43 protein-coding genes, 3 tRNA genes, 1 rRNA gene, 1 other RNA gene and 3 pseudogenes (2 of these 51 running past the window's edge) are annotated in these 57,500 nt (G+C 46.8%); 9 read left to right on the top strand and 42 right to left on the bottom strand.

What is annotated here, in order from left to right; translation table 11 throughout:
* Window positions 1-9 carry the start of a CvpA family protein gene (locus tag ETP43_RS01750; RefSeq protein ID WP_022398524.1) on the bottom strand. Its footprint begins 693 nt before the window's first position, so only the first 9 of its 702 coding nucleotides appear in the window; it begins with the start codon at window positions 7-9; its stop codon lies off the left edge, out of view.
* A gap of 14 nt (window positions 10-23) precedes the next feature.
* Complete coding sequence (locus ETP43_RS01745; RefSeq protein WP_129256919.1) at window positions 24-1,196, bottom strand: DUF5711 family protein; 1,173 nt, start codon at window positions 1,194-1,196, stop codon at window positions 24-26.
* 112 nt (window positions 1,197-1,308) lie between these two features.
* Here ETP43_RS01745 and ETP43_RS18180 point away from each other — a divergent pair.
* Window positions 1,309-1,410: pseudogene (locus ETP43_RS18180) on the top strand (DUF6783 domain-containing protein); the annotation flags it as partial.
* A 187-nt stretch (window positions 1,411-1,597) separates the two neighbouring features.
* Here ETP43_RS18180 and ETP43_RS01740 read toward each other — a convergent pair.
* Window positions 1,598-2,821 (bottom strand): LysM peptidoglycan-binding domain-containing protein, encoded by a 1,224-nt coding sequence (locus ETP43_RS01740; protein WP_164979571.1) that lies wholly within the window; start codon window positions 2,819-2,821, stop codon window positions 1,598-1,600.
* 202 nt (window positions 2,822-3,023) lie between these two features.
* Between ETP43_RS01740 and yyaC the strand changes: the two are divergent.
* Window positions 3,024-3,536, top strand: a pseudogene (gene yyaC, locus ETP43_RS17425) (spore protease YyaC); the annotation flags it as partial.
* Between the two features lie 32 nt (window positions 3,537-3,568).
* Here yyaC and ETP43_RS01730 read toward each other — a convergent pair.
* The 9 genes from ETP43_RS01730 to ETP43_RS01690 all read right to left on the bottom strand — a co-directional run bounded on the left by ETP43_RS01730 (window position 3,569) and on the right by ETP43_RS01690 (window position 12,275).
* Complete coding sequence (locus ETP43_RS01730; protein ID WP_243114154.1) at window positions 3,569-4,300, bottom strand: HDIG domain-containing metalloprotein; 732 nt, start codon at window positions 4,298-4,300, stop codon at window positions 3,569-3,571.
* Between the two features lie 258 nt (window positions 4,301-4,558).
* On the bottom strand, window positions 4,559-5,500 hold the full coding sequence (locus ETP43_RS01725; protein WP_022398596.1) for a transketolase family protein: 942 nt from the start codon (window positions 5,498-5,500) through the stop codon (window positions 4,559-4,561).
* A complete protein-coding gene (locus ETP43_RS01720; protein WP_129256916.1) occupies window positions 5,488-6,324 on the bottom strand; it encodes a transketolase in 837 nt (278 codons plus the stop codon). Before ETP43_RS01720 ends, ETP43_RS01725 begins: the two co-directional genes overlap by 13 nt.
* Before the next feature lie 105 nt (window positions 6,325-6,429).
* Window positions 6,430-7,083, bottom strand: a complete 654-nt coding sequence (gene fsa / locus ETP43_RS01715; protein WP_022398598.1) for a fructose-6-phosphate aldolase — start codon at window positions 7,081-7,083, stop codon at window positions 6,430-6,432.
* A gap of 245 nt (window positions 7,084-7,328) precedes the next feature.
* A complete protein-coding gene (locus ETP43_RS01710; RefSeq protein ID WP_129256915.1) occupies window positions 7,329-8,435 on the bottom strand; it encodes a LacI family DNA-binding transcriptional regulator in 1,107 nt (368 codons plus the stop codon).
* A gap of 10 nt (window positions 8,436-8,445) precedes the next feature.
* Window positions 8,446-9,042, bottom strand: coding sequence for a recombination mediator RecR (gene recR / locus ETP43_RS01705; RefSeq protein ID WP_022172020.1), 597 nt, complete (start codon window positions 9,040-9,042; stop codon window positions 8,446-8,448).
* A gap of 1 nt (window position 9,043) precedes the next feature.
* Complete coding sequence (locus ETP43_RS01700; protein ID WP_022172019.1) at window positions 9,044-9,394, bottom strand: YbaB/EbfC family nucleoid-associated protein; 351 nt, start codon at window positions 9,392-9,394, stop codon at window positions 9,044-9,046.
* A 35-nt stretch (window positions 9,395-9,429) separates the two neighbouring features.
* Window positions 9,430-11,055 (bottom strand): DNA polymerase III subunit gamma/tau, encoded by a 1,626-nt coding sequence (gene dnaX / locus ETP43_RS01695; protein WP_129256914.1) that lies wholly within the window; start codon window positions 11,053-11,055, stop codon window positions 9,430-9,432.
* Window positions 11,056-11,195: 140 nt separating this feature from the next.
* On the bottom strand, window positions 11,196-12,275 hold the full coding sequence (locus ETP43_RS01690; protein ID WP_129256913.1) for a 6-phosphofructokinase: 1,080 nt from the start codon (window positions 12,273-12,275) through the stop codon (window positions 11,196-11,198).
* 366 nt (window positions 12,276-12,641) lie between these two features.
* Here ETP43_RS01690 and ffs point away from each other — a divergent pair.
* Window positions 12,642-12,903, top strand: an RNA gene (gene ffs, locus ETP43_RS01685) — signal recognition particle sRNA large type.
* A gap of 550 nt (window positions 12,904-13,453) precedes the next feature.
* On the opposite strand, the gene ETP43_RS01680 is transcribed toward ffs, so the two are convergent.
* Both ETP43_RS01680 and tadA read right to left on the bottom strand, forming a co-directional pair.
* Window positions 13,454-13,541, bottom strand: a tRNA-Ser gene (locus ETP43_RS01680).
* Between the two features lie 6 nt (window positions 13,542-13,547).
* Window positions 13,548-14,087: a tRNA adenosine(34) deaminase TadA gene (tadA, locus tag ETP43_RS01675; RefSeq protein ID WP_129259390.1), complete on the bottom strand. Its 540-nt coding sequence runs from the start codon at window positions 14,085-14,087 to the stop codon at window positions 13,548-13,550.
* A gap of 79 nt (window positions 14,088-14,166) precedes the next feature.
* Between tadA and ETP43_RS01670 the strand changes: the two genes are divergently transcribed.
* Window positions 14,167-15,159, top strand: a complete 993-nt coding sequence (locus ETP43_RS01670) for a hypothetical protein (protein ID WP_129256912.1) — start codon at window positions 14,167-14,169, stop codon at window positions 15,157-15,159.
* On the opposite strand, the gene ETP43_RS01665 is transcribed toward ETP43_RS01670, so the two are convergent.
* Both ETP43_RS01665 and ETP43_RS01660 read right to left on the bottom strand, forming a co-directional pair.
* On the bottom strand, window positions 15,074-15,769 hold the full coding sequence (locus tag ETP43_RS01665; RefSeq protein WP_129256911.1) for an anaerobic ribonucleoside-triphosphate reductase activating protein: 696 nt from the start codon (window positions 15,767-15,769) through the stop codon (window positions 15,074-15,076). The genes ETP43_RS01670 and ETP43_RS01665 overlap by 86 nt on opposite strands.
* Window positions 15,770-15,777: 8 nt before the next feature.
* Window positions 15,778-16,926, bottom strand: a complete 1,149-nt coding sequence (locus ETP43_RS01660) for an alanyl-tRNA editing protein (protein ID WP_129256910.1) — start codon at window positions 16,924-16,926, stop codon at window positions 15,778-15,780.
* 257 nt (window positions 16,927-17,183) lie between these two features.
* On the opposite strand from ETP43_RS01660, the gene ETP43_RS01655 reads away from it, so the two are divergent.
* On the top strand, window positions 17,184-18,038 hold the full coding sequence (locus tag ETP43_RS01655; RefSeq protein WP_129256909.1) for an NAD(P)/FAD-dependent oxidoreductase: 855 nt from the start codon (window positions 17,184-17,186) through the stop codon (window positions 18,036-18,038).
* Between the two features lie 213 nt (window positions 18,039-18,251).
* On the opposite strand, the gene pckA is transcribed toward ETP43_RS01655, so the two are convergent.
* From pckA to ETP43_RS01640, 3 genes are all read right to left on the bottom strand, one after another.
* Window positions 18,252-19,856 (bottom strand): phosphoenolpyruvate carboxykinase (ATP), encoded by a 1,605-nt coding sequence (pckA, locus tag ETP43_RS01650; RefSeq protein WP_129256908.1) that lies wholly within the window; start codon window positions 19,854-19,856, stop codon window positions 18,252-18,254.
* A 299-nt stretch (window positions 19,857-20,155) separates the two neighbouring features.
* Window positions 20,156-22,849, bottom strand: coding sequence for a hypothetical protein (locus ETP43_RS01645; RefSeq protein ID WP_129256907.1), 2,694 nt, complete (start codon window positions 22,847-22,849; stop codon window positions 20,156-20,158).
* Window positions 22,850-22,861: 12 nt separating this feature from the next.
* Window positions 22,862-24,931, bottom strand: coding sequence for an efflux RND transporter permease subunit (locus tag ETP43_RS01640; protein WP_129256906.1), 2,070 nt, complete (start codon window positions 24,929-24,931; stop codon window positions 22,862-22,864).
* Window positions 24,932-25,257: 326 nt separating this feature from the next.
* Here ETP43_RS01640 and ETP43_RS01635 point away from each other — a divergent pair, with 326 nt between their 5' ends.
* Window positions 25,258-25,887 (top strand): TetR/AcrR family transcriptional regulator, encoded by a 630-nt coding sequence (locus ETP43_RS01635; protein WP_129256905.1) that lies wholly within the window; start codon window positions 25,258-25,260, stop codon window positions 25,885-25,887.
* Between the two features lie 259 nt (window positions 25,888-26,146).
* Here the strand turns inward: ETP43_RS01635 and ETP43_RS01630 are convergent, their stop codons facing one another.
* The 4 genes from ETP43_RS01630 to ETP43_RS01615 all read right to left on the bottom strand — a co-directional run bounded on the left by ETP43_RS01630 (window position 26,147) and on the right by ETP43_RS01615 (window position 30,121).
* Window positions 26,147-26,629: a hypothetical protein gene (locus tag ETP43_RS01630; protein ID WP_129256904.1), complete on the bottom strand. Its 483-nt coding sequence runs from the start codon at window positions 26,627-26,629 to the stop codon at window positions 26,147-26,149.
* A gap of 12 nt (window positions 26,630-26,641) precedes the next feature.
* Window positions 26,642-27,442: a hypothetical protein gene (locus ETP43_RS01625; protein ID WP_129256903.1), complete on the bottom strand. Its 801-nt coding sequence runs from the start codon at window positions 27,440-27,442 to the stop codon at window positions 26,642-26,644.
* 85 nt (window positions 27,443-27,527) lie between these two features.
* Window positions 27,528-28,031, bottom strand: coding sequence for an RNA polymerase sigma factor (locus ETP43_RS01620; RefSeq protein ID WP_279222146.1), 504 nt, complete (start codon window positions 28,029-28,031; stop codon window positions 27,528-27,530).
* A gap of 500 nt (window positions 28,032-28,531) precedes the next feature.
* A complete protein-coding gene (locus ETP43_RS01615) occupies window positions 28,532-30,121 on the bottom strand; it encodes a pullulanase X25 domain-containing protein (RefSeq protein ID WP_129256901.1) in 1,590 nt (529 codons plus the stop codon).
* Here ETP43_RS01615 and ETP43_RS18745 point away from each other — a divergent pair.
* Complete coding sequence (locus ETP43_RS18745; RefSeq protein ID WP_408608686.1) at window positions 30,109-30,378, top strand: DUF6783 domain-containing protein; 270 nt, start codon at window positions 30,109-30,111, stop codon at window positions 30,376-30,378. The two genes, ETP43_RS01615 and ETP43_RS18745, sit on opposite strands and share 13 nt — an antisense overlap.
* Here the strand turns inward: ETP43_RS18745 and ETP43_RS01610 are convergent.
* The 10 genes and pseudogenes from ETP43_RS01610 to ETP43_RS01565 all read right to left on the bottom strand — a co-directional run bounded on the left by ETP43_RS01610 (window position 30,347) and on the right by ETP43_RS01565 (window position 44,324).
* Window positions 30,347-31,663, bottom strand: a complete 1,317-nt coding sequence (locus ETP43_RS01610) for a M17 family metallopeptidase (protein WP_164979570.1) — start codon at window positions 31,661-31,663, stop codon at window positions 30,347-30,349. The genes ETP43_RS18745 and ETP43_RS01610 overlap by 32 nt on opposite strands.
* Before the next feature lie 159 nt (window positions 31,664-31,822).
* A complete protein-coding gene (locus tag ETP43_RS01605) occupies window positions 31,823-34,936 on the bottom strand; it encodes an alpha-mannosidase (RefSeq protein WP_164979568.1) in 3,114 nt (1,037 codons plus the stop codon).
* 95 nt (window positions 34,937-35,031) lie between these two features.
* The gene (locus tag ETP43_RS01600) at window positions 35,032-36,390 is read right to left on the bottom strand and encodes a 6-phospho-beta-glucosidase (protein ID WP_129256898.1); all 1,359 of its coding nucleotides are present in this window, start codon (window positions 36,388-36,390) and stop codon (window positions 35,032-35,034) included.
* A gap of 147 nt (window positions 36,391-36,537) precedes the next feature.
* The gene (locus tag ETP43_RS01595) at window positions 36,538-37,476 is read right to left on the bottom strand and encodes a carbohydrate kinase family protein (RefSeq protein ID WP_129256897.1); all 939 of its coding nucleotides are present in this window, start codon (window positions 37,474-37,476) and stop codon (window positions 36,538-36,540) included.
* A gap of 328 nt (window positions 37,477-37,804) precedes the next feature.
* Window positions 37,805-38,707, bottom strand: a complete 903-nt coding sequence (locus tag ETP43_RS01590) for a carbohydrate ABC transporter permease (RefSeq protein WP_129256896.1) — start codon at window positions 38,705-38,707, stop codon at window positions 37,805-37,807.
* Window positions 38,708-38,791: 84 nt separating this feature from the next.
* Window positions 38,792-40,546 (bottom strand): extracellular solute-binding protein, encoded by a 1,755-nt coding sequence (locus ETP43_RS01585; protein ID WP_129256895.1) that lies wholly within the window; start codon window positions 40,544-40,546, stop codon window positions 38,792-38,794.
* Window positions 40,547-40,591: 45 nt separating this feature from the next.
* Window positions 40,592-41,545: an ABC transporter permease gene (locus ETP43_RS01580; protein ID WP_129256894.1), complete on the bottom strand. Its 954-nt coding sequence runs from the start codon at window positions 41,543-41,545 to the stop codon at window positions 40,592-40,594.
* Window positions 41,546-41,777: 232 nt separating this feature from the next.
* Window positions 41,778-42,575, bottom strand: coding sequence for an endonuclease/exonuclease/phosphatase family protein (locus ETP43_RS01575; RefSeq protein ID WP_164979566.1), 798 nt, complete (start codon window positions 42,573-42,575; stop codon window positions 41,778-41,780).
* A gap of 10 nt (window positions 42,576-42,585) precedes the next feature.
* A pseudogene (locus ETP43_RS01570) lies at window positions 42,586-43,218 on the bottom strand (alpha-amylase family glycosyl hydrolase).
* 188 nt (window positions 43,219-43,406) lie between these two features.
* Window positions 43,407-44,324: a PHP domain-containing protein gene (locus ETP43_RS01565; RefSeq protein ID WP_129256892.1), complete on the bottom strand. Its 918-nt coding sequence runs from the start codon at window positions 44,322-44,324 to the stop codon at window positions 43,407-43,409.
* A gap of 287 nt (window positions 44,325-44,611) precedes the next feature.
* On the opposite strand from ETP43_RS01565, the gene ETP43_RS01560 reads away from it, so the two are divergent.
* Together ETP43_RS01560 and ETP43_RS01555 are read left to right on the top strand one after the other, a co-directional pair.
* Window positions 44,612-45,082 carry a DUF6669 family protein gene (locus tag ETP43_RS01560; RefSeq protein WP_129256891.1) on the top strand — a complete coding sequence of 157 codons (471 nt, stop codon included), beginning with the start codon at window positions 44,612-44,614 and terminating at the stop codon, window positions 45,080-45,082.
* Between the two features lie 11 nt (window positions 45,083-45,093).
* A complete protein-coding gene (locus tag ETP43_RS01555; protein WP_129256890.1) occupies window positions 45,094-46,002 on the top strand; it encodes a CehA/McbA family metallohydrolase in 909 nt (302 codons plus the stop codon).
* Between the two features lie 162 nt (window positions 46,003-46,164).
* Here the strand turns inward: ETP43_RS01555 and ETP43_RS01550 are convergent, their stop codons facing one another.
* The 9 genes from ETP43_RS01550 to ETP43_RS01510 form a co-directional block, all read right to left on the bottom strand.
* On the bottom strand, window positions 46,165-46,902 hold the full coding sequence (locus tag ETP43_RS01550) for a hypothetical protein (RefSeq protein ID WP_129256889.1): 738 nt from the start codon (window positions 46,900-46,902) through the stop codon (window positions 46,165-46,167).
* A 465-nt stretch (window positions 46,903-47,367) separates the two neighbouring features.
* Window positions 47,368-48,204, bottom strand: coding sequence for an RHS repeat-associated core domain-containing protein (locus ETP43_RS01545; RefSeq protein ID WP_164979565.1), 837 nt, complete (start codon window positions 48,202-48,204; stop codon window positions 47,368-47,370).
* Between the two features lie 29 nt (window positions 48,205-48,233).
* A complete protein-coding gene (locus ETP43_RS01540) occupies window positions 48,234-49,574 on the bottom strand; it encodes an RHS repeat domain-containing protein (protein WP_129256887.1) in 1,341 nt (446 codons plus the stop codon).
* A gap of 126 nt (window positions 49,575-49,700) precedes the next feature.
* Window positions 49,701-50,987 (bottom strand): MFS transporter, encoded by a 1,287-nt coding sequence (locus ETP43_RS01535; protein WP_243114153.1) that lies wholly within the window; start codon window positions 50,985-50,987, stop codon window positions 49,701-49,703.
* A gap of 103 nt (window positions 50,988-51,090) precedes the next feature.
* The gene (locus tag ETP43_RS01530) at window positions 51,091-52,704 is read right to left on the bottom strand and encodes a response regulator transcription factor (protein WP_129256886.1); all 1,614 of its coding nucleotides are present in this window, start codon (window positions 52,702-52,704) and stop codon (window positions 51,091-51,093) included.
* Window positions 52,694-54,481, bottom strand: a complete 1,788-nt coding sequence (locus ETP43_RS01525) for a sensor histidine kinase (protein ID WP_164979563.1) — start codon at window positions 54,479-54,481, stop codon at window positions 52,694-52,696. The genes ETP43_RS01530 and ETP43_RS01525 overlap by 11 nt, the downstream gene beginning before the upstream one ends.
* Before the next feature lie 238 nt (window positions 54,482-54,719).
* Window positions 54,720-54,793 (bottom strand) — tRNA-Pro (locus ETP43_RS01520).
* 116 nt (window positions 54,794-54,909) lie between these two features.
* A tRNA-Asn gene (locus ETP43_RS01515) sits at window positions 54,910-54,982 on the bottom strand.
* Window positions 54,983-55,081: 99 nt separating this feature from the next.
* A 23S ribosomal RNA gene (locus ETP43_RS01510) occupies window positions 55,082-57,500 on the bottom strand (it continues 475 nt past the right edge of the window).

The raw sequence follows: 57,500 nt of genomic DNA, 5'->3' as shown, positions 1-57,500 counted from the left end.
CCAACTCATGTGCTCTCTCCTGTCTATTGTAATCGAATGGTTTCCGTTCCGCTGTCCAGAACCACCATATAGCGGTTGCCGGAGAGCCGGAAGATATTTTCCACATTGCCCTCTTTTATCGTTCCCCGATATCTGCAATATCCTTTTACGGTATAGATTCCCACTTCTTTTTCATTGTATACAAAAATCTGATCTTTGCTGATCGCCACATGATCAAAAGCGAAATCCACGGTAAACGTTGCCTTTTCTCTTCCGCCTGTCGTATACAGGGCGATTTCATACGGCTGCTTTTCTTTTCCGCTCTTATAGGCAAGCCCGACATACTGGTCATCATGGAAAACACTCAGGATATCATCATCCAGAGTGATCTGATTGCTCTCTTCCGGAATCTGTTTTCCGCTGTACGTCAGAAAACCATCATCCGAAAATGCCAGCGCCTGTGCGTCACTCAGATAGTCTACCTGTGGAATCAGGGTTCCCACATAATTATAACCACTGACCTGATTGTCCATCTGGTTTTGTCCGGTATTTCCAAAGTTGTAAAATGCCATGAAACTTGCCGGCTGGTTATTTTTCACGCACAGATAGGACACCGCCATCAGCTGTCCGTTGTCTGAGAGGGAAAGATCTACCGGATATCCCGGGCTGTCCACACTGGTTTTCGCAGTCACCAGTTCGTTTCCCTTTTTGTCATAGACATGGATCCATGTCGTCTCCCCGTCCGCAAGAATCACACCTGTGATTCCCTGCGGATTGACGCAGACCTTCTCTACCGGAAGTTTTGTCTGAATGTCCACAACTTTTCCGTCGATATTATAAACTCCGATATCGGTTTCTTTTTTGTCATAGATCACGCAGTATTCGCCACGCATGGCTACTACCGGATTTTCCATAGTCTGCGGTGCATTCCACACTTCTTCTCCCTGCGCATTCAGAAGTGTCACGCCGTCACCGCCGTATTTTAACATATAATCGCCAAATTCCGCATACGCAGCTGTCGTTGTTGTATCTTCCAGCTCCGTCCGTGTGATCACCTTATAGCTTTTAAACTGCCACCGGTCCACCAGGATCTTGCCGCCGATCGCAAGGCCGGCAACTACCACGAGCACCACGCCTGTAATCACAAGTTTCTTTTTGCTCCACCGGAATTTGGGTCGATTCCGCTTCCATTCTTTTATCTTCTGCACAATCTTCATAATTACCCCTTATTTCCTTTTGTACTGCCTTTAATCATAGCACATTGTCTTCCCTTCGGCAATTTCTATTTCCGCTTACGGCGTCGCTTAGTTACTATTCACTAGAGCGTGTCTGAAAAAGGCTTTTCGTGAGCTGCGAGTCTCAGTTTGTGGGAGATTTTATCCGAATGAGGGCGGCGTAGCGGGCTACGGCAACCGAATGAGGGTAAAATATACCGCAAAGTGGGGCTTGCAAATTGCGGAAATGATTTTTCAAACACGCTCTAGTAATATCCCGCGAGGCGTTTTTTGTGAGCGAAGGTCACAGAAAACCCGAGACATATCGCGCGAATTTATGCGATCAGCATAAATTCTGTGCATCGTACAGCGTGTTACTGGGCACGGAGTGAACAGTAGCACGCTTATGACTCCGGTAACAGGAGTTTCCCCCCTGCATAAATGATATCCTCCGGGGAAATTCCGTTCAGCTGGCAGATCTCATCGATCCGGCTGATCGTTCCATAGCGTTTCTGGCAGATACTTGTGAGCGTATCCCCTCTCTGGATCGTATAGGTAATGGTCTTAATATCGGCTGCTGCCTGCTGTTCTTCCTTTTTTTCTTCTTTTTCTGCTGAGGGCTGCAACGTTGGTGTACTGCTTTCTTCTGAAGCTTCCTGGTTCGCCTGCGGATTCAGACTCTCCTGTGTGTTTCCCTGTGTCGGAACCGGTGTCAGACTCTCCTCCGGCTCATCCGTCACTGTCGGGGAAAGAAGCGGCTCTTCGACAGCCTTCTGTGCTTCGCTGGTCACTGCAACACGCTGGCTTCCCGTCTGCACCGCCTCCTTCGCGTTCTGATACTGGTTCAGATAGGGCAGTCCCACCGCAAGCATCGCAGCCGCACAACAGGCTCCTGCCAGCCAGCGATTTCGCACCGGATGTTTCTTCGCCTTCTCTGCTTTCTCCGCTTCCGTTGTCTCTTTTTTCTTCTCCCGCGCCGCTCTCCGAAAATCAATCACCGCACGGTCCGGCACATGTTCGGTCTCCTCGATGGATTTATTTTCACTCCTGTCGATCATATACGCCTGCATCGGATCATTTTTTTCATAATAGATAAAATGTCCCGGCATCCGCACCAGCTGATTATTTTCATAGACATAAAAAGCCTCTTCCATCTCCCCCGGTTCCATCAGAAACAGCACTTTGTCATTTCCTGCAAAATGATCCAGATGCGTCTTTCGGATCTCTTCGGTGATCTCCATGTTAAATCCGGGAAATCCAGCAAACCAGCCGACGATCTCCTGCTCCGGGAAATATTTTTTGCTGTCCTCATACACCTGTCCCCAGACTTTATCGTCAAACCGGATATGTTCCGGCGAAAGTTCCAGATCCCGGATCTGCAGGGCGCTTCGGATAAAAATATAATCGCCCTGGCTGGTCCAGTGGCAGGAACCGAACAGAATCGCCGCCACCTCATCTCCGTGGGGATTCCGCGCGATCTTTTTCAAAAAGGTGTAGACATAGTCTTCCATATATATTTTTTTCTGCCCTTTGATCTCTCCGATTTGTCTTACGTTGTTTGGCAGTTTCACACATTCTGCATTTTCCTTTGTGTTATCGGTTTCTTCTTTATAGATGACTTCGATCATACTCTTCACCCCTTTTAGAACCCAGTATACGCCGCTTTCTGTGCGGATTTTGCCGCTTTGTGCAGGAAAATACGGGGTTTTTAACGACATTTTCCGCAGGTTCTTTCTTGTTTGGAAAACCGTCGGGCATATTTTTTCGTCTCTCCGGGTACAATATAGGTAAATATTTGATGTTATCACACAGAAAGGACGCGTGATCCGAATGCGCAGAGAAGTTTCGTATTATATCAGAGAGAAGAAACGCACCGCCAGCAATGAACTGGCGCATGTGCTGAAAAAATGTATCGGTCAGATCGATCGTTCCTGGAAGGAGATCATCATTCTGTGCATCGGAAGTGATCGGATCACAGGGGACAGTCTGGGACCTCTGATCGGTCAGCAGCTTTCCCGGTATCGCTGGAAAAATATTCATATCTACGGAACGCTGGATGCACCGGTTCACGCCCTCAATCTGGAATCTACGCTTTCCGGCATCAAAAAAAGACATCCGTCTGCGCTGATTCTCGCAGTGGATGCCTCTCTCGGTTCTCAGAAACATATCGGGTATATTACCGCCGGTATCGGTCCGATCCATCCGGGATCCGGAGTGCGCAAAAATCTTCCGGCGGTTGGCGATCTCTATATTACCGGAATCCTCAACGCTTCCGGTTCTTTTGAACATTTTCTGCTTCAGACTACACGGCTTTCCTTCGTCGTGCAGATGGCAGATACCATCACCGATGGGATCTTACGGACTTTCTCACCGGTCTATGAGCGGCGCGGTCTTCTTCCTGACGGATGGTTCCACCGGGAAGAACGGCGGGATCTCTGCTGGGCGAAAGAGGATTCCGGACTTGCAGCCCTCTCCATCGAAACCAGTTCCGGCAGCATCTCCTGAAGCAGATCTGCCCGGGGCACTTTCGCAAAGATCTGTTTTAAAAACCAGGCAAATGGTTTGCCCCAGTATTTATTCTGTATTATTTTTGCATAATGATTCATGATCTCCCGTGAGCCACAGTATTTGTCTGTCAGACAGATCACATACGTTTCCGGATATCTTGGCGGGATCACGGATACCGGCCACATATGTTTGGTGATCACTTCTTTTTCCACCTTGTTTAGATGAAAATATTTGCAGGCATTCCGATAGGCAGTGATCGGATGGGTGATGGCGTGCAGCCGGTCACCCGTCTCTTTCCGGTGTTCTCTCCAGTCATACAGGAACAGATCGTGGAGCATGCCGCCTCGCGCCGCGGAACGGGCATCCAGACCTAATTTTTTGCAGATTTTATAATTGTTATACGCTACATCCAGACAATGCTCGTAGCAGTCCGTATCACAGTGCTGATAAAATTTTTTCATCTCCAATACTGCCGGATGACCGACGATATCACGGATGCACTCATAAAACTCCAGATTTTCTTTCGTGTGCTCTCTCCGTTTTCTTCTGAGATTCTCCCGTGAATCTTTTGCCCGTTTTCCTGACATTTTTTCTGGCATTTTTCTGATCTCCTATTATTTTCCGTACCATTTACCGTACAGACATATTTTCCAGCTTTGCAAAACATGTACTCTCGGAATCTTTCTGCACTTGCTTTTGCGACTGGCGGAAAATCAGCCGCAAAAGCAAGTGCAGAAAGACTCCGAGAGTACATAAACAGGGAATGGAGAAAATAACTCTCCATTCCCTGTCTTATTATACCGTAAGTATTCTCTTACTGTAAAGTTCTGTACACTTTAATTTTTTCTTAAATGTAATTACTGGATATACGCTTTTACCTGCTCGTATACACCCTGTCCGTCCAGTTTGTATTTTTCCAGAAGTTTTACTGCCGGACCGGACTCGCCGAATACATCCTGCACACCGATCTTCAGTACCGGAGTCGGAGCTTTCTCGCACAGTACGTCGCATACTGCGCTTCCCAGACCGCCGATTACGGAATGTTCTTCTACGGTAACTACTTTACCGCATTCTTTTGCTGCTGCAACAACCAGTTCCTCATCCAGAGGTTTGATGGTATGGATGTTGACTACTTTCGCCTCGATACCGTCAGCTGCCAGTTTTTCAGCTGCTTCCAGTGCAGAGTTTACACACAGACCGGTAGCGATGATTGCCACGTCTTTTCCTTCTCTCAGGGTAACACCTTTTCCGATCTCGAATTTGTAATCCGGACGGTCATTGATCACCGGCACTGCCAGACGACCGAAACGCAGGTATACCGGTCCCTGATATTCGTATGCTGCTTTTACAGCTGCTCTTGCTTCCACATCATCGGACGGGTTGATGACAACCATGCCCGGGATGGTACGCATCAGGGCGATATCTTCGTTACACTGATGCGTTGCACCGTCTTCTCCTACGGAAATACCGGCGTGTGTTGCACCGATCTTTACGTTCAGGTGCGGATATCCTACAGAGTTTCTTACCTGTTCAAAAGCACGTCCTGCTGCAAACATTGCAAAAGAACTTGCAAACGGAACTTTTCCTGCGGTGGAAAGACCTGCTGCGATACCGATCATATTACACTCAGCGATACCACAGTCAATATGGCGTTCCGGAAATACTTTCTTAAACATACCGGTTTTGGTGGCAGCTGCCAGGTCTGCATCCAGAACTACCAGGTCTTCGTGCTCTTTTCCCAGTTCTACCAGGGCGTTACCATAACTTTCTCTGGTTGCAATTTTCTTTACTTCTGACATAATGCTTCACCTACCTTTTTCAGATCTTCCATTGCTACTGCATACTGCTCGTCGTTCGGAGCGGTTCCATGCCAGCCTATCTGATTTTCCATGAAGGATACGCCTTTACCTTTTACGGTGTGAGCGATGATTGCTGTCGGCATTCCTTTGGTTGCTCTTGCTTCTTTGAATGCTGCATCGATCTGGTCAAAATCGTTACCGTCGATGTTGATTACATGGAAGTTAAATGCTTCGAATTTTTTATCAATCGGATATGGAGAACAAACTTCATCGATTGCTCCGTCGATCTGCAGATTATTATTATCTACGATCACTACCAGGTTATCCAGTTTGCGGAATCCTGCCATCATGGAAGCTTCCCATACCTGTCCTTCCTGAATCTCACCGTCACCTAACAGTGTGTATACACGATAATCGGCATTGTCCATCTTGCCCGCGATCGCCATACCTACTGCTGCGGAGATTCCCTGTCCCAGAGAACCGCTGGACATATCTACGCCCGGGATATGTTTCATATCCGGATGTCCCTGCAGGTAAGATCCCAGATGACGTAAGGTTTCCAGATCTTCTACCGGGAAATATCCTTTCAGTGCAAGTGCGCTGTAAAGACCTGGCGCTGTATGTCCTTTGGACAATACAAAGCGGTCACGATCTGCTTTTTCCGGATCTTTCGGATCCACGTTCATCTCTTCAAAATACAAGTATGTGAAAATATCTGCTGCTGATAAAGATCCGCCCGGATGTCCTGCTTTTGCAGCATGAACTGAGGTTACGATTCCTTTGCGGACTTCATTTGCTACTTTCTGAAGCTCCAGTTTGTTCATTCTGTACTCCTTTCCGTACACTGCTTAGAATTATTGCTCATTCGCCGTCTTAGTATGCCACATTTTGAAAAATATTGCAAGACTCTATACCTTTAATACGTGTTATTATTCGCCGAATACTGCTCTGTAATCATCCTGGAATTTTTTGATTCCGGCATCGGTCAGCGGATGTTTTGTCATCTGTTCAATGACTGCGTATGGAACGGTTGCGATATCAGCACCTGCCAGTGCACAGTCGGTTACATGGATCGGATTTCTTACGCTTGCTGCGATGATCTGTGTGTCCAGACCTGCTACCTCGAAAATCTCAGCGATCTCACGGATCAGATCCACACCTCTTGTGGAAATATCATCCAGTCTTCCCAGGAACGGAGAAACATAGGTTGCACCTGCTCTTGCGGCCAGCAGTGCCTGGTTTGCAGTAAAGATCAGTGTTACGTTTGTCTTGATGCCTTCTGCTGTCAGCACTTTGCAGGCTTTCAGACCTTCTACTGTCATAGGGATTTTTACAACCATGTTCGGATGGATTGCTGCGATCTCTCTTCCTTCCGCGATCATGCCTTCTGCGTCTACAGTCGTTGCTTTTACTTCACCGCTGATCGGTCCGTCTACGATAGAAGTGATCTCTTTGATGACTTCTTTAAAGTCTCTTCCCTCTTTTGCGATCAGGGACGGGTTGGTGGTAACACCACAGATCACGCCCATATCATTTGCTTTTTTGATGTCTTCTACTTTCGCGGTATCGATGAAAAATCTCATTATTTTGTCCTCCTGTTTTTCCTGAAATCTGCCGATCATTTCCGGCGTTTTTTATTTTCTGCCCTCAGTATAGCAGGTTTATTTTCACGGTCAACAAGAGTGAATTTTTATTAATAACATTTTTTATTAATAGTAGCGGATTATTAATCGTTATATGATACGTTTTTCATCGTTTATCTTGAGTTTTTTCTTTATTTTCGCTATTTTCTTATTTATTTTATTATTAATATTTTCAGAAAAACCATTTATTTTTTCTTTTTTTCGCGGTGGCTCTCATCCGGCGCATATCCGGTGCTTCCGCGGACGATCAGACGCGGTTCATACTCGATATGGTAAATACTGGTAGGCTCGTCTCCCTTGCGGTAACTCTTCTGCGATTCGATCTTTCGAAGGATAATGTCACAGGCATCCCGCCCTTTCTGATCCACGAAATGTTCCACCGTTGTGAGTCCGATCGTGTGGAACCGGGAAAACAGGGTGTTGTCGCATCCAACCACCGAGATATCCCCCGGGATCCGGTACTGACGCTCGAGAAGGGCATCCATTGCCCCAAATGCCATCATATCATTCAGTGCCGCGATCGCTGTGATCGGACAGTCTTCCCGGAGCAGTTCCACGGTCAGATCGTATCCCATCCGGTACTCCGATTCAATATTCGGAATCTCCGTATCTTTGCTGTCTGCCGCGGAGCACACCAGCACATAATCCGAAAGTCCCGCCTTTTCAAACTCCATCAGAAAACCGCCCACACGTTTCTGTCGCTGATGCTGCCGCGCCGTCAGCGGCGGTGCGATAAATGCCACATCCCGGTGTCCAAGTTCGAGCAGATGACGCGCCATCAGGATCCCCGGTTTCTGATTGTTCAGAGCTACCGCATCAATGGAAAATTCATCGTCACGGTTACTGATGACTACCACCGGAATCTCCCGGGAGAGTTCTGCCACCTGTCGGCTGAAACTCGGATTGCAGGCGTAAATAATCCCCAGCGGCTGCACTTCCCGCATCATCCGCAGATAATTCTCTTCGATCTTCAGATCCCTCTGGGTGTTGCAGACAAACACGCCGTATCCGTATTCCTTTGCCATGGCTTCGATGCCCTGCAACAGCATGACATAATAGGGGTTCGTCAGCGTTGGACAGAACACGACCAGAAGTTTTCTGCTCTTTGCCGACCGGCGGATCCGCTGTTTGGGCAGATGATAATCCAGCCTTTCCGCCGCCTCCGTCACCTGACGGATCGTCTCTTTGGAAAAAGATACGTTATATTTTTTATTTAATATCATAGAAACAGTGGCCTGGGAAACTCCTGCTTCCCGGGCCACATCCATAGAAGTTGCTTTCTTCTTTGCCATCGTTTTTTCCTTATAATTCTACGCGTCCTTCCAGCGCACGCAGTAGTGTTACTTCATCGATGTACTCCAGATCACCGCCGACCGGAACGCCGCTTGCGATACGGCTCACTTTGATACCGGTAGGTTTGATCAGTTTGCTGATATACATGGCTGTCGTCTCCCCTTCCAGACTGGAATTGGTGGCAATGATCACTTCATCCACATCTTTTTGCAGACGCAGCATCAGCTCTTTTAACCGGATATCTCCCGGACCGATCCCCAGCATCGGGGAGATGGCTCCATGGAGGACATGATACACGCCCTCGTATTTGCCGGTTTTTTCATAAGCTGCCAGATCTCTTGTATTTTCCACAACCATGATCTGCTTATGGTTCCGCTTCGGATTGGCACAGATCGGGCACAGTTCCTGATCGGTCAGCGTGAAACATTCTTTGCAGTATCTGACATTCGATCTCGCGCTGGTCATCGCACCCGCAAGCTGCTCTACCTGATCCTGCGGCATGTTGATGATGTGAAATGCCAGACGCTGGGCTGATTTTGCGCCGATGCCCGGAAGCCTTGACAGCTGTTCAATTAACTTGCTGATATGACTGCTGTAGTATTCCATCTTAGAACGGGAATCCTCCACCCAGACCACCGGTCAGTTTGGACATCACAGCCTGTGTCTCAGCTTCCATCTTGCGGAGTGCCTCGTTGGTGGCTGCCATGATCAGATCCTCTAACATTTCTACGTCATCCGGATCTACGACTTCTTCTGCCAGTTTGACTTTGGTCACTTCTTTTTTACCGCTTACGGTTACTTCTACGGCTCCGCCGCCTGCTGCTGCCGTAAATTCTTTCTCTTCCAGCGCTTTCTGGTTCTCTTCCATCTGTTTCTGCATCTTCTGCGCCTGTTTCATCAGATTATTCATATTACCAGGCATACCCATGCCGCCTGGAAATCCACCACGTTTTGCCACGATTGGTTCCTCCTGTTTTCTCTTAAAATCATTCATTATTCATCGTCCGGTTCTTCTTCTACCACGATATCCATGTGAACCGTCTGTTTTAATATATCATCAACGGAGATTTCTGCCAAGTCCTGATGCATATTTGTTTTCTTTAAAAGCATCTCCACTTCCACGGTTTTCCCCGTCATTTGCAAAATCAGACTCTCGAGTAACTGCTTTTTGTCCGGATCGTCCACACAGGTCTGCGCCAGATCATTCGAGAATTCCACATATAATTTATTCTCCCCGGTATTGCCGTTATATTTCGGCACGGCAGTTGTTAAAAATGTCTTGAACATTCCCTGTGTCTGCATCACGATACTTTTCCAGTTTTCCTTGATCCGCTGAAGATCCTCCGGAGCCGCTTTCTCCGGTTTCTTTTCCGGTGCGGACGGAACTGCCTGCGTTGGCTGTGCCGGACTGCCATCGTTCCTTCCAGCATAACCCGGAAGTGGCTGAACTGCCGCCATCGGAATTCCTTTTTCCATCTGTTCTTCCAGCACCCGGAGACGGTCCAGGACAGAATCCAGGTTCGTTTCCATTGCAGGTTTACATAATTTGATCAATCCCACTTCCACCAGCACCCGCTTCTGTGTGGCATTTCGCAGATTGTTGGAAAGTTCGGATAATACACGGATATAGCGCATCAGTGTATCGGTATCGATCAGCTGGCTTTCTTCCTGCAGCGCTTTCAGATTTTCCGAAGATACATCCAGGACTTCTTCCGCGTCTTCGGAGGTCTTGACCAGCAGAAGATTTCGCAGATACCAGGTAAAGTCATTGACAAACTGTCCCAGTTCTTTTCCATTGACCAGAAGATCTTCCAGGATATGGATGCAGCTTGTGACATCCTGTTCCAGCACTTTGCGGAGCAGTTTGCTGAACACTTCCGTATCCACGGTTCCCAACACTTCCAGCACCTTATCAAAGGTCAGTTCCTGTCCCAGATAGAAGGCGATGCACTGATCCAGAAGACTCAACGCGTCTCGCATGGAACCGTCTCCCGCCTTCGCCACATAGCGAAGTGCTTTCTCCTCCACCGGAATCTGTTCTTTCTCCATCAGTTCCCGCAGCCGTCCGGCGATCGTGTCGATGGAAATACGGTGAAAATCGTACCGCTGACACCGAGACTGGATCGTTACCGGGATCTTGTGGGATTCGGTCGTCGCCAGAATAAAGATGACGTAAGACGGCGGTTCCTCCAGTGTCTTTAACAGTGCGTTAAATGCACCTGCTGACAGCATATGCACCTCATCGATGATATACACCTTGTATTTTCCCTGTGTCGGACGGTAGGTAACCTCCTCCCGGATCTCACGGATGTTGTCGACACCGTTGTTGGATGCCGCATCGATCTCGATCACGTTCATGGATGTTCCCGCCTGGATCGCTTTACAGGTCGGACATTCGTTACAGGGACTTCCATCCACCGGCTGCTCACAGTTGACCGCTTTCGCAAGGATCTTTGCCACGGTCGTCTTACCGGTTCCACGGGTTCCACAGAACAAAAATGCGTGACCGATACGGTCCGCACGAATCTGATTTTTTAATGTTGTTACAATATGATCCTGCCCTTTGACATCCTCGAAGGTGTCCGGACGGAACTTACGATATAGAGCGGTATAGCTCATGTTTCTCTGCCTCTCCTCAATCTGTCAATTTTAATATACAATGTTACAAAGAGATAGGGCTGTCGCAAAGACCAGCCCCTCTCCGTCTATCGTATTATTTTTCATAACTGTTCCGTATTTTCACAGTTACATTTTCTGCATCAGTCACCGAAGCTGATGCCGATTCTCTTGGCATCTTTGATCTCCTGTGCATCCGGTGTTACCACTTTCAGTTTTCCTGCACACTCTTCCAGCGGCACTTTTTTGGTCTTTCCGTTGACCAGACCTACCATGTAGCCGTACTCATCGTTCAGGATCAGTTTTGCTGCCGCAGAACCAAGTCTTGTGGACAGTACACGGTCGTATGGACACGGGCTTCCACCTCTCTGGGTATGTCCCGGAACCGTTACACGTATCTCCATACCGGTGCGGTCTTCGATCTCTTTTGCCACTTTATAGGAAACGGACGGGTAAAGTTTCTTATCTTCTTCCATTTTCTTTTTCAGTTCTTTTTTGCCAAGCTGCGCGTCCTCTTTGGAGATCGCACCTTCTGCTACTGCCAGAATCGTAAATCCGCTTCCGTTTCTCTTTCTTCTCTCGATGGCCTCCACTACTTTGTCGATATTATACGGAATCTCCGGAATCAGAATAACGTCTGCACCGCTGGCAATTCCTGCGTACAGAGTCAGCCAGCCTACCTTATGTCCCATAACTTCCACGATAAATACACGGTTGTGGGAGGATGCGGTTGTATGGATGCAGTCGATCGCTTCTGTCGCGATATTCACTGCGCTGTAGAAACCGAAGGTCATGTCTGTACCCCAGATATCGTTATCGATCGTCTTTGGCAGGTGGATGATATTCAGTCCTTCTTCTCTTAACAGGTTGGCGGTCTTCTGGGTTCCGTTACCGCCAAGGATTACCAGGCAGTCCAGATTCAGTTTATGATAGTTCTGTTTCATCGCTTCTACTTTGTCCAGTCCGTTGGCATCCGGGGTACGCATCAGTTTGAATGGCTGACGGGATGTACCGAGGATCGTGCCGCCGCGGGTCAGAATACCGGAAAAATCTTTTGCTGTCAGCATTCGATAATCTCCGTAGATCAGACCTTTATATCCGTTCATGAATCCATAGACTTCCAGGTCATCGATATTGTGGGAAAGTCCTTTTACTACGCCTCGCATGGTCGCGTTCAGAGCCTGGCAGTCTCCGCCGCTTGTCAGTAAACCAATTCTCTTCATACCTTTTTTCCGTCCTTCTTTTCAGATTTTTGCAGCCGGTTTTCACTGCTCCGGTTACAAATTCTTCCTACAGATCGCCGCACTGTTTTCCGGTGCCGGGCATCTGTATCTTTTCGTAACTGTTCAGTCCCTTCACAGTTACGAGACAAAATGCATTTAAAATCACCTTCGGTGATGGCATTTTTGCTTGTATGTCTCGGGATTTTAGCATATTCATGCCAAAACACCTCGCGGGATACTACCTACTGAATAGTTACGTTTTTTTACAATATCATCTGGTTATTATTATAGCCCATTTTCGCCACTCTCACAAGTAAATATCACGATTCAGATTGACAAATTAAAAAAAACACGATATACTGAATCCTGCGCAGCCGGGGAGTTAGCGGTGCCCTGTACCTGCAATCCGCTACAGCAGGGGTGATACCAAACTGAGGGCTTTTCTTTGCAGAGCTGCCTTCTGTAAGTGGCGTTGACGTCTGGGTCTTACGCAACAGGAATCTGTGAACCGTGTCAGGTCAGGAATGGAGCAGCACTAAGCAGAACCTTCTGTGTGCCGTAAGGGTGCCTGGGCCGAGTTAACTGCAGGAGTAACGTCTGTGGAGGGAGTTCGAAGGGCGGTGCGCTTTTAAAGTTTGAAAAATAGCCAACGGGGGGGGACGCCCGGAGGGAGATACATAAGGGAAGGGACAGCAGTGCGCAGAGCGATTTTAAGCTATGTGCTAACTCCGACTATGATTCACGAGTGCCAGCTGGCACTCGCGAAAGTCTACGTAAGCACAGGATCTTAAAACTCGCTCTACCCGCGCACAAAATGCTGTCCCTTCCCTTATGTATCTCCCTCCGGGCTGGGTGTTGGCTATTTTTGTAAGGGTTGGATGTCTGACGGGAGGTTTTCCAAGACACTTGTATTTGTCGTTAAAATCAGTCCACCGGACCAATTATTGATATGCACTGCAACGTAAAAAGGCTGCGAAGTATATTTTTTTCAAAATGTAACTGTTCAGTACCCTCACAGTTACGAGTCAAAATGCATTTCAAATCACCTTCGGTGATGGCATTTTGACTTGTATGTCTCGGGATTTTGGCAAAAACATGCCAAAACACCTCGCGGGATACTACCTTTTGAATAGTTACTTCAAAATAAACTTCGCAGCCTTCTTCTGTTGCATTGGTTACGGAGATGGAGAGATTTGAACTCTCGCGCCGGTTGCCCGACCTACCGCATTTCGAGTGCGGACCCTTCAGCCACTTGGGTACATCTCCATGGTGTTACGAATCAGCAGATTCGCTATTCATTATACTTCCTTGTTTTTCTTCCGTCAATACCCGTTTTTGCCGCTTCTTAATTTCACGCAGTTCTTTGAAGAATCCACTGAGCATCTGGGAGCACTCTTCCTGTAAAACGCCACGGGTAACCTCTACCTGATGATTGAACTGTTCCATCTCCAGAAGGTTCAGAATCGATCCGGCGCATCCCGCTTTCGGGTTCATGCTTCCGATCACCACCCGGCTAACTCTCGCCTGGACAATAGCTCCGGCGCACATCTGGCACGGCTCCAGGGTGATATACATCGTACATCCTTCCAGCCTCCAGTCGCCCAGCTTTTTACTTGCCTTTCGGATCGCATTCATCTCCGCATGGGAAATCGTATTTTTATCCGTATTTCTCCGGTTGTATCCTCTTGCAATAATCTTTCCTTCATAAACGATCACACACCCGATCGGCACTTCCATCAGCGCACCTGCTTTTCGTGCCTGTCGGATCGCCTCCCGCATAAACCGTTCATCTGTTTTCTTTTCATCTATCATGCTTCCGCTTCCTGTCATCATATCTTTTTTCTTCTTTGCATATGCTACCATAGAATACCTCAAAAAGGAAGTGTCCATTTTGTCTGCATACAAACGTTTTGTCTCTTACCTTTACGAATACGACCGTCAGAAAAAGGGGAAAAACCGCGGATTTGTCCGCGTTGAGATCCGGGATCACCAGTGCCGTCTGGAACTTCACATGACTCTTCCCTCCTGCCCGTTTATTCCTGTCTTCCGCGCCTACGCATTTGTCACCCGTCCCGACACACTGCACGGTCTGTTTCTCGGCAATCCCGCCTGGAAACAGGGTGATGTGTACGGTCAGTTCCAGATTCCCGACACCAATATCTGCAACACCAGCTGGAATCTCGACGATATCGACGGTCTCATCGTCGTCTGTGATACCGGGCAGCGTTACGCCACCTGCTGGAGCGACTGCAGGATTTCCCCGGAAGATCTCCTTTTGCCGGAATCTGTGCCGCTTCTCCGGGCAGCCTCGCTGGAACAGCCGGAATCCGTAGAGCCAGACACCGCCGACACGCGTTCTGATCCGGAGCCTGCATCGGATTCCTCCCGTTCTTCCACCCCTGCACCTGCACGTGCACAGACTCCCGCATTTTCCTGGAAACGACTGACGGAGAGTTATCCACAGGTCACACCGTTTTTCGATGAGGAAATCCACAACTGCCTGCAATTATCCCCGAAAGACCTTTCCCATCTTGGCTCCTTTGGGATTTCCTGCGGCAACAACCAGTTTTTTCTCTACGGCAGCCACGCTTTCCAGCATTTTCTTCTCGGGAAAATGGAACATGACGATACCGTCTGTTACGTTCTGGCTGTTCCGGGCATCTATGAGGAGCGGGAACGTCTGCTCGCCAATCTGTTCGGTTTTCCTTACTTTAAATCCGCCCGCGCCAAAGACGCACAGCCGGGGCATTTTGGTTACTGGTACCGGACGATCCACACCGAACCGCGAAATTCCGAGCCTATATCCCCCGAATCTCCACCTGCGGAATCGTTTTCTGAAGAATCTGCTGAAAATTCTCCAGCTGCTCGCGCGAGTAGGACGTAAATACCGGACGGATCACCTGCTCCGACTCCTTATAGTTTTGCAGAAAATACCGCCGGCTCCCGGAAAGCCACTGCCCGATGGCTTCGATATCTTCCCGTTTGTGAAGTTCCTTCACAACTGTGGTTCGGAATTCATAGTCCACCACACCCGATTTCAGATATTCCACCGTACGGGTGATGCTTTCCAGATCCGGATGGCGGATGCCGGCGGTCTCTGCATATTTTTCCGGGCTGTTTTTGATGTCCATTGCCACATAATCCACCAGCCCCGCATCAACCAGTTCCCTGACCAGCGCCGGGCGGGTTCCGTTCGTATCCAGTTTGACCGGATACCCCAGCTCTTTGATCTGTGCCAGAAGTTCGGTCAGTCCCGAATCCAGCGTCGGTTCCCCGCCGGTCACACAGACGCCGTCCAGGATTCCCTTTCTTTTTCTGAGCACTTTCAGAACTTCCTCCGCCTCAATCAGCGGCTCACTCTCCGGTGCCAGCACCAGACCGGCATTGTGGCAGAACGGACACCGGAAATTACAGGAGCCGAGAAAAATGGTAGCTGCCAGCCGTCCCGGGTAATCCAGCAACGTCAGTTTGTTAAATCCGTGTATTTTCGCCATACGCTACCTTACGAAGCAAAAAATGTTTCGATTTCCTTTCTGGATGCCTGCACGGAACCCTGTACGAAAAATGGCTTTCCGCCGCCCCGTCCCTGTAATTTCTGGTTCATTTCTTTTACAAATTCACGGAGATCTCCATCTTTTTCTCCGATGATATAACGATAGCCGTTTTCGTCATTGCCATTAAACACTGCGCAGCGGCCGCCACAGCTTTCCATCACATCCGAAGCCAGCTTTCTTACGCTGTCTGGTGACATATCTTCCTCGAACAACAGCTGATCGCCGCATCCTGCGGTCTGTGCTGCGATCGTCTCGATCTTTTTCAGTTCCATTCCTACCATGCGGAACTTTAACTGCTGATATTCTTTCTGTAATTTTTCCACTGCATCTGCGGTATCGTTCCATTTTGCGGACAACAGCTGGGAAATCCTTCGGTTCTGTTCTTTTAACTGATTGGTATACTCCAATGCCCGTTTTCCGCAGAGCATCTCAATACGCATACCGCCCTTGAACTTCTGCGCAGATACCAGGGTAATCTGTCCGATCTCTCCGGAAAAGTCCACATGGACACCACAGCAGGCACAGATATCCATACCCGGCCAGGTTACGATCCGCACATCACCGGTCAGCTCTTTCTTACTTCTGTAAGGCAGTGTCTTCCGTTCTTCCTCTGACGGATGGGTGATCTCAACCGGATGATTCTCCCACACATACTGATTTGCCTTTGCCTCGATCTCTTTCAGCACCGCTTCCGGCACTTCGCCGTCCACATCCAGCGTGATCGTCTCGCTTCCCATGTGAAATCCTACGTTGTTATAGCCGTATTTTTCGTGGATCAGTCCGCTGATCAGGTGCTCACCGGAGTGCTGCTGCATCAGGTCAAATCTGCGCTCCCAGTCGATCTTACAGTTCACTTCTGTTCCCTCAGGGATCGCTTCCCGTGTCCGATGCCAGATTTCTCCGTCTTTTTCCTGTACATCGGTAACTTCCACCTGGTTCATGGTTCCGATGTCACATGGCTGTCCGCCCCCTTCCGGGTAAAATACAGTCTGATCCAGAAGGATCTCATATCCTTTCTTCACCTCTCTGCACTCCAGCACTTTCGCCTGGCAGGTGGTCTGGTGGGAATCTTTATAAAATAAACGTTCTGTTCTCATATGCATGTCCTCTTTCTGTCTCTTCTACAGTATTTTTCTTTCTGCATCATCATAGTACGAAATTCACAAACTTGCAAGATTCCTGTTCACTTCGTACCCGGTAACACGCTTCGGGGGGATTATCAGAGAACGGTAACTGCATTTTGCGTTCTGTGTGACCATGTCACAGACGATTTCTTTGCTTTTTTCTCCATTTTTGCCTATACTGACAGTAAACAACGAACAGGAATCACGATTCCTACAAGGAGGTAATCTTTATGCAGGATGTTGTCATCATCGGCAGCGGACCGGCTGGTCTGTCCGCCGCTCTTTATATTCTCCGGGGTGGATTTTCCACTACCGTCATTGGAAAAGATAACGGTGCTCTGGAAAAAGCAGAAAAAATTGAAAATTATTTCGGACTGGATCATCCCCTCTCCGGTCATGAACTGATTGAAAACGGAAGAAAACAGGTACAGGATCTCGGCGGTACGCTTTTGCAGGATGAGGTAGTTGGGATCAGCTGGAACGGCAACTATCTGGTTTCTACCGCTTCCACGCAGATCGAAGCCCGCGCCATCATTCTCACCACCGGAACTTCCCGAAAAACATTGAAAATCAAGAATCTCGCCAAACTCGAGGGGCATGGTGTCAGCTACTGTGCCGTCTGTGATGCTTTTCTCTACCGCGGCGAATCTGTCGCCGTCCTTGGAAATGGCGAGTACGCCCTCCATGAAGTCCAGGAACTTCTTCCGGTTGTCGGCTCCGTCACACTGCTGACCAATGGACTGGAACCTTCGGTTGACTTTCCACCGAAAGTTACGATCATCCAGACACCGGTTCTGGAACTTGTCGGCACAGATGCACTGGAGGCTGTCTGTCTGGAAGACGGCACGCAGCTTCACCCGGCATGCCTTTTCATGGCGCTCGGCACTGCAAAGGGTAGCGATCTCGCACGGAAACTTGGTATCCGGCTTGAGGATGAGCGGATCATCGTCAACGAACAGATGGATACCGGTCTCCCTGGCGTCTTCGCCGCAGGGGACTGTATCGGCGGGATCCTGCAGGTTTCTGTTGCAGTCGGTGAAGGAGCGAAGGCCGCGCTTTCCTGTATCAAATATCTGCGGTCTTAATTTTGATTATCGCGGCAGTCGTCAAGGTCTCGTGCAAGCACGGACTTTGACTCGTTGCCCGCATAAAATAAGTGGCAGAATATCGATATGCAAAGTCCGATATTCTGTCACTCATTTTCTTTTACAATATTTCTACAGTGCAAAAACTGCCGCATCCGAATCACTTCGGATAGCGGCAGTTCTTTTATCGTTTGAACACTTTATATTTTTTAATTATTTCTGAGGACCAGCTGCTACCAGAGCTTTACCGGCTTCATTTCCTTCGTATTTAGCGAAGTTCTTGATGAATCTGTCAGCCAGGTCTTTCGCTTTTTCTTCCCACTGAGAAGCATCTGCGTAAGTATCGCGAGGATCCAGGATTCCGCTGTCTACGCCCGGCAGTTCTGTCGGAACTTCAAAGTTGAAGTAAGGAATAGTCTTTGTAGGAGCTGTTTTGATATCTCCGCTCAGGATAGCATCGATGATACCACGGGTATCTTTGATGGAGATACGTTTTCCGGTACCGTTCCAACCTGTGTTAACCAGGTATGCTTTTGCACCGCTCTTTTCCATTTTCTTAACCAGCTCTTCTGCATATTTTGTAGGATGCAGTTCCAGGAATGCCTGGCCGAAGCAAGCAGAGAAAGTAGGAGTCGGTTCTGTAATTCCACGTTCTGTACCAGCCAGTTTAGCTGTGAAACCAGACAGGAAGTAATACTGTGTCTGAGCTTCTGTCAGGATAGATACTGGAGGCAGTACGCCGAATGCATCTGCGGACAGGAAGATTACGTTCTTAGCTGCCGGAGCTGCGGAAATCGGGCGAACGATTTTTTCAATATGATCGATCGGGTAAGATACACGGGTGTTCTCTGTTACGCTCTTATCAGCGAAGTCGATTTTTCCGTTCTCATCCAGAGTAACGTTCTCTAACAGTGCGTTACGTCTGATTGCGTTGTAGATGTCTGGTTCAGATTCAGCATCCAGGTTGATAACTTTTGCGTAGCATCCACCTTCGAAGTTGAATACGCCGTTGTCATCCCAGCCGTGCTCGTCATCACCGATCAGCAGACGTTTCGGGTCTGTAGACAGTGTAGTTTTACCTGTTCCGGACAGACCGAAGAAGATTGCTGTGTTTTCGCCGTTCATGTCTGTGTTTGCGGAGCAGTGCATGGAAGCGATGCCTTTCAGTGGCAGATAGTAGTTCATCATAGAGAACATACCTTTTTTCATTTCTCCGCCGTACCATGTATTTACGATAACCTGCTCACGGCTTGTGATGTTGAACATAACAGCTGTTTCAGAGTTCAGACCCAGCTCTTTGTAATTTTCAACTTTTGCTTTGGAAGCGTTGTATACGATGAAATCCGGTTCGAAGTCTTTCAGTTCTTCTTCTGTAGGTTTGATGAACATGTTAGTTACGAAATGTGCCTGCCATGCTACTTCTACGATGAAACGGATAGCCATACGGGTGTCTTTGTTTGCACCACAGAATGCATCTACAACGAACAGTCTCTTGTTGGACAGTTCTTTCAGAGCCAGCTCTTTTACTGCGCTCCATGCTTCCTGTGTTGCCGGGTGGTTATCGTTCTTATATTCGTCAGAAGTCCACCAAACAGTATCTTTGGAGTTTTCGTCCATTACGATGAACTTATCTTTAGGAGAACGTCCGGTGTAAACACCAGTCATAACGTTAACTGCTCCCAGTTCACTTTCCCGTCCTTTTTCAAAACCTTCCAGTGTAGATTTTGTTTCTTCTTCAAATAACATTTCATAAGAAGGATTGTAAACAACCTCTGTAGTTCCGGTAATGCCATACTTACTTAAATTAATTTCTGCCATTTTACATTAACCTCTTTCTTTCATAATATGATAACCTCCTGCAAATGCAGGTTTCTGGTATCCCTCAAAGACAGCCGCCCATAGCAACTCTCTTTATCCCTAATTATACATATTTGCGACACAAAATCAATAAAAATTCTTTGAAATTTTTGAAAAGACTAGCTAAAAACTAGGATTTCCAGTTTCCTTTGATTTATCCCGCAAATCGAAGTTCCGATATGATAATATCAGGACCGTAATCTCTTCCGGTCCTGATATTATCTTTTGTAAACAGTTTCCCCTGCTTTTTTCGAAAGCAATTACTTGATTGCAGCTGTCTCGATAATGAATTTTACGCTGCCGTCTGCATCTTTCTTCCAGCCGTCGAATGCGGTGTAGTCTTTGTCGGCTTCTGTCACCGCGTCCAGACGATCCATCAGGGCAGTCAGGTTATCTCCTGCCAGATCTGAGATCTTCTGGATACCTTCCTCGTCAAATTCCTCCATACCGTCTGCAAGTTCTGTGGAGCCGTCTGCAAGTTTCGTGGTTCCTTCTTTTAATTTTTTGCCGCCGTCTGCCAGCTGACTGGTTCCGGATTTCAGCTGTGCGGCGCCATCTGCAAGTTTCTGGATACCTGCGCTTAACGTATTTCCACCGGACTGTAAAGCTTTGCCGCCGACGATCAGGGCGCTGCTTCCTGCTACCAGTTTTGCTGTTCCGTCTTTCAGGGTGCTGTTGTTTGCGATCAGGGTGTCCGATCCTTTTTTCAGGGTTTCGGTTCCCTGTGTCAGGGATGCGGATCCCTGTGCCAGCTGTGTGACACCGTCACTGAGGGCAGATGCGCCGGATGCCAGGGTGGTCAGTCCGCTGTTCAGAGATTTCGTTCCCTCTGCCAGAGCTGCTGCTCCGGTATTCAGCGTGGTATCATTGGCAGTCAGTGTATCACTGGCTTCCTTCAGCTGATTTACAGCTCCCAGCATGGTCTGTGTCATTGTTGAGAATGTCGTCAGCGGTTCTACGGCATCGCCAAGTGCTGCCGCACTCTTGGCAAGATTTGCGGTTCCTATTGCCACGGTGTCTGCTCCGTTTTTCAATGACTGCATCTGTTTTTCGGTTTCTGTCATACTGACACCGGCAAGACCGGATTCTACTTTCTTCAGGTTCTCCTGAACACCTGCAAGTGTGGTCTTTGTCTCCTGGCTGATGGAAGTGCTTACCTTGGATGCATCCACCTGGACGCTGACTTCCGGACTGGTCTGTACGCCCACATTGACCTGAATACCTGCCAGATTATTTAACACTGCCTGTCTTGTGGCTTCATCCACACCTGCAGCTTTCAGAGCAGCTTCCACATTGGCTCTCTGCTTTTCTGTTGCCTGTGTGCTGGCTGCTTCATTTACTTTTTCATTTTCTGCTGCCACTGCCTCTTTTGCTTTTGTCGTTGCCTCTGCGCTGGCTGCTTCACTTGCTTTTGTCACATCTGTTACAACCTGTGGTGCTGATACAGCGCTCTGTGCTGCCGATACGGCTGCTTTGGTTCCGGTCACTGCTCCGCTGAGTGCTGTCACGGCATCGTTCAGTTTCGAAGCACTGGCTGCTGCCTGATCTGCTCCTGCCTGCAGCGCTGCTGCTCCTGCGCTCAGTTTCTTGCATCCGTCCATGAGTCCGCTTACCGCACCCGGAAGTTCTCCGACATTGCCGAGTTTGTCTTCCATCGTATCATATAATGTATGGATTCCTGCACCCAGCTGCTCTGCTCCGCCGGTGTAAGCCACCAGACCGGACTGCAGACTGGCTGCTCCGCTCTCCAACTGTTTTCCGCCCTCGGAAAGCTGCGCAACACCTGCGGTAAGCGTTGCTTTCTTCTCATTTAACTGGCTGATTCCTGCATTTAACTGTTTCGCACCGCTGTTGACCTGTGCGATACCGGCGTTCAGCTGCTCGGTTCCGTCGGTGTAGGATTTTACACCACTCTGTAAACTTCCTGCGCCGCTTCCCAGGCTTTCCATGCCGGCTACCAGCTGATCGATACCGGAGATCAGGCTGCCTTTGCTGTTGTTCATCGTATCGATACCGTCTTTTAACTGTCCTGCACCGTCATCTGCGCTGTTCAGTCCGTCCACGAAGGTATCTGCGGAGCTGTCCAGTTCCTGGATGCCTTCCTGCAGCGCACGGCTTCCTTCTACCAGTGCGGTGGAGGATTCGGTCAGTTTATCGAGACTGTCCTGCAGATCATCCAGATCATCGATGTCATCCAGTCCCAGTTCTTTCAATGTACCGGTGGTTGCTACCGTAGCGGTCAGTGCCAGGGAGAAATCTTCCACATCTGCGGTGATCTCTACATAATCCGGGCTTTCTTTGTCCTTGAAGGAGTCCAGGTCACCCAGTTTCAGGCTGTCATACAGACCCGGGAAGCCGATGCCCAGAACGATGTTATTATTTCCATCGGAGATCACTTTACCGTTGGTTACTTCTACATTGGTAAAGGTATCCGTCGGAAGGATCATACCGGTTGCCATCATAAATGGTGTATAAATGGTCTCTTTCTTGCTGTTGATCTTCGCGGTCTGGGAAGAATTGTTGGTGTAATCGATACGGATCTTTACTTTTCCGCTCTTTCCTGCCAGATCTGCAGCACTGATTTCTTTGCCGTCCAGGAAGTAGGTCATTTTTACGGATACCGGGAGTTCCTTGCTGGTTTCTCCCTGATAGTAAATGTCATTTCCATCTGCTGCCCATACCAGTTTGCCGTCGCTTCCCTGGGTATAGCTTTCCTCACCCTTTACGTTGGTGATATTGTTCAGTTCGCTGTTATCTTCCACCGTGCTTTCTTTGTCTGCATTTTTCAGCCAGTTGCTTACGATCACTTTCTCTACATTTCCATTCTGATCGGCATTGACATAGACGGTCTGCTCTTTCTCCGGAGTCGCTGCGGCAACAGTCGTCACCGGAACGGTTACTGCCAGCATCGCTGCCATACCTGTCATCATTGCCTGTACATATTTTCTCTTCATAACGATCTCCTCCTAATGTTTCCGTCTGAAATTCAGACTCGTTTTACAAATAATTCCATCAAACAGCCAGAACATTGCCGGCAGGAATAATAATACTGCACACATACTGATCAGCGCGCCCCTTGCCATCAGCAGACACAGAGAACTGATCATATCGATCTGGGAATACATACCAACACCGAAAGTTGCGGCGAAGAAACTGAACGCCGATACCATGACCGGTCGGATGCTGGTCTTGTGCGCGATCTGGATCGCTTCTTTCTTGCTCTTTCCTCCTCCACGCTCCTTCTCGTAACGGCTGGTGATCAGAATCGCGTAATCGACGGTCGCGCCCAGCTGGATCGTTCCGATAACGATGGAAGCGATGAACGGAAGTTTGGTTCCCGTCAGGAACGGGATACCCATGTTGATAAAGATCGCACCCTCGATGACCATAACCAGGATCACCGGAAGGGAGATTGATTTAAATACAAAGAAAATAATAAAGAATACTGCCAGGATCGATACCGCGCTGACAACTGCAAAGTCGTGGTCGGTGATCTCGATCAGATCCTTCGTACACGGTGCTTCCCCTACCAGCATACCGGTCGGATCGTACTGTTTCAGGATCGTGTTGATCTCACTCAGCTGACTGTTGACCTCATCGGATGCTACCGCGTATTCGTTCATGATCAGCATCAGTTCGTAGTTATCACTCTCCAGGATTTCTTTCACATCGTCCGGGATCATACTCTCCGGAAATGCCGGTCCGATGATGCTCTCCAGACCGAGTACCTGTTTCACGCCGTCTACTTTTTCGATATCGGCGATCATGTTGTATTTCTGTTTGGCATCCAGATCCTTATCCAGCAGGATCATATGTGCTGCACCCATATCGTATTCTTCGGACAGTTTAGTATTTGCCTGCACACTCGGCAGATTATCCGGAAGGCTGGCATCCAGGTTGTAGTACACGCTTGCATGTGCCTGGAAATAAGCAAATGGAATAAATAATACCACAAACAAGACTGCAAAAATCACATGGTGTTTTACCACAAAATCAGAAATCTTCGGAAAATCCGGGATCAGCTGACGGTGTTTCGTTTTCTCCAGTGCATTGTCGAAGATCATGATCATCGACGGAAGTACGGTAACACAGCAGATCACGCCGAAGACAACACCTTTTGTCATGACGATACCAAGGTCAAGACCCAGGGTAAAACTCATAAAGCACAGCGCGATAAATCCGGCGATCGTTGTGATCGAGCTTCCGACTACGGATTTGATCGTAGCTGCGATTGCCTTTGCCATCGCCTCTTTATGATCCTCTTCGCCTTTTTCTCTCTGTTCCTGATAGCTGTGCCACAGGAAGATCGAGTAGTCCATCGTAACACCCAGCTGAAGGACTGCACTCAGCGCTTTCGTGATGTAGGAAATCTGTCCCATGAAAATATTACTTCCCATGTTATAGATGATCGCCATACCGATACTCAACAGGAAAAATACCGGGATCAGATAAGATTCCATCGTCAGTGCCAGAATGATACAGGAGAGGACAACCGCGATCAGTACATAGATCGCAACCTCGGACTCTGCCAGGTTCTTGGTGTCGGTAACGATAGCTGACATACCGCTTAAGAAACACTGTTTTCCTGCCAGTGCACGGATGTCCTCGATCGCATCCATCGTCTCATCGGCGGATGTTGTCGTATCAAAGATGATAAACATCATCGTGGAATCGTCCGCATTAAAGGCGTCCCGGATATCCTCCGGCAGCATCTCCATCGGGATACTGATGTCTGCGAAACTGTCATACCAGACAACCTTGCTGACATGTTCCACATCTTCAATCTGTTCTTTTAACTTCGCCACATCTTTGTTTTCCATGCCCTCACAGATAAACATCGAATAGGCTCCTGTTCCAAATTCATCTACCAGGATATCCTGACCCTGCATCGTCTCGATGGAATCCGGCAGATAATAAAGTACGTCGTAATTGACTCTTGTGTTGATATATCCAAAGACGGATGGAATCAGCAACAATAATCCGATGATAAATATCGGAATTCGAAACCTGACGATCTTCCTTCCCAGCTCCTCCATATCATGTTCCTCCCTTACCTTCTCTTATAATTTTCCGTTGGTCTTTTTCACTGACCTTTGGTCATTTATTGTTATACTCTATAAATGACTTTTAGTCAATATTTATCAGGCAAAAGGTTGACCAAAAGTCATTTTGTATTTTATGCAACTTACCGAAAATAAAAAAATGACCAATTTTCATTTGACTTTTTTGTAGATATTTACTTATAATATGGGAAACATAAGGATTTTATATTTCAGCGGGCATAATCCTGAACATGTTACACATGCTTTCGGAACACGCCTCGCTTATGCAAAGCACACGCAGAAAGGGGGCTGATCCCGGTATGGGAAAAGTCGATCACAACAAACAACAAAAAAGGGAATCCCTGCTGGATTCCGCTTTTTCTCTCTTTATAGACAATGGATTCAATAAGACTTCGATTTCTGATATCGTAAAAAACGCCGGTGTGGCAAAAGGAACTTTTTATCTGTATTTCAAAGACAAATACGATATCCGCAATCACCTGATCGCTCACAAAGCCAGTCAGGTCTTTCAGAATTCCTATCTCAAACTGCAAAAACATACAGAGATCCGGGATTTTGAAGATCAGGTAATCTTTATTATGGATGATATTCTGGATCAGCTGGCATCCAACCTGAACCTGGTACGGCTTTTGTCCAAGCATCTGAGCTGGGGATTTTTCAAGAATTCTCTGTTCTTCACACCGAGTGAGGACACCCCGTCAATCCATACCATCTACGATAAGATGCTGCAAAATGCTAATCATACCTATCATTCCCCGGAGCTTATGATGTATCTGATCCTCGAACTTGTCAACGGAACCAGCTACAACGCGATCCTCTACCAGCAGCCAGTAGGTCTTGAAGAACTCAAACCGCATCTGCACCAGGCAGTACGCGGGATCTTCGATCAGTACCGGACGGATGAGACTGCGGGCGATTCGAAACATTAAAAAACAGTGGCAAAGACCATTTTTCAGGTCTTTGCCACTGTTTTTTCGTATTTGGATAAAATATAAACACAGCCATCACAGGGAACTTCGGCGGATGCGGTTGCCTCAGGTTCCTCTGCAATGGCTGTAACCCTTACTGCACTGCTTTTATGAAAGACAAATTAGTTGGGGAGTAAGGGTATAAAACCACCTGCCCAGGAGTTTTGGAAACACGGTTGGGTGTTTGGGGGCTCCTGAAGGGAGGGGATTTTATCGAAGATTATAAACTGATGCTAGCACTGTAACCAACTAAATTCTCAGAAAACCCATTATATCCTGTTGCCATTGCGCTAGCTTTGCAACGATATCTACCTGATCCCAGACCAGAAATAGTATAACTTTTATGTGCACTAGATGTGTCATATGCTGTAGCTGTTTTTGATGCAATATCAACCCATTTACTACCATTCCATTTTTGTAGTATGTAAATGACTGTTATTGATTTAACCTTTTCGCCGCAAATAGCTTGTGCACGAATACTAACCTGCGTCGCACTTACTTTAACAATCGAAGTAACAACATCTGCAAGATATAAAGTATATGGACTAATCTCAATATCATTTAGCGAACTATCTGGAACCCAATCTTGTTCCTCTACCATTTGATACTGCTGCTGTTCATTCTCTTGATCTGCTGCAAAAATTATTGTTGCCTGTGCTAACATCAAAATACCACTTAATAATATTGCAATATATTTTTTCATTTTTCACCTCGTCTAATGATATTCTATATCCGATATAATATTCTCGAACTCCTCTACTGGTAAATTCGATACAACCACCAATGTTTTATTATTATACATTATATTACACTTTAAACTATCATCTCTCGCACTTCTATATATATCTGTTTCCATTTCCAGATTCTTCAAATATATAGTTGTCTCTTTATGCTCATTGACAGTTCCATTTCCGGTCTCATCCACTTGCATTTGTTCATTTACATATAAATACTCACCTGTATCTTTTAATTCTATCCGATAGGTAAAATTCCTATGTAATTTACTATAAAATGCATTTTCAACTGTATATGGCTCTGTAATATCTTTTATAATAAATATTGGAGCTTTTGTTTCTTGTTTTACTTGAGTATACAGTTCATCTAAACTTTCACATGTAAAATTCAAATCATTTTCATCCTCTGAAATTACATACTCTTCATCTTCTTCAACGTTTCCATATGTACTGTATTGGTACTCGCCATCCTCAAACCCATTTTTCGTAGTCTTCCCAATATCATCCGCCTGCACCATCGAAGTCAGCTCCAGACGTTCTCCCACATGAACGGCTCCAATGCCAAGAATGATCGCTGCACATGCGCCAGCAAAAATGCGGTTGCGGATGCGTTCTTTGCGGTGTTCTGCCTGGTAGATGCGTTCGAAGTCTTCGTTCCAGCCTTCCGGCATCTGATATTGTTTCAGACCCTTGTCACGTTCCATTTCTTTTAAAATCTCAGGAAGATGTTCTCTGATCTGCTTGTATTCCGGACTGTCATATATTTTATCTTTTTTCTTCATCGAATATCCTTTCTCAGCTTCCTTACGGAAGCCATTTCACGGTGAAGTGAATAACATCATCCGAATACATGATACTGATAGATCCCTATCGTTTCTTTCTGAATACTCCAAAACTTTCCTCGATTTTTCTTCTCAGACGGCTTCGTCTGCATTTGAAGGCATTCGAGACTTCATCATTCGTATCCGAGAAATATTCGATGGAAAGGACTCTCCGCTCTTTCTCTGTCAGTCCTTCTACCAGTTCCATTGCAATCATTCTCGCGATTACTGTGTCCTGCACAGAACATCCCTCTTTCTGTTCCTGTAAAGCAAGTCCAATCCTTTCTCCCAGTTCTTCTGTTTTCCTCTGGGAGCGGTAGTAATCGATTACCTTGGTTTGAGTCACCTTGATCAACCAGGCAAACTGACCTTCATCGCCCTTATCATATAACTTGTCGATTGCATTCAATAATGATGTCCACACCTCTTGTAGAATATCACGAATGTCTTCTTCTGGCAAATCCGGAAAATGCTTTTTCACGTACCAATACATAAACTCTCTATATTTCACGTAAAGTTCTTGGCATCGATCATGGTCCCTCCTATCCACGATACCACCTCCTTCGTTATTATTAGTCCCTTCTTCCTGTTTCCTCTTTTGTTTGTAGTTTCATAATACACAATGATCTTACATTTTTCAATAGTTTTTATTAATTTTACACAAATTTTTCTTTCTTTTTTGTGTATTTTTGTATCATTATGTCTATATTTGTCGGTTTTGCATATTTATATTTTGCACTTTGCAAGAAAGTACTTTCCGGCAAACACAGACTTTGGCTCGTTGCTCACGTAACCAAGAGGAAACTCGCTCTGCAAATTTCCTCTTGGTATCGCGGCAGTTGCCAAGGTCTCACGCAAGCATAGACTTTGGCTCGTTGCTCACGTAAATCGCAAAAAAGCATCGGAGTAAGAGTTCTTCTTCTCTTCCAGGAGTATTCTCCTGCTCCGATGCTTTATTATTCCTATCCCTATTTTCAATAATAGATTCTGTTAAAAAACAACTTTTCGCAAAATATCCGTCGCAAACTATGAAGGATCTGCCTTATTATTTTATTCAAACATCTCCACGGTAACTTTATTACTGATAAACTGATACCGGAATCGAACCACGGTATTATCTTTCTGAGTCGTAAAATAAGCTTTGTTCGAAGACCCGCTTCTCGGATAGCCGTCTGCCTGATACGTGGCAGACAGCGTTCCGTATGTTGCCACAGAATAATCATATGTGCCTGCAAACGGAATTACTACCGATAATGTATAAGTGTTATCACCGATATAGTACATTCTGGTCAGTTCACTGTTGGAATCATTTTTTACCGCTCCCACATGGGACTGGAAGCTTCCATAGACCACGATTTTTTCCGGAAGTTTCATACCGGTTTCTTCATCGTAGACCTCCTCTGCACCATAACGGATCAGCATCTCCGGATTCGCCGCCTTTTCCCGCAGCATATGACCGGCTGCCCATAACCTTTTTGCAGTTTCTTCCTGAGCAAATCCCATCGGGCATTCTGCACTTTTCGTATTGATCTGATAAAAATCCTGTGCATCCGTCTCACCATTATCTCCGCGTTTCATGGATACTTCCGCATTGTGGATCATCCGGCGAAACGGCAGTTCAAAGTATGCATTGGGATTGTTGATTTCTGTCCACTTGTAGGTATATTCCAGAAAATGATTCCTGCTTGCCTCCGGCTGATTGGCAAACCAGGCGATCTGATCATATCCCCACCAGTCTCTCCACGCCAGCTCTTCCCGGGGAATATTTTCCCGGTCGTCAACCACCAGTCCGCCCCAGTTGTCATATTCCATCAGGTACGGCATGGTTTTCGCAGACCATCCATTCGGATTTTCCCCGCCTTCGCTGTACCCTTCACGGACCAGTACCAGTTCTTCTCCCGGTACTTCCAAAAGCGGCATCCGGGTAAATGGCATCGCATGATAGTCAAACAGCAGTTTCCCACGGATATTTACACCATGGGTATGGGCATCCAGCAGGATCTTATGGCGTCTTCCGTGAATCCTTGCGTACGCGCGGATCATGCCGAACAGCTCTGCGGTCTTTGCCATTCCCTTGTCATTTGCGGTATACAGATGTACCTGTCCCATATGCAGTGCCTCATAGCCGCAGTCAATGTAGCGGGTTGCCCGGTAGTAAAACCACAGTCTTGCCTCCTGCCGGGACAGATCCGGGATACCGCCGTCTTTTGCCGGATCGTCTCTTCTACTGGTATATCCGCTGGACTCATCCGTAAACAACGCATCGTCCAGACGGAAACACCGAGGTTCCGGTTCCATACCGAATGCCTCAAACACATAGTCCGGAATCTCTACGGTCTCCATCCGCCGTGTGATCCACTCGAAAACGCAGGACTGCAGGATGACTTCCGGATCCTGTGCATGCACTTTATCTGCCAGTTCCTTAGACAGCCAAAAATGTTCTTCGTCATCCATCGTCATATACCAGATACCTGATGCTCTTCCGAGAAATTTTACGCCCATCTCCCGGATCGCACGCAGATCATCTTCCAGTGTTTTGCTCTCATATAAACCTGCTGCCGTCACACTCCGGGACAGGTAATTTTCCAGAACTTCTCTGGAGATATTTCCATCAAATGTAAAATTCATTGTTTCTTCCATTCGCAGCATCTTTCCCCACTTCAATATGCTGCTTCCCTTCTCTCCTGATTTTTATACTTTTCTGCGAGATATTTATCGCGATCTGTAAGCGCTTTTCCCTGACTCAATATGGCGCAGCGTTCTACGTCACCCAAATGACAGTAAAATATTCCACAAACGCCGACATACAAATTGCAGGAAGGATTTTTCAAGCACGCTTTAACATCTCTGTTTCATCAATCCGATTTATCTGGTCAAATATGCCGCCAGCGTGCTGATGCATGCCCCACTGGCGCCTTCTGCCATCTCCTCGGTTTCTTTCCGTACCACTGACGGTCCCACCATATCCAGATGGATCCACTGGGTACCCTCTTCTACAAAGTTCTCCAGAAAGCATGCCGCAACACTGGCACCTGCGCCCCGTCCCGGTGCATAATTGGCAAAATCCGCACAGATGGACCATTCGATCATCTTATGATAGATCGGTCCCATCGGCAGCTGCCAGTAATGTTCTCCGGTGAACGCAGCTGTTTTTTTCCAGTTTTCAAGCGCCTCGCAGTCATTTCCGAACAGTGCTGTCACCTGATCTCCCAGGGCACTCTGCGCCGAATAGGTCAGCGTGGCAAGGTCGATCACGGTGCGTGCCCCCATACGCTGTGCAAACGTGATTCCATCGCATAAGACCAGCCGTCCTTCCGCATCGGTGTTATAGACTTCCACGGTCTTTCCGGACAGTGTGGTGATCACATCCCCCATTTTCACCGCGTCCGGGCTGATCACATTTTCGGCCAGCATCAGCACGGCCATCACATTCTTTTTGACTTTTTGTGTGACAAGATACTCCAGTATCTCCAACACATCTGCTGCCCCGCACATGTCGTATTTCATCCCGTTCATTCCATCGATGGATTTCAGATGGTAGCCTCCGGCATCAAACAGCAGTCCCTTTCCAACCAGTGCCGTCCACGGACTTCCCTTTGCGCCCTCATACCGTAGAACCATCATAGCAGCTTCCCTGCGGCTTCCCTGATTCACCGCCAGAAGTCCGCCGCATCCAAGTTCTTCAAGTTTTCGGTCTCCATAGATCTCACAGAAGATTCCAAGCTTCTGTGCCAGTGTATGGGCGTAAGTCGCCAGATCTTCCGTATGCAGATAATTATTGGGCAGATTACCAAGTGTCCGGGCATATCCTTTACATCGTCCCAGTATTTCCCCACGCTCCAGCGCAGCAAGTTCCTGCGCTGTGCCTTCCAATACAAAGGTATAACAGGTCTCTCCGTAGTCACTGAGTGCATCCCTGTTTTCATATACGTTTCTTTGTCTTCCCAGCTTCTTCACCCCGTTCCGGGAAAACCGATATGCGCCGTCATACAGGCTGCACACCCCATTGCACAGCATCTGTATCCATTCTTCTTCGGAAAATCCTTCTCTTTTCACTGCGATCCGGCAGTCACCGCCACGTTTCTTTCCCAGTTTCCGGAAATTTTCCGGTGTTGCCGTTCTCTTTTCGAAAAAAATATCTGCCTGCAGTTCCTGTTCCTGATTCGTCCATCTGATTTTCATCTTATCCACACTCCATATACTTTTCCAACTGCCTATCCACATATACCACTGTATATTCTGTGGAGAATCTTAATGTACGTAACACCAGATCCTCTTTCACGTCTTACGAGTCTTTGACAGCCGCCCCCAACCGTCTTTTATCCGATGAATCATCCGGTTTTATACTTCAAACATCAGTGTCTTGATCTCATATGGTTTCAGTGTCACCCGGATCTCACCGTCTTTGAATTCTCCCGGCTCTTCCATCAGGTTACATTCACACCATTGTTTCACATCCAGACGGGTATGCACCGTAACTTCTCCACGTCTTCCCTGGAATTCATGGAACCGCAGGATCACACGATTGCCGTTTTCCTCTCTCTTCCATGCATCCACTACCAGGTTCTCCTGATCAAAAGAAAGCCAGCTTTCCTGTCCCAGTGCAGCTGCTCCTTTCACTGCCGTCAGCGGATTATTTAACGCAAAAGCGCTCTGCTCGATGCCTGCTTCATACCACTCACAACTGTGCGGTAAGATCGCATAGGTAAATACATGCGTTCCACGATCTGCCGTATAATCCGGTTCCACTGCTGATTTTAACAGGGTCAGGCGAATGGTATCCTCTTTGATATCATGGCCATATTTGCAGTCGTTCAGTACTGCCAGTCCGTATCCTGTCTCCCACAGGTCTACCCATTTGTGAGCGGCCACCTCGAACTTGGCGGCTTCCCAGGTAGTATTTCTGGTGATCGGGCGGCGGATATTTCCATCCTGAATATCAAATCTGGCATCTACCGCCCGGACATCTACCGGAAAACTGGTTTTTAACAGTTTCTGACGTTCCTGCCAGTCCACCTGTGTCTTAAAATCAATGCGCGGATCTTCTTCATACAGACACATGGTCTGCTGAATCTGTGACTTATGATAGTTCCAGGTAAAATCTACCTGCCAGCCGATCGCATCCTGGCGTACTCTGGTCTGTACACATTCCTTTATGACCTCCTTTTTCAGATCAATGGTCGGTTCCAGTTCCCAGGCATCAAAGCAGCGTGGTTTGTCTTCAAATACCTGCAGTTCATTGGCACATTTTCCTTCCGGAAGAACTTCCCGTCCGGCTTTCTTATCAAAGATTCTCGTCAGTTGTCCGGCTTCGTTCCATGCGATCTGATAATACGATGTCTCGATGGAAGTAACGTCCACACTCTCTTTGTCCGTTCTGTGCTCTCCGGCCTCCGGATGGAAGGTTGCAAAAGCAAATGGCGGAATCTCTTTTACCCAGATGCGGACTCCCTGTTCTTCCCATACTGCTTTGACTTCTTCTCCATGCGCATCCAGAACTTTTCCGCCCCGATACATCTGTAAGGCTTCTTCGCTCATCGGGATCCATGCTTCGCCGCTTCTTGCCCAGTTGGAATTGTTAAACAGCGTATACGTTCCTTCTTCCGGCTGATACAGAGCTCCTTCTACCGCTTCACATACCTGATCCAGCAGTTTGGCCGCTCTTGCGTACTCTGCGTGGCTGTCCTCGTAGACTTCCCGGATGGACGATCCCGGCAAAATATCATGGAACTGATGGCACAGAATGATTTTCCATGCTTTCAGGATCCGTTCGTAATCATACGGAACCCCTTTCAGTACCTGTGCGAGCATAGATTCCATCTCTACATCACGCATGCGGTACTCCATCCGGCGGTTCATCTTTTTATTGTAGCCCTGAGAAGTATACGTTCCACGGTGGAATTCCAGATACAATTCTCCGTCCCACACCGGCACATAACCATCCATCGGATTCTCTTTCATCGTCCGGTTCAGACGTCGAAAATAATCCGTCGGTTTTTCCATCTTCACATGCGGCAGTCCCGGAATCTTATCTGCCATCTGCGCCTGTTTGATGTGTGTTCTGGTTGGACCACCACCTCCGTCCCCAAACCCAAACGAAATCAGCAGATCTTTATTGGTATCTTTATTCTTGTACTGCTCCCATACCCCGCGAATCGCCTGCGGACTGGTATTTCCGTTATATGTATAATAATCTTCACCCGGATCTGTCGTCGTCACAAAATGCGCGGTCACCTCAGTCCCGTCCATACCCCTCCAGCGGAATGTATCATACGGCAGACGGTTGGTGTCGTTCCAGCTGATCTTGGTTGTCATAAACGTATCCACGCCTGATTTTTTCAGTATCTGCGGCAGCGCCCAGGAGTAGCCGAAGACATCCGGAAGCCACAGATATTCACTCTCGTAATTGAACTCCTTTTTGAAGAAATTCTTTCCTACCAGAATCTGGCGGATGATCGATTCGCCGGAAGCGATGTTACAGTCACATTCTACCCACATCGCACCGGAAGGCTCCCATTTGCCTTCTTTCACACGTTCCCGGATATGTTCATAAATGTCCGGGTAGTCCTCTTTGATAAAATCATAGAGCTGCGGCTGTGTCTGTAAAAACAGGTATTCCGGATATTTTTCCATCAGACGGTTTACGGTTGAGAAAGAGCGGGCTGCTTTTTCTCTGGTATGACGAAGTCTCCACAGCCATGCCACATCGATGTGGGTATGACCGATCAGACTGATATTGACATCCGGTTTGCCCTGGCCCTGCATCTGTCCGTCCAGATAGTTCCACGCCTCCTGTACACTCTCGTAGAACGCTTCACTTCCCGGTTCGGTAAAATCAACCAGTGTAAAGCATCTTACCAGACAGTTCAGGATCCACTCTTTGTACTCGTGATTTGCCGGAAGCAGATCATACGTTTCCAGTGCGGCTTTTGCCAGATAATACAGATCATCACATGGATGATCCAGAATGGCGATCTGTGCCTGCCGGATTTCCATGACATTATCAACCGGCACTCCACCACCGCTCAATCCGGACCAGAGACGGAACTTCATCTCCTGAATATAGCCTTCTTTTTCCACATCCAGGAACACTTCATGGTGATTCCCGTCCACTGCCTGATATGTTTTTCCGTTGATATATAACAGACTCTCCGGATCTCCGTTATTTCCGGTTCCCACGCTGGCGCCGAAATCAAACAGCGCCCGAACATCCTGTCCGCTCCAGCTTTCCGGGATCTTAGCTGTCACCGTCAGCCAGTTATAGCGATCCCAGCCCGTCCAGCAAAATCCCTGCTCTACCGGTACGCCTTCGCCCTGTGGTTCACGATTGCCTACAGATCCGTCGTCCTCCCAGAAAGAGAACCCGGACAGATCCCTTCTGTCTTTGTAACGCATCTGTTCGATTTCTTCTAACAGATGCTCAATCCTGTCACGATTATGAAAATCAAATGGCATTTTTTTATCCTCCCAATACATTTTTACAAAATTCCGCCGGTTTCAATGATCATTCCTGCAAACTGTCAGACACATCTTGCAGAAAGTGTTTTCCTCTAACGGAAAATTCCCCCATAAACTTCATCATACTTATCTACCAGCTGTTTTGCCAGAGAATATGAATTTACCAGCGGATGCAGCATCAGTGCCTGTACCGCGGTTTCTTTGGATTTGTTCTTTACTGCTTCCACGGTCAGTTTCTCGTACATTTTAATCAGACGGATCAGCAGATAGCAGTGTTCCGGTACCTCTTTTACTTTTACCGGATGGATGCCGTCTTTCGATACCAGACAGGTGGTCTCGATCACATCTTCGTCAGCCAGTCCCGGGATGCTTCCGTTATTTTCCACAGACAACACCAGATATTTTCCTTTTTCACTCTGCATTCCTTCGATGCAGTCCAGCATAACTCCGGCATATCCCATACCGTCCGGTACTTCCAGCTGACCTTTTTCCAGAAGCGGCCGCTTTGCCAGACCGGATTCGATGCTCATATAAGAGTTTTCACGTACCTGCATATAGTACAGGAAGATCTGCAGTGCACCTTCCGGATCCGCGTCGATATCCATATGTTTCAGTTCATCCATCATCTGGATATTTACGTTTTCGATAGTCTTTCCTCTGGTTGCCCCGGATTTTTTGATATTCTCCAGCGCTTTTTCTCTGTGATAGTAGTAGTACAGATATTCGTTCGGCAGGAATCCGATGGAACGCAACAGTTCCGGATCAAACATGGAAAATTCCTGTACGCCCTGTAAGAAAGCATCATCTGCCAGAAGTTCCGGCAAGATTTCCTCGCCTTTTTTCTTCACACTGCGGATCCAGGACAGATGATTTAATCCAAAGAATTCTACGTACAGATCATCTTCCTCCACTCCCAGATCATGTGCCATACGGAATTTTGTGCTGCTCGGTGCATCGCAGATTCCGATGATCTTATCGTATCCGGCGCTTCGCAGTGCCTGTGTTACCAGACCGGATGGATTCGTAAAGTTGAAGATCCATGCATCCGGTGCATATTTTTTGATCAGTTCACAGTACTCGATCAGTACCGGGATCGTGCGGACTGCCATGGAGAATCCACCCACACCGGTCGTCTCCTGTCCGATCACACCAAGATCCAGAGCGATAGTCTCATCTACTACACGGGAGTGATCTCCGCCGACACGCAGTGTGGTTACGATGTAATCCGCACCTGTGATCGCTTCTACCGGATCGGATACCGCCCATACTTTCAGATCTTCATGATTTCTCTCCACTACATGTTTACATAACTTTTCAATAATTTTCTGCTTCTCTTCCTGAATATCATAAAGTACCACTTCATCGATATGAAGTTTTTTATATCTCTTTAAAAGTCCGTTGATAAAGATTACGGTACGCACACCTGCACCGCCGATTACTGCGATTTTCATGTTTTTTCCTCCTGTTGTCTTTCTTATCTTATTTGTCTGACAGCTTTATAGTTATATCGCTGTACCCTGAGCACATCCGCAAAAAATCCGTCTTTACAAATTTATCCGTCTGCGGCTGGCCGCTTTAGCGACACGCTTCTGCTCCATTCATGCTTCACAACTCTTCATAAACGCTTCCAGTCCGTCCTCTGTCGGAAATCCGGTATTGCCGCCAAGGGCAGTCACGGAAAGTGCTCCGCATCCGTTTCCACATTTCAGGCATTCTTCCATGGTTTTTCCTTTCAGAAATCCGTAGACGAATCCGGCATTAAAAGAATCTCCGGCTCCGGTGGTGTCTACCGCTTCCACCGTGTACGGTGCTGCCTGATACAGTTTTCCGTCTTTCACTGCGATCGAACCTTTTTTCCCCATCTTGATCACCGCCATACCGGCTGTCCGGGCAAATTCCCGTGCCGCTTCCTCGGCTGTCTCTTTTCTTCCGTAATGCTGCGCCTCTGTCTCATTCATAAACAGTACATCAATATACGGGAAAAGATCCCTGATCTCCGCTTTCCACTCGCCGGTAGAATCCCAGCCCACATCAAAGGATACCGTAGCCTGTGTCTCGACCTTGATCTTCTTTAACAGTTCCAGGTATTCGTTATGATTGACAGATCCCGCATAGCCGGTCACATGGATATGCGCGGCTTCTTTTACTTTTTCTACATCAACCTGCGAGATGCTGATTTTTTCATTGGTTCCCCGATAGGTTAAGAACGAACGGTCTTTTTCATTCGTAAAGCTTAAGGAAATACCCGTTTTTAGCTCTTTACTTACCCCAAGAAGAGAATCGTCCACATTGCTTTCCCGGAACTTATTCCGAATCAGTTCACCGTAACAGTCATCTCCCACTTCTCCCTGAAAGACCGGGTGAAGTCCCAGCTTGCCTACTCCCAGAGTAAATAACGCAGCTCCGCCACCGACAAAAGTTTCCATCACAGAAACTTCATCTTCCTGTCCGGGTTCCGGAAACTTTTCCACCCCCGGGATCACAATATCAATATTGACGTCGCCGTATACATAAACATCCCATTTTTTAGCGTCCATACCTTCTCCCTTTCTTTTGGGCCGGATCACAGAAACTGTCTTTTTGTCCCCGTCGTTCTTCCACAGCCCGTTTTCTCCAGTGTACCATAAATCACATCTTTTTAGCTCGCATTTCTTATTCTATCATGGAAAAGCACATCCAGGTCATGTACTTTTTCATCTGTTATTTCGTATCTTTTCTATATATAATCTGCTTTTCCGAATTTTTCAGAATCAGTAATTTCCTATATCATTTTTCACAGAAAAAGGTTCCCCGCATCGCTCATAGATCTATCTCTATATAACTGCTGAACGAGGCAAAGAACCTTTCTTTTACTTTTTCTTTTATTTAACCTTTTACTGCACCGATCATGGCACCCTGTGCAAAGTATTTCTGCACGAACGGATATACGCAGAGAATCGGAACTGTCGTGACAACTACTGCTGCCATCTTCAGAGAATCGGATGTTACAGACACCGTATTATGTGCCAGCGCCTGCGCAACAGAAGTTACTTCCTGCTGTGAATTCATTGCTTTTGTCAACATCTGCTGCAGAACCGTCTGCACCGGCCACAGTTTTGTATCATTAACATAGAATGCCCCTGCAAACCAGTCATTCCAGTGGTTTACTGCCGTATACAGACCAACTACGGCAATAACCGGTTTACTAAGTGGAAGCATGATCTTGATATATGTCTGGAAAAATCCACAGCCGTCCAGTTTCGCCGACTCTTCCAGACTGTCCGGTATTCCTTCAAAAAAAGTTCGTACCATCAAAAGATACGTAACGCTTACCAGACTTGGCACCACATAAACCCAGAACGAATTTAACAGATGCAGATTTTTGTACTGAATATAGGTAGGGATCATACCACCGCCAAACAACATCGTAAATGTGATCAGCATAGTGATAACTTTTCTTCCCGGCAGATCTTCCTGTTTCAGAGCATATGCCGCCAGTGTCGTTACCATTAAGCTTAAAAATGTTCCAATTACAGTTCTTGCAATCGTAATAATATAAGCTGTTGTGATACTTCCGTCTTTGAATACTTCCTTGAAGTTATCCATCGTGAACTGTCTCGGCCAGAACCATACGCCGCCCCTGGCCGCATCAGCTCCATCATTAAATGCCAGCGCCACCACGTTCAGGCAGGGGAGCAGAATGATCAGACAGAGTGCAATAATGATCAGATAAATCAGAATCTGAAGGGCCTGATCTACCGGATTGACCTTTATCTTTTTTTTATACATTGCGTACCCAATCCTTTCTGTAAGCTATATCTTACCCGCTTTTCTTTCCCCTGCCTGCCACCCGGGGCAGGCAGGATCTTTGTTTTATTTGTAGAAAGTTACTGTATTCGGATCTTCGTCATAAATATTTTTTACATATTCTTCGAAGCGATCGATACCTGCTGCTTTCAGCTGATCACGGAAAGATTCTACAATAGATTTTACTTCGTCATCTGTTTTTGCAAAACAAGCCTGTACAAATGTTTCATCCCAGTCAAGCAGGTCCATCTGCATCTTTACATCTGCCAGTTCATCTGCTGACATGTAAGCTGTCGCATCCAGACCAGGAACCAGTTTCTTTTCTACCGGATAATCCTCAGCGATCTGTACACTTCTTGCGAAAGTGGAATTGCCGGAAGATGCTCCCGGACGGGACTCTCCAAAGTTATCCTGGTTGTTTTTGTTGGTTAAAACGAATTCAAAGAAATAATTTCCTGATCCGCCAAATCCTGCACCGATGGTATTGATCATATAATCGGTATCGCCATCGTTCAGTTTTTCCAGAGCTTCATCTGTCAGTCTCGGATATCCGTCTTCCATTGTATAAGATACACCTTCTGCACCATACTGTGCGATCGTCTGTCCTTCTTTTGTGGACAGCCAGTCAAAGAACTGGAAGATTTCTTCCGGATTCTCTGCATCTGCGGAGATTGCCATACATCCACGGCCGCTCTTTCCGTTTACAACTTCTTTGTTATCTCCGGCGATATCATTCAACGGTCCTAACGGAATCCAGTCTTCGCTGGAGTAAATGATCTCTTCGTAGTTATGCACATCGGCAATAATTGCGGAATTGTGATTTTTGGATACTTCTTCTGCACGGGTAGAATCCATGGTGAAGAATTCCGGATTCATCAGATCTTCATCCAGAAGTTTTCTGACAAAGTTGATTTCATCGTATACATAATCTGTTTCTGCGATATGTTTTACATCACCGTTTTCATCCAGGTTATAGTCATCACTGACACCCCAGTCATAACCGGTTGCAATGTATTTCAAAGCATCTACAGATCCGCCCCAGTATTTCGGTCCTAACGGATATACAGCGTTTCCGTTGTCATCTTTATAACCGCCTTCTTTGATCTTAACCAGCAGGTTGTAGAAGTCATCCTGTGTCTTGATTTCTCTGGTATCAATGCCAAGATCATCCGCAATGGATTTCTGAATGTACATACCACCTACATACTCATCGTCTGCATTATATTCCAGAGAACGGTCTACTTCATCAATATTCATCTGCCACAGATATACACCGTCCAGATCATCGCGGAATACGATATTGTTCTTCGTATCATCCGGCAGATAATCATCCTCGTAATATTTGGAATATACTTTACTGTCTTTCATATATTCGGATACATCTGCGAACATTCCGTCTTTTGCCGCTTTGTAAAGCAGTGGGAACTCCGGTCTTGTGGAGTTATCCAGGTAGGAGATGATCACATCCGGGATGGTTCCGGAAGCCAGCTGAGAAGCCATAACTTTTGCATCGCTGTCACCAGGTGTATATTTTACATCCAGTTTGATACCGGTCAGCTCTGTGATCTTTTTCATGGTTTCGGTGTTGTTAAAATCTTCCGGCAGTGTGTTTCCGATATCATCTACGTAAGCCTGTACGGTGATGGTACGGTCAGCGATCCAGGTATCCGGTTTGTCGGAGTTGTCTTCGCTGGAATCTTCTGTTTTCGCGCTGCTGTTGTCTTTGCTGTCAGATGAGCTGCCACATCCTGCAAACATGGTCACTGCCAGTGTTCCTGCCATGGAAGCTGCCATCAGGCGTTTTACCATTTTCTTTTTCATGTAGTTTCCTCCACTATACATTTGATTTCGACTTTTGTTTCCTCTTTACCACAGTCCGACTTCCGTGATCTTTTTACAGATCCGGTTGCAGACTACTACCAGCACCAGTCCTACCAGCCCCTGGATCAGACCGATCGCGGTTGCATATCCAAACTGTCCACCCTGAATACCCATACGCAGTACATATACATCAAGGGTATCTGCCAGAGACATGTTACCAGGTGTACGTAACAGCCAGATCTGTTCCACACCGGAAGAAAGCAGTCCGCCTACTCCCATGATAAACAGAAGACCGATCGTTCCCCGGATACCCGGCAGTGTGATATGCCACATTTTTTTCAGCTTTCCGCATCCATCCATCTCTGCTGCCTCGTACAATGCCAGGTCTACGGAACTGATTGCCGCCAGATACATGATGGAATCCCATCCGATGTTTCTCCACAGATCCATGGAAAACAGAATCTGGAAGAAATATTTTGCTTCCATCAGAAAGAATGTGCTTCCATCTCCGCCCATTGCTGCGATCGCCTGATTCAACACACCGGTATTCGGTGCCAGAATTCTCTGCAGCATGGTTACAATAATAACAGAAGAGAGAAAATGCGGCAGATAAGTGATCGTCTGCGAGATCTTCTTAAACTTCATGCTGCGAAGTTCATTCAGCAAAAGGGCAAGTATGATGGCAAACGGAAATTCCAGAATACATTTGATCACACCGACCGTCAGTGTATTACGGATCAGTCTCGGTGCATCATAACTGGAAAAGAAAGTCTTAAAATACTTCAGTCCGATCCATGGGCTTCCCCAGATTCCCTTCTTAAAGGAATAATCCTTAAAGGCGAGAACCGAACCTGCCATCGGCACATAACAGATCAGTGCATAATAGATGATGCAGGGAAGCAGCATCAGATACAACGGCCAGTAACGCACCAGTCGTTTCTTCAGCGGCTGTTTCTTCGGCTTGTATTTTTTCGCCTTTCCAACACTTGCTGCTTTCATAGATTTCCTCCTTCGTTGTTTGATGAGGTTATTATACGAAGCAGCCTTTTTTCTCACAATGGACATTTCTTTTCGCGCCAGTGGAAAAATCTACACTGATAAAAATGTCCATATTTTTGTATAGTTTTGTCCACTCCATGACCTTCTCCATAGCTTGTTTGAAAAAGGCTTGAAGGAAACTGCCAATGGCAGATCCTGTAGATGGACGTGCATCTTACAGGAATGATTTTAATCATTTCTGATTACCATCTCCGACAAACTCCAGTTCCACACAGATCGGATAATGATCCGACAGCCACACTTCCCCTTCTTTGTCTTCCCATTTTTTTACACCGGTACAGCGAATTCCCGGATAACCTTCCTGAGACTCCTTGATATATACATAATCGATCCGCTCCGGCTCATCCTCCGGTTCGAATCCGTGATAGGTGATTCCGATACCTTCCGTTACGTTTACATAATCTGTCCGTTCTTTCATCACTGCAAATTCTTCCCCATCCGGCTCTGCATTAAAGTCTCCGGCAAGGATCACCGGTGCTCCTGCAAACAGAACCGCCTCATCCATCTTCTTTAAGATCTGGGACAGCCCCAGTGTTCTCGCCAGTACACCGATATGATCCAGATGAATATCACATAAACGAAATACTTTCTTTTCCTGAAGATCTTCCAGTACCACTTCCGTGCATACCCGCGGACAAGTGGACTGTTCTTTGTATCGGCTTGCCGGCACATACGGTGTCGGGGAAAGCCAGAATGTTTCCATATTGATCAGATTCAGACGGTCGGTACGAAACGCGATCGTCATCTGCTCATCTTCCAGTGTCTCACTTCTTCCGCAGCCGATCACTGTATAATCTGTCAGATTCTCTTTCAGCCATGCTGCCACATGTGGCAGCACTTCCTGAAAGCAGATCACGTCCGGACGTTCTTCGGCAAGTTTCTTTAAAATAACAGGTTTACGAAACCGGAAACTGTTGGCTCCGTCCTGATCATAATCACATCGGATATTAAAGGTTACTAATTTTAACATCATTCTTCTCCTATTCTTCGATCAGCCATACCATACTCTTCGGCGCGATCTCAATGGTACCTTCCGCAGTCTTTCTGATTTTTTCGCCCCAGCAGATCAGTTCTTTCATCTGATCGATCCCCATATCTTTTGCCGTCACAACCCTGTCAAACGGGTTCAGCACAACATTTGTTGCCACTGGTCCCGGCACATCCACCGGCTGCTGCCAGCTGTTGTCTGTAATATTTGCAAATCCATAGTTTAAGGCCGGCTGAGAGGAAAAACAGTTCACGCCGCAGCACCCCTCTCTCTGCCAGACACCACGGAGAACACTCGCAATCCCGTCTACATCATCCATCATTTTTTTCACACTGTTGGTCCAGATATAGCGGTCTGTATATGCATTTTTCTTTGGCTGCGCGGATTCTTTAAACCATGCATGCGTAATCGAAGTGTGTCCCGGAACCAGATCCAGAAGCACATGCATGTTTCGTTTATGTGCTTCTTCGAAAAGATCTACCAGATCCTGATTCGTTCCATAACGTGGTGCAACCTGATAATAATCCTCCACATCATATCCCGCATCATAGAACTGTGATACAAAGCACGGATTGATCCACAGCGCGTTGCATCCCAGCGCTTCGATTTATCCTAGTTTCTGCATAATTCCCGGAATATCTCCGATACCATCTCCGTTGCTGTCATAAAAACTCTGTGGATATACCTCATAAAAAGCCGCATCTTTTAACCATTCAACCATAACTTTCTACCTCCTGTATGTTCTTTTTCTCCTGTTATCACGGTGGCCGCTCGTACTCTGGCATGCAGGCTTTGGTTCGTTGTCTGCGCAGCTTAAAACAGCCACAGCCAGATCGGCTGCGTCCATGCTTTCTCGCCTCTGCTGTTTTTGATCGTCACTCTTACATACTCTTCATCCCCGTTTAACGCAAAGCTTCCTTCTGTCAGACAATCTCCTTCTTCACTAAACAGGTGATCGCCTCTGTGCGGTGTCTGGAAATAAATATGCTGACACGGCTCACAGGTAATATATGCGACACTATCTTTCACATAAAAATCATGCAGAAGCGGTCCGCCGGATGCATAAAAACTTCCGTCCCGAATAGCGTCAAGGATACCTCTGTGTGTAAATTCCCTGGTCTTTACCATAATAAAACCGCCAAGATCATGCGTTCCAATATCATGAGCATCATCGGTGGCAAAGCAGAAAATCCTATTTCTCACAAACAGAAAATGATCAAAATACGTCTCAGAGTTTCCGTTATTTCCGAAAAATTCAGAGCCATGATTATAGATTTCCATTCCGATCATGCCCTGCAGATACTTGATATCCGTAGAATCAACTTTTGACCAGTACGGATGTCCGTACAGTGTTACATTTCCTCTCTGTCCAAAATATTCGATGATACGTTCCGCGGTTGTCAGCACACCGTTTTTCCGTTCTTCTTCAAACGTATAATGTTCCGGGATCCGATTCGTCTCCGGAAGTCCGAAGCCCACCAGATGGTGATCTTTTCTTCCCGGCAGTTCAATATCCAGTTCTGTTCCCGGAAACACCAGAAAATCATCCCTGTTTAATTCCGGATGAATTCCATAAACCCAGTGATCCGTCAGAGCCAGAAAATCATATCCTTTGCTTCGATAATGCTCCGCAGTCTCCTGTGGGGTATGTACACCATCCGACCAGGTCGTATGGGTATGAAGATTTCCTTTTTTGTAGGTGCCTTCTTTATACAGCGTCCTTTTTTCCATGTGACTCTCCTTTATTATTTTCGCATTTTTTGTTGTTTCGTCAATTCCTCTTCTGATATCTGTATGTACTTTCTGCTCCTTTCCTCCATATTTGCGACTATTATAGCAAATCTGTTTTTTTCTCATAATGTACATAACTTTCAAATTAACTGGACTTTTCTACAATTTTTTTCAGACTATTGACATCAGCCGACCGCCTGCGTATTCTGAAAGTACAGCGGTGTCATAACGACTCGTTGTTCGCATAAAAATCGTAAAAAAATCTACGAATAAAAATGGAGATTACTATGAAAGAAATGAAAACCATTTACCAGGTAGGGGGAAAATTATGTAAAGACTTTATCGGTCAGATTTCCTATACCGTCTGCCTGGATCAGACTTATGAAGAACTGGATATTGAATTTTCTTTTGGACCGCAGCACTTTCGCCCGGAAGATGTGACACCGGCATTGAAACAACGCCTGCTCGACTACTGCAAAAAAGAGTATGGCATGGAAGAAGGCACTCCGGAGGAATGGGAAGATGCCGTCTATCACGGCATGAAAACCGAGATTCACACTATGGCATCCCTGAATGATACCTTCATCGGAAATGTCCACAGACAGCTTACCACCCGGCATATGCACTTTACCGCAACGGAAGCCACCGAAGGATGCATTCCACAGCCTTGCATCGAAGGCGTGTTAAAAGTAAACGTTCAGGTATTTTCCGTACTGCTGGATAACACCGACTACCAGCTCACGGTACGTGTACGATAAGGGGGATTTTTATGTATAAGAGACTGGAATTACACAACCATACCAACGAATCTGATGCAGTATTTACCTGCAAAGAACTGACGGATTTTATGGTGGCCGATCACGTGGACGCGTTCGCCCTGACTGATCACAACACCATCTCCGGACATTACAAAATTGAAAATTATCTGAAAGAACATCCACAGCCGATCGCCTTTATCCCTGGCATGGAATATACCACGTACTACGGACATATCCTCTGCCTGAACCTGACCGAGTATGTGCCGTGGGAAAATATCAACAAACACAAACCGGAACTTCTCTTCCAGGCTGCCCGCGAAAAAGGGGCATTGGTCGGTGTCGCTCATCCGTATTCCTTCGGATGGCCGTTCGCACAGGGCTGCCGTTTCGAGATGACAATCACGGATTATTCCTGCTGTGACTTCATCGAGATCTTCAACAACCCGGAACCGCTCCACGAAGTCAATGAAAAGGGCGTAAAACTGTGGGAAGACCTGGTACTCTCTGGTGAGAAACTGGCTGCTACCTGCGGCATGGATCTTCACGGCAACAGCAGCCTGCACGGACATTACTCCACCTATATCCTGGGCGAACCGGACGGCGATGTCTGCCATGAACTCTCCGACGCGATCCACAACCAGCGCACCTGGGTATGCAAGGGACCTCTGCTGGAAGTACATAACGATGGCGAAGCACTCACCTTCACCATCCACCAAACCGGTAAACCGGGCTACGAACCGCTCGCTGAGGACGATTACAAGATCACCCTCCGCACCAAAGATCAGGTTATCACCTGCAACGTCTCCGCCCGGATCCCGCTGACTTCTTTCGCAGACCATGCAATCATCATCCCGATGCTTTTCGAGAAAGAAACCATCATCGAAAACCTCGTCTGCACAAGCCCGGTGATACTTTTGTAAGGCTGCGCAGGAAGTTGTTTTTAATCTTTGAAATTTTTTCCTGAATATCATCTGGAAGACGGTAAATTTTTTCTTACCGTCTTCCTTTTTTCTGGCTTTCACATTATGTACTCTTAATGACTATTCAGAAATGTCAAACGCCACTTCCGAACAATTTTTCTTTTATTTCATCAATTCTGCCAGTTGCTTTTCCAATATAGCAATTTTCCGAAAGGCTTCATCCGCACGTGCTTTTTCTCTCAGGGTATTCTGGCGTTCTTCTTCCCGACCTTCTTCTCTGCCTTCTTCCCTGTCAAATTCTCTTTGTTTTTCTTCGTCATATTCATAAAGACACATTTTTACAACCTCCGCCCTGTTCCTCTTCAGAAAATCAGCCATCACGTCTTCTTCCATGCACTCCCGAATCGTCTGCTCCACGGCATCTTCGAAGGTCTGCTCCTGTGAATACCTTCTTACTTTATCCACAAAGATCATATAATCCCGCATCGGTCTGCATTTTTCAAAAAGTTCACGACTGTTTCCCATATTGATATTTTTTACCTTTACAATCACTTCCAGATTCGGATTCTCCTGTTTCTTCACAAATGCATCCGAAAGTCTCAGCTCCCCTTCCTCATCCATCTTCTGCTTTCCATTATAAAATACCACAAACGTAGGCGATGGAAGCGGAAGCATCTTCGTACCATAAATATTCTTGTCCTTCACCAATACCGAATACGTGTCACTTGCATAAAACAGACAGCGTAACGGCATATTTGCATTTTTTGTAGACTGTTGCTCATATAAAAACAGTTCATCATGCAGCACATAAGCCACATCATTTTTCATCGATAAATAGATCGCATTTTCCAGTGTCACCACCTGTAGTTCACTGGCATCTTTATAATCCGATCCATTCATATCTGCTCTCCCTATAGTTCTTCCCATGAGTATAATATCTTTGAATGTTTGTAATAATAAACTCTTACTTTTTGGTCTGTTTTCGGTTTATTCATTTTTATAATTTCTTCATATCTCTTACAAACTGGAACCAACAATGTTAATTTTCCTTTAGATGAATAATAAAAATTCCATTCACAGAAATATCTTCTTTTAAAAGTACCATATACTGCATATTCATCTATATTACACATTTTACTAAAACATACCTCTTGTTTCACATATCCATGTAACACATCTAGTGGAAATACTATTATGCGCCATAGTAAGTATACTGAACTACATCCTAGTAACAATTCAAGCCCTAATGTTATTAAAATTATATCTGAAGTTTGAAAATAAAAAAAAATTTCCAAAATGATAATTGTTATCAATTGTACACTTTGATCAATTATATACTTTTTCAATTCAAATTTTTTTCCATTATTATCCCCTGAAAAAACCTGCTATAGTTGATGTAACCGTTGAATATATCCCTGCCTTGAATGTCCTTAAATTATTTTCTATAACAGCTATTTTTTGTTTTATTGGCTTAGACATATACTTATGGTAGTTTATATTAATATTAGCTTGCGAATTTCCATACAATTTTCTATTTATATATCTTTTTTGTTTTGCTCTCGGCATCTTATTGATTTTTTTTACTTTTAAAGCTGCCACTCCCTTTGACACAGCAATACCTCTAGCACTTGCTCCTGCTCCCCACACTGCACTTGTAACAAGATCTTTTCCACTTTTAATATTTTTCTTTATAGAATCTGTTACAACATTTCCAAGCGCTCCTACTGCTATTGTACCAGCTAAGCTCAATCCTGGAATAGCTGCTATACCTCCTCCAACAGCCGATGCCAGATAGTCCCTTCTAGAAGAAGTGATAGCAAATATATTTATTCCTCTTGCTCCAGAAGAAATATTATTCTGGATATCACTGATATATTGACCAAGAAGACCCATTCCAGCTCCAATGGCAACCGCTGTAATCCATATGTCACCCGTTTCATCTTTTCTCATTACTGGATTATTGTCGCAATAAGCATACAGATTTTTATCATACAAATTTTTTTGTATTTCCAAAGTCCCTGTATCATCCGCATTGATAAACCGTCCAACCTCCGGGTCATAATATCTGCTTGCCAGATAATACAGCCCTGTCTCTTCATCCCAGTAATATCCACGGTAGCGGAGCGGGTTTTTCTTTCCCAGATCCTGGTCACCTTCGATTGTGGTTACCTTTCCCCAGCTGTCATATGCATAGCTTACCACAGTGTTCCACCCGGTGTCTACCAGTGCGATCACATCTCCCGTCGGGTTCCATCCGCATCATAGCTGAAGGTCATCTCATACAGCGGTTTCTCCTGGTCTTCCCGCAGGTGCTGTTCTCCGATGATCTGTCCGTCCTGTACCTGGTACAGGACCGTTGTCCCATCCGACAGATACTTCCGGTTACGCATCCCTTCTTTGTCGTAGCGGTGCCGGATCGTTGTCTGATCTTTTACGATCTCTGTCAGTTCACTGCTGTTCTTCCAGCCCATCTCCATCCCGCGGTATACGGTCGGATTCCCCATGGCATCATACGCAATGGTTTCCCCGTTATACGATGTCAATTGATCCTTCCAGTTTCCTTCATAACGGTAGATCTTTGTTTCTGACGGGGTGGCGGACGCTAAGGTCTCCATAGTGGCTTCCGGCTGGTATTCGTATTGGTTTTTTCGTAACAGGTTGCCATTTTTGTCATACGCATAGGTGATCGTCTGCCTGTCTGCCTCCCGGTCTTCCCGGATCAGCTGGTTACGGGTATCGTAGGTGTACTGGATCTTTCCTTTTCCGTCTGTGATCTGCGTAATGTTCCCATTCGCATCATACTGATAATTGATGTGCACACCTTCCCACACAAACTGTTCCAGCTGGTCGGACTGGCTGCCATCTGCCCCTTCCCGGTAACCATACCGAATCCTCTGTTCAAAGATCTTTCCCAGTGCCTTTGCAACAACCCTGCCTAAGCCATCATAAAATACTGCTTCCGTACACTCCCCGCTTGTCACACCGATCGCACGGTTGTCCCGGTCGTTCCGGTAATAGACAAGTCTTCCTGATAGGTCATAAAAATATCGGGTCTCGATGGTTTCTTCTCCCCGTTCTTCCCGGATATCCCGTACCACCGCAAGGTTTCCTTCCCGGTCATACGCATACTCATACAGCCGGTATTCCTCCCCGGACGGGTCTGTCAGACGGATCCCGGTCACCCGATCCATATCATCGTATGTATACTGGTAGACATAGCCGTTTCCATACGTTTCCGCCAGCAGGTTTCCGTTTTTTTCCTCGTAGGTCTGTGATACCAGACATCTGTCCCCGACATAGGTTGCTTTTGTATTTCCAAACTCGTCATTTTCGAACCGGTATATCGTTCCGCTTTCCGGGTCATTGATCTGGATTTGTCTGAGTTCATCATTTTCGTAGCTATATTGGATCTGACCGGTATCGTCTGTCACACCGGTCAGCTGGTCTGCCGCATCGTAAGCATAACTTGTTACGTTGCCGCTGGGATCCGTTACTTCTGCGAGCAGTCCGGTCTCCTCCTCATACTTTTCATCTTTTGTTTTTGTATATATTGCCGGTGATTTTCCTAACATGTCTGCCCACTTTTCCCTTCAAACACTGCACTCCCAAAAATGCAATATAAAAACCCTGACAAGTTCCTCCCTGTCAGGGTTCTATAATATCTCCTGTTTTCAGTTTTTTCCGGATTATCCCGTCTGCTACGAAAATTTCTTTCTCCCCAGCATACAAACCACCAGTGCCAAAAACGTCATCACGACCCAGCTTCCGATCGTCACGTTCCAGCCTTTCTGTTCTACCAGAACACCGATCGTAAAGGTAGATACTGCCGTTCCCACGTATGCCATGCCGTTCATGAAACCGGACACTGTGGATACCTTTCCGATCGTCTCATAGCGAAGCGGGAAGAAGTTGACAAATATCGTGTTGACACCCATCATAGATGCTGTTGTCATCGCAAACAGTACAATCGTCAGGATCATTGAAGTATCTTTTCCGATCCAGATGCCCGTCAGAGCCAGCACCGCGATCAGAAACAGCCAGACGGCTGCGACTGCCTCCTGTTTTTTGCATTTCTGATACAGATACTGCGCCAGATAGGCTCCTGTCAGGTTGACGATCGGAAGTACGGTGGTCACCAGAATGGAAAATGCCGGAGAAGTGAGGAAAGTCTCCGTAATATATGTCGGAACCCATGTCGTCACTCCGTCCTTTAACATGCCGTGGATGAGCACCGGGAATAATACCATCAGGATGCCGGAACCACGCCATGCCTGCTGTCCTGCATTTACCGTATTTGCAGCTGTAGACTCATCGTTATCCACATCTGCCGTTTCTTCCTCCGGATCTTTTCCACATTTTTCGATCTTTCCAAACCCGAGGATCCAGATAACTGCCATCACACACAGACAGATCGCTGCCGCGCCGAACACGGCTCTCCATCCGATCAGCCACATCACCACTGCCGCCAGCAGATACGAAGCCAGCGTTCCTACCACCTGCGAGGATACGATATTGACGCAGAACTTCATCTTCTGTTCCCGGCTTACCATCTCTGCGAAGATCCGGATCACCGGCGGCCAGATCATTGCCTGTGCGTAGCCGTTGATTCCCCAGACCACTGACATCGCTCCGAAACCGCTGACAAATCCCATACACAGATTTGCCCCTGCTGCGATCGCAAGACCAGTAAAGATCATCTTTCCCGGGTGAAACCTGTCACCTAACATCCCGTTACAGAACTGTCCGATCCCATAGGCGAAAAAATATACCATACTGATAAATCCCGCCCGGCTCTTCGTCAGAACCGCCTCCTGAATCATCGCCGTCATCGCTGACGAATAATTCAGCCGTCCGATATAGGAGGTAAAATAAGCAAACCAGCACAGTAAAAACAGCAGCTGCGCGACCTTCGGACTTTCAATTCTTCTCATTCGTTTCATAGTTTCTTTTCCCTTTCCCTCTCTCATGAAAGTTTTCTCTTCCATGTTCCCCACTATATCCCTTTCTGCCTTTCTCGAAAATAGAAATAACACCGTTTTTCAGTAGATAATTCTACAAAAAACGATGTTATTTTTTCCAGTGTTTTTTCTATTTTCTGCTCTCTTCCCGGTACTGTAACGGTGTCATTCCCAGGTACTTTTTAAATACCCGGAAGAAATACTGGCTGTCCTCGTATCCCACTTTTTTCGAGATATCCACCACACTCAGTTCCGAGTGATACAGCAGTTCCCTCGCCTGGTTGATCCGCAGCTCCGTAATATAATTTACCGCCGACCGGCTCATCTCTTTCTTAAACATCGACGAAAAATAATTCGGACTCATCCCATAATGTTCCGCCAGGTCATTGACCGTCAGGTTCTCCCCGAAATGCTCCTGAATATAACCGACCGCCATCTGGATCTTGCTTCTGGCATTGGCATCGGTGACGCTTTCCGTGGATACACACTCCATCACCATCTCCACGATCTTCTGCCGGATCTCCTGGATCGACTGGATCTGATCGGGAAGATTGTAACTTTGCAGCAATTTTTCGATCTCCGCCGCATTTCTTCCTCTTCGGTCATAGTGATGCAGCAAAATATTCAGAATCCGGATCCACATGATCCGCAGATAGGCGCTGCCGTATTTTTTCACCAGTTCCTCTGAAAAAATCTCCTGCACCAGATTCTTCACCTTAAAGATCTCATTGTGCTCCATATACTGTTCCAGCAGATGCAGCTGTGATACCGGAAATTCCTGTTCGTCCAGGATCCTGATATCCTCATAAAAATAAATATTTGCTTTTCCATAGATGATCTGCTGCTTTAGCGCCTGTCTCGCCTCTGCCGCTTCCTTTCCCTGCACCTGACTGCAACACCGGCTGACACCGACGGTCAGATAAATTCCCATCTTCTTTTCCAGCACGGAGCGCATCCGAAGAAAGATCCGTTCCACTTCCATCCGCAGCTTTTTCTTATCATTTAGCGTAAAGATCCCATACAGCTGCCTGCCATCCGACAGACTGTTGACCAGAAGTTTTTCACACTGTGCATCGATCTCCTCAAAAATATTGCGGATCGTAAAACGTACCAGTTCATGATCCACCGGACGAAACCTCTGATGTTCAAAGCTTTCCTTGTTGATGTGCAGCACTGCCAGATAAAATACCTGTTCCGTTCCCCACATGTTCTCATCACATCCACAGATTACACAGAGCTGTTCTCTTGTGATCACACTGGTTTCCCGGCTGGAAAAGAGTGCATTCAGTGCTTTCTCCTGCTGATACACATGTTTTTCCCGATCCATCCGTTTTTTCATCTGTACTTCCTGTCGAATACTTGCCGTCTGCTCCATCTCTTTATACGCCTTATCAAACGCATCCTTCAGATCATCATTTGATACCGGTTTCAGAAGATACGCCTTTACACCCAGCCGGATCGCTGTCTCCGCATAACTGAATTCTGCATAACCGCTGAGCACAATGAACTTGATCTGGTTATTTTTCTCCTGCATCTTTTGAATCAGTTCCAGACCATCCATATCCGGCATTCGGATATCTGTGATTACCAGATCGATCGGATGCTCTTCCTGGATCCCCAATGCCATCAGACCGTTGTCCTCCTCAAAAATTTCATCCACATCAATTCCCAGATACTCGATTCGCGCCCATAATCCCTGGCGAATCAGCTGTTCATCATCCACGATCAATACATTATGTCTCATTTTTTTCTCCTTCTCTTATGATCGGCAGTTGTATGGTAAAACGACTTCCCTGATACGGAGTACTCTCAATAATGATTCCGTACTCTTCTCCACATGCCAGTTTGATTCTCTGGTTCACATTGCGGATTCCTATATTTTTCTTTCCTTCCACCGGTTTTGCAGTATTGATAAACCGTATGATCTCTGCTACTTTTTCCGGTTCCATGCCTTCTCCGTCATCCTCGATCCGGATATACAGCCGGTCTTTCTTTTCAAATGCAGAGATTTCCAGCGTTCCGACACTGGTCAGATTCCCCAGCCCGTGAGAAATCGCATTTTCCACGATCGGCTGCAGGATAAACCTTGGAATATATACATGCATCGCATCTACATCAATATTATAAAATACCTGTAATCTGCCCCCATGGCGAATCTCCTGGATAAACATATAATTTTTAATATGTGCAATCTCCTGTTCCAGCGGAACCAGCTCTCCATAATCTTTTCCCAGACTGTACCGGAAGATTTCCCCCAGCTTTCCACAGATATCGCACACGATAAATACCTGCTTCACCGCCGCGATGGAACTGATCGTTTCTAGTGTATTGTACAGAAAATGCGGATTGATCTGCAACTGCAGGTTTTTCAACTGTGCCTCTTTATTTTCCAGCTTCTGCACATAATTCGTCTTGATCAGCTGATCCAGCTTTCCAAGCATCCGATTAAACTGCTTGTCAAGCACAGCGATCTCATCGTCACCGCCGATTTCTTCACTCACAGACAGATCCCCGGTTTCCGCACGGCGGAATTTTTTTACCAGAAGTTCCACACGGGAAGAAAAGTCCTTGCTGTACCAGTAGATCAATCCGGTAACGGTCACGCTCAGAAGAAGCAGCAACGGAAGAATCGCTTCTATGATCTCCACCCGCTTCTGCCACGAATCCCGATTATCAAATAAAAACAGAAGATTCACTCCGTAATCTTCCAACGTCTGACCATCTACCGTATAAGTAGAAATCTGTCCGCTGGAATTTCCACCATCCTTTTCCGTAACTGTGTCTTCCCAGTACTTTTTTAAGATCTCGCTTCCATTATTCTTCACCGTCTGATACAGAATCTTCGCATCTTTTCCCTCGTTTTTATAAACGATGACATCATAGGTGGCACTCTCGTCCTTCTCCGTTACCGCCGGTACAAATAAACGCTTCATCGCCACATCCAGTTTTATGATTCCCAGCTGCGAGCGGCTCAGATGTTCCGTATCCAGTTCTTCGATATCCTTCACCAGTGACAGAATCGGTTCCGAATCGTTCAGGGCAAAATACGAAAACCAGTCATCTTCCATCGCCCTATCCTGTAAATACCATACTTCCCTGCTCGCCTGTTGCATCATCGATGCCCGGCTGCCATATACTTTACAATTTTGCACTCTGGAATAGACCATACAGTTTCTCACTTCGCTCTGCATCTCCAGCAAAAGAGAGTTATCTACCTCCTGGCTGACCACTTCTCCTCTGTCATACGGATTCATTGTCTCATCCGTCAGTGTTTTCAGAATCACCGTATTATTGGCGATCACTTCCAGACTGTTTCGGTACTGCTGAAGTTTTTCCTCGATATTTTTCATATACTGCGAAGTAATCTGCTCATGATAATCCTTTGTCTCCTCTTGTGCCGTACTGTCCAGCTTATAAAACAAAAATATACTGATAATCAAGATCGGAACCAGACTGGCAAGCAGCGAAAATACTACCAGCTGTACAAAAATCGATCTTGAATGTATTCCTTTTCCTTTCATCCTGTGCTCCTGTCTCTCAATCTGAATTGCCATATACATCTTAACGTAGAAAAATCCACTGTTGCAATAGAAAAAACTATCGCTCACAGTGGATTTTTCTACGATTTACTGATTCCGGATCCATGATTATTATGTAACACAATCAAAATTGGTCCAGTGGACCAATTATTGATATGCAATGCAACGAAAAACACCGGAACCCTGATTTCTCAAGTGTTCCGGTGCCCCTGCCAAGGAGTCGAAGCGACGGGATTCGAACCCACGACCTCTGCGTCCCGAACGCAGCGCTCTACCAAACTGAGCCACGCTTCGATACTGATTGTTCATCAGCAATGATTATTATATATGATAAAACCTCATTTGTCAACAAGATTTTTCATCTTTATATAAATTCCTCCGAGCTTTTTCAATCTTCCGACATAAAAAAGCTCCCCCAGTTGGACTCGAACCAACGACACTGCGGTTAACAGCCGCATGCTCTACCGACTGAGCTATGGAGGATCATTTCTCTCTTCCACATGTACCTTCAAAACTGCATACACACAACATCCTTACTTCCTACTGCTTTGCGATCGACCACTCTGCTTATCTCTAAGCCCTCAGGTCAAACCCTCGACCGATTAGTAACAGTCAGCTCCATACATTACTGCACTTCCACCTCTGCCCTATCTACCTCGTCGTCTTCAAGGGGTCTTACTTCTTTTATAGAATGGGATATCTCATCTTGAGGGGGGCTTCACGCTTAGATGCCTTCAGCGTTTATCCCTTCCGGACTTGGCTACCCTGCCATGCAGCTGGCACTGCAACAGGTACACCAGCGGTCCGTCCATCCCGGTCCTCTCGTACTAAGGACAGCTCCTCTCAGATATCCTACGCCCACGCCGGATAGGGACCGAACTGTCTCACGACGTTCTGAACCCAGCTCGCGTACCGCTTTAATGGGCGAACAGCCCAACCCTTGGGACCTACTACAGCCCCAGGATGCGATGAGCCGACATCGAGGTGCCAAACCACTCCGTCGATGTGAACTCTTGGGAGTGATAAGCCTGTTATCCCCAGGGTAGCTTTTATCCGTTGAGCGATGGCATTCCCACTTAATACCACCGGATCACTAAGTCCTACTTTCGTACCTGCTCCACCCGTCGGTGTCGCAGTCAAGCTCCCTTCTGCCTTTGCACTCTTCGAATGGTTTCCAACCATTCTGAGGGAACCTTTGAGCGCCTCCGATACCCTTTCGGAGGCGACCGCCCCAGTCAAACTCCCCACCTGACATTGTCCCCCAGCCGGGTCACGGCTGCTGGTTAGAAACCCAGTACTGCAAGGGTGGTATCCCAACAGCGGCTCCATGGCAACTGGCGTTACCATTTCTTAGCCTCCCACCTATCCTGTACATGCAATACCGAATCCCAGTATCAAGCTGGAGTAAAGCTCCATGGGGTCTTTCCGTCCTGGCGCAGGTAACCAGCATCTTCACTGGTACTTCAATTTCACCGGATGCATTGTCGAGACAGCGCTCAAATCATTACGCCTTTCGTGCGGGTCGGAACTTACCCGACAAGGAATTTCGCTACCTTAGGACCGTTATAGTTACGGCCGCCGTTTACTGGGGCTTAAATTCAAAGCTTCGCTTGCGCTAACCTCTCCTCTTAACCTTCCAGCACCGGGCAGGCGTCAGCCCATATACCTCACCTTTCGGTTTTGCATAGACCTGTGTTTTTGCTAAACAGTTGCTTGAGCCTATTCTCTGCGGCCCGCTGTTACACGGGCACCCCTTCTCCCGAAGTTACGGGGTCATTTTGCCGAGTTCCTTAACAATGCTTCTTCCGTCGGCCTTAGGATTCTCTCCTCATCCACCTGTGTCGGTTTACGGTACGGGTACAATAAGAACAATAGCGGCTTTTCTTGACGCATGGCTCACATACTTCCCTACTAAATTTCGGTCCGCATCACGTCTTCGGATTGCCCTGCGGTTTTTCCTACAGGACTCCTACCCCGCTTGCACGCGGCTTTCCATTCCGCGCCTATGCTCTCCACACGTGTCCCCACAGTTCTGTCTTACTGCAGTACAGGAATCTCAACCTGTTGTCCATCGGCTACGGCTCTCGCCCTCGCCTTAGGCCCCGACTTACCCAGGGCAGATCAGCTTTACCCTGGAAACCTTAGATATTCGGCCGAAAGGATTCTCACCTTTCTCTCGCTACTCATTCCGGCATTCTCTCTTCGATACACTCCACAGCTCCTTCCGGTACTGCTTCGTCGCGTATCCAATGCTCCTCTACCAATGTCTTCAGACATTCCTCAGCTTCGGTGTCGTGTTTCAGCCCCGGACATTTTCGGCGCAGGACCTCTCGACCAGTGAGCTATTACGCACTCTTTGAATGTGTGGCTGCTTCTGAGCCAACATCCTGGTTGTCTTCGAAATCCCACATCCTTTTCCACTTAACACGTACTTTGGGACCTTAGCTGGAGGTCTGGGCTCTTTCCCTTTTGACTATCCAACTTATCTCGTATAGTCTGACTCCCGATAAGCATCTACACGGCATTCGGAGTTTGATATTCTTCGGTAAGCTTTGACGCCCCCTAGGAAATTCAGTGCTCTACCTCCGCAAGACTCTATCGAGGCTAGCCCTAAAGCTATTTCGAGGAGAACCAGCTATCTCCGGGTTCGATTGGAATTTCTCCCCTATCCACACCTCATCCCCACCCTTTTCAACGGATGTGGGTTCGGTCCTCCATTGCCTTTTACGGCAACTTCAACCTGGACATGGATAGATCACCCGGTTTCGGGTCTACTCTGACTGACTTCATCGCCCTCTTAAGACTTGGTTTCCCTTCGGCTCCACGGCTCTACCGTTTAACCTCGCCAGCCAGCGTAACTCGCCGGACCGTTCTACAAAAAGTACGCGGTTGCACTCATAAGGTGCTCCCACAGCTTGTAAACACAGGGTTTCAGGTTCTCTTTCACTCCCCTCCCGGGGTCCTTTTCACCTTTCCTTCACAGTACTATGCGCTATCGGTC

Origin of the sequence: Blautia faecicola (assembly GCF_004123145.1) — a bacterium.
In the GTDB taxonomy this organism is placed as follows: Bacteria; Bacillota; Clostridia; order Lachnospirales; family Lachnospiraceae; genus Oliverpabstia; species Oliverpabstia faecicola.
This window is presented reverse-complemented; position numbering and strand designations above follow the sequence as displayed.

Bases quoted from the DNA above. Each gene is read 5' to 3' on its own strand.
- ETP43_RS01595 (WP_129256897.1), bottom strand. From the start codon at position 37,476: ATGGACGCTAAAAAATGGGATGTTTATGTATACGGCGACGTCAATATT.
- ETP43_RS01555 (WP_129256890.1), top strand. From the start codon at position 45,094: ATGTATAAGAGACTGGAATTACACAACCATACCAACGAATCTGATGCA.
- ETP43_RS01720 (WP_129256916.1), bottom strand. From the start codon at position 6,324: ATGAACAAACTGGAGCTTCAGAAAGTAGCAAATGAAGTCCGCAAAGGA.
- ETP43_RS01590 (WP_129256896.1), bottom strand. From the start codon at position 38,707: ATGTATAAAAAAAAGATAAAGGTCAATCCGGTAGATCAGGCCCTTCAG.
- ETP43_RS01615 (WP_129256901.1), bottom strand. From the start codon at position 30,121: ATGGAAGAAACAATGAATTTTACATTTGATGGAAATATCTCCAGAGAA.
- ETP43_RS01525 (WP_164979563.1), bottom strand. From the start codon at position 54,481: ATGAAAGGAAAAGGAATACATTCAAGATCGATTTTTGTACAGCTGGTA.
- ETP43_RS01710 (WP_129256915.1), bottom strand. From the start codon at position 8,435: ATGGCAAAGAAGAAAGCAACTTCTATGGATGTGGCCCGGGAAGCAGGA.
- ETP43_RS01530 (WP_129256886.1), bottom strand. From the start codon at position 52,704: ATGAGACATAATGTATTGATCGTGGATGATGAACAGCTGATTCGCCAG.
- ETP43_RS01740 (WP_164979571.1), bottom strand. From the start codon at position 2,821: ATGATCGAAGTCATCTATAAAGAAGAAACCGATAACACAAAGGAAAAT.
- ETP43_RS01605 (WP_164979568.1), bottom strand. From the start codon at position 34,936: ATGCCATTTGATTTTCATAATCGTGACAGGATTGAGCATCTGTTAGAA.
- ETP43_RS01725 (WP_022398596.1), bottom strand. From the start codon at position 5,500: ATGTCAGAAGTAAAGAAAATTGCAACCAGAGAAAGTTATGGTAACGCC.
- ETP43_RS01550 (WP_129256889.1), bottom strand. From the start codon at position 46,902: ATGAATGGATCGGATTATAAAGATGCCAGTGAACTACAGGTGGTGACA.
- ETP43_RS01635 (WP_129256905.1), top strand. From the start codon at position 25,258: ATGGGAAAAGTCGATCACAACAAACAACAAAAAAGGGAATCCCTGCTG.
- ETP43_RS01690 (WP_129256913.1), bottom strand. From the start codon at position 12,275: ATGAAGAGAATTGGTTTACTGACAAGCGGCGGAGACTGCCAGGCTCTG.
- ETP43_RS01645 (WP_129256907.1), bottom strand. From the start codon at position 22,849: ATGAAGAGAAAATATGTACAGGCAATGATGACAGGTATGGCAGCGATG.
- ETP43_RS01575 (WP_164979566.1), bottom strand. From the start codon at position 42,575: ATGTTAAAATTAGTAACCTTTAATATCCGATGTGATTATGATCAGGAC.
- ETP43_RS01560 (WP_129256891.1), top strand. From the start codon at position 44,612: ATGAAAGAAATGAAAACCATTTACCAGGTAGGGGGAAAATTATGTAAA.
- ETP43_RS01665 (WP_129256911.1), bottom strand. From the start codon at position 15,769: ATGGCGAAAATACACGGATTTAACAAACTGACGTTGCTGGATTACCCG.
- ETP43_RS01730 (WP_243114154.1), bottom strand. From the start codon at position 4,300: ATGCCAGAAAAAATGTCAGGAAAACGGGCAAAAGATTCACGGGAGAAT.
- ETP43_RS01600 (WP_129256898.1), bottom strand. From the start codon at position 36,390: ATGAAAATCGCAGTAATCGGCGGTGCAGGTGTGCGTACCGTAATCTTT.
- recR (WP_022172020.1), bottom strand. From the start codon at position 9,042: ATGGAATACTACAGCAGTCATATCAGCAAGTTAATTGAACAGCTGTCA.
- dnaX (WP_129256914.1), bottom strand. From the start codon at position 11,055: ATGAGCTATACCGCTCTATATCGTAAGTTCCGTCCGGACACCTTCGAG.
- ETP43_RS01580 (WP_129256894.1), bottom strand. From the start codon at position 41,545: ATGAAAGCAGCAAGTGTTGGAAAGGCGAAAAAATACAAGCCGAAGAAA.
- pckA (WP_129256908.1), bottom strand. From the start codon at position 19,856: ATGGCAGAAATTAATTTAAGTAAGTATGGCATTACCGGAACTACAGAG.
- ETP43_RS01585 (WP_129256895.1), bottom strand. From the start codon at position 40,546: ATGAAAAAGAAAATGGTAAAACGCCTGATGGCAGCTTCCATGGCAGGA.
- ETP43_RS01640 (WP_129256906.1), bottom strand. From the start codon at position 24,931: ATGGAGGAGCTGGGAAGGAAGATCGTCAGGTTTCGAATTCCGATATTT.
- ETP43_RS01565 (WP_129256892.1), bottom strand. From the start codon at position 44,324: ATGGAAAAAAGGACGCTGTATAAAGAAGGCACCTACAAAAAAGGAAAT.
- ETP43_RS01745 (WP_129256919.1), bottom strand. From the start codon at position 1,196: ATGAAGATTGTGCAGAAGATAAAAGAATGGAAGCGGAATCGACCCAAA.
- ETP43_RS01625 (WP_129256903.1), bottom strand. From the start codon at position 27,442: ATGAAGAAAAAAGATAAAATATATGACAGTCCGGAATACAAGCAGATC.
- ETP43_RS01630 (WP_129256904.1), bottom strand. From the start codon at position 26,629: ATGAAAAAATATATTGCAATATTATTAAGTGGTATTTTGATGTTAGCA.
- fsa (WP_022398598.1), bottom strand. From the start codon at position 7,083: ATGAGATTTTTCATCGATACCGCGAAAGTAGAAGACATCAAAAAAGCA.
- ETP43_RS01655 (WP_129256909.1), top strand. From the start codon at position 17,184: ATGCAGGATGTTGTCATCATCGGCAGCGGACCGGCTGGTCTGTCCGCC.
- ETP43_RS01540 (WP_129256887.1), bottom strand. From the start codon at position 49,574: ATGTTAGGAAAATCACCGGCAATATATACAAAAACAAAAGATGAAAAG.
- ETP43_RS01660 (WP_129256910.1), bottom strand. From the start codon at position 16,926: ATGAGAACAGAACGTTTATTTTATAAAGATTCCCACCAGACCACCTGC.
- ETP43_RS01610 (WP_164979570.1), bottom strand. From the start codon at position 31,663: ATGAAAATCAGATGGACGAATCAGGAACAGGAACTGCAGGCAGATATT.
- ETP43_RS01535 (WP_243114153.1), bottom strand. From the start codon at position 50,987: ATGGAAGAGAAAACTTTCATGAGAGAGGGAAAGGGAAAAGAAACTATG.
- tadA (WP_129259390.1), bottom strand. From the start codon at position 14,087: ATGATAGATGAAAAGAAAACAGATGAACGGTTTATGCGGGAGGCGATC.